The sequence below is a fragment of the Bacillus cereus group sp. BceL291 genome (assembly GCF_051776705.1).
In the GTDB taxonomy this organism is placed as follows: Bacteria; Bacillota; Bacilli; order Bacillales; family Bacillaceae_G; genus Bacillus_A; species Bacillus_A cereus.
Genome location: NZ_JBPWAP010000044.1, coordinates 1 through 45,881 on the forward strand (window position 1 = coordinate 1; position 45,881 = coordinate 45,881).

A 45,881-nucleotide genomic window follows, 5' to 3' on the forward strand; every position below is an offset into this window, starting at 1 on the left:
TTCTAGATATCGTTTTACTGCTTGTATTTTATCTTTTGAAGAAAATTTAGCCATAAAAAATGCACCTCCAATTGTTAATTATGTGTCTAACAATTGGGGTGCACTTCATATATATAAAAAGGTCTTTTTTTCATTATACAAGACTTATTACTTTCGTTTTTGTAATTAAATCCTGAAAACCACAATTATCTTTGCGGAACAACATCATATATATATTACATATTAATGGAATTCCTAATAGCAATACGTTCGGTAATAACACTACAAAAAATCTTATAATTAATGTTTGCAACGTTAGCTTTTCACTCTTCAATGAAATTAATTTTATTCTCGTTACCTTTTTTCCAAGTGTAACACCGTTCCAAATAAAGGGTAACACAATAAAATATATCGCCATTAATATAAAAACTACTGCGAAATCATATCTAAAATCACCTAAGCTTATATTAAAGCGCTTAAACATAGCACTATAGTTTCCGGTCATAATAGCTACTACTACACCATACATAACCGAGATTAAAAACATGTCAATTAGGGAAGCACCTATGCGATTCATTACAAGCGCTGGACGATGCATCTTTAACTTCATTTTATGTCGACTCCTTCATATCCTTCTTTACCCGTCTCATCGTACCACTTCTAAAAAACATTGTAAACTAGCCTTTCTCTTACTTTTCTTGTACAATTTGTTACAATAGCATTATAAAGGAGGTTCCCATATTGAAAAAATGGATAATCCTATTCGTCGCCTTCCTATTAACTGGTTGTGCAGGAAACACAGGTCACTTAACTTATACGGTTAACGATGAATACGAACTCATACGTACTTCTGGAAATGCATTTGAACTTTTCCCCTCGCAAGATGCTGTATATGCCACACAATACATCCCTGCAAAAATTACAGACATTGCTTGGGATGATAAATACATTATTGCAAAACAAACCGAGGAAAAATCAGATCCGAATAACCCTGACGCAGCAATTGCAAATAAAAAAAGTGAACATTATTGGATTATTGACGTAAAGCACAATAAACGTTTCGGTCCCTACAATGAAAAGCAATTTAATGAACAAAAAGATGCGTTTAAAATTAAGGTGCCTTTTCAAAATGTAGATTCATACATAAAAGAAATAAAAAAACAGTCAGCATAATATTTGAATGCTGACTGTTTTGCCTTACATTATTTTAGTGAGATGTTAAACGTTTGTGGCTCTTTTACAACATCTTGTGTTTCTGAATCTCCTGCAAGTAAATCATCAGTTGTAAACTGAATATCCTTTACCTTGTCTTTTCCATCGTCAAGTATTAAACCAATAATACCATCTCTTGTTTCACCAGGCTTATAGTCTTCTCTTGATACATTTTTTGTACCAACTAACGTATCTTCGTCATATAAAAAGTTTTGAGTGGCTACTTTAAAATGTTGCTTACCATTAATCATAACATCATTCATAGAGAAAAATTGCATATTTTTATTTCCGGTATTCTCCACTTTATATGTAATCTCAACGTAACGAATTGTATTACTAATCTCTGTTCCACTTAGCGATGCATATAATTCTGCATCTTCTTGGCTTACTTTATCCCCTAATCTCCGTTTTACTTCTTCAGGGGTTAGTGCCGTGTATACTTTCAATGTTTTTTTTGCCTTTTCACTCATCTGTGATAAAGAAATTACTTTCACATCTTGTACGTGAATTTTCATTGGCGCTACTTCAAATGTTTGATTCACAGAATGCATCTGCTCTAACTTAAAAGTACCCCATCCTGTTTCTTTCACTTTTTGTCCTACTTTTTTCAGCTCACGCCCACCATATTCTTTTGTTTCAGGAATAGACTCTTTCTTCTTCGGTTCAGCTTTCTTTTCTTCTTGATGGAAGCAACCACTTAACATAAGAAGAAAACTACATAAAACAAAAATACTTTTCCATGCTTTCATCATTTCATTTCTCCTAACGCTATCATTCATGAATATAAAATTAGTCCCTGGCTTTGTAAACTATAGAAACAATGACAAGTCCACAAAATGAACTTGTCAGTCCAGATACTATTATACCTCCAATTTGGAAAATATGAAAATAGGGATCTAGGAACGCGTGCACGATAAATATAATAGTTGCTACAACAATTACTGAAACCCAATACTTTCTTTTTTCCGAAGCTAAAATAAGATCTTTACCCATTTCATTTCTATACTTCCATAAAACGTATACTAATAGTAGAACACCAATACATGTACTTCCATGTTGCATATATTTATAAACAGAGATACCGTACCATTCTCTTTGTAATAATGGTATTTTCATAACGAAATAGCCTGTCTTATGAGTGAATGCATCCCAAACAACATGCGTGAGCATACCGAATAATGCAGAATAGCAAAATACAAAGAATTCTTTCCAGGTATGTAGCCCCCACCTCTCATCTATTGCATATGAATAATAACCAGCAAACGGTTTAGGTAAATGCGTTATAAACGGCTTTTTTAAAATGTAGTGATATATGTATGCGAGTAGAAATACAAGCGGTAAATTTAAATATAAGAACCCGAGCCATTTATGGCCAATAACACCATACGGTCTAAAGTGTAAAAAATATTCAAAGTCAGGCGCCATACTACCTAATATAAGAGCCGTTACTGAAATATGTTTAGAATGCTTTTTCGCAAAAGGAAGAACTGCTGCTGGATGTGCAAATGTAAACGGCATACTTTAACTCCTTCTCACATTTTCAATAGAATACCATATATCATAACGAGAGAATGGATCTTCATGCAATATTTATTTTCACATTGGAATATGATAGTTTAAATGATATAATCCACATAAAATATTCAGAAAATAAGGAAGGGATTCAGGTGTCATTAACACTTGTATTTGCCGCCTTTTTAGAATCAAAATCCGTTATGAATTGAGGTTTATATATTGATTGACGTACCCTTTTTACAAAATGCTACATTAAAAAAAGAAAATATCCCTAGTTTTTCCGCATATCCTTACTGCTTACCTGCTATCCGAACATTACAATCACTAGTTTTTCATCCAAATGTAACATTCATTATTGGAGAAAATGGAACGGGTAAATCAACATTACTTGAAGGAATTGCAATTGCGTTAGGCTTTAATGCAGAAGGTGGAACGAAGAATTTCCGCTTTAGCACTAACGATTCACATTCATCTTTACATGAATACCTTCGAATTTCCAAAAGTTTCAATACACCAAACGACGGTTTCTTTCTTCGCGCTGAATCATTTTATAACGTTGCTTCTTATATTGATGAAATAGATGCTATAAAATCTTACGGCGGCGTTTCACTACACGAACAATCTCACGGCGAATCATTCTTTTCCTTATTTATGAACCGTTTTTCAGGACAAGGTTTATACATTTTAGATGAGCCTGAGGCAGCTTTATCACCAATGAGACAACTTTCCATGCTTATTCGAATGCATGAGCTAGTGGAACAAGGTTCACAATTTGTTATTGCGACGCATTCTCCTATTTTAATGGCCTACCCTGAATCCACTATATATTCTTTAACACAAGAAGGGATTCACGAATCCACATTAGAAGAAACTGAGCATTACCAAACGACGAAACTTTTCTTTGAAAATCGTGATCGATTATTTCATCATCTATTTGAGTCGTAAAAAAAGAAGCAGCAATAGCTGCTTCTTTTTTATAGTGCTTCTATAAATAAGGCAACCCCGATACCGCCACCGACGCATAAAGAGGCAATTCCTTTTTCTAACCCACGTCTTTTTAATTCGTGAATTAAACTTACTGTAATACGAGCCCCTGTACAACCAATTGGATGCCCAAGTCCTACGCCACTACCGTTTACGTTCACTTTTTCACGGTCTAAGCCTAACTCTTTCTCTACAGCTAAATATTGAGCCGCGAAAGCTTCATTAATTTCAAGTAAATCTGCATCTTCCAATGACCAATCTACTTTTTCTAAACCTTTACGAATTGCTGGTGCTGGTCCAATACCCATAATTTTCGGGTCTACTCCAGCTACTGAATATCCAACAATTCTAGCTAACGGTTGTAAGCCTTTTTCTTTCGCTTTTTCTTCGCTCATTAATACTAGAACTGCACTTCCGTCATTCAGGCCAGATGCATTACCTGCAGTTACAGACCCATTTTTACGGAATGCTGGTTTTAACCCTGCTAATTTTTCCGCTGTAATATCTGCACGTGGATGCTCATCCTTCGAAAATACTACTTCTTTTCTACGTTCTTTTATTGTAATAGGAACAATTTGATCGTCAAAGTGTCCAGACTCGATTGCCTTCAGTGCCAATGTATGACTGCGAAGAGCAACTTCATCTTGTTCCTCTCTTGTAATTTCATATTGTTCAACTAAATTTTCCGCTGTTTCACCCATCATAATATGGTGAATCGGATCTTCTAACACTTCCCACACCGTATCACGAATTTCTCCGTGCTGTAGACGTTGTCCCCAGCGGTGCTGTTTCAATGCATAAGGGCTCGAACTCATCGCTTCTACTCCACCTGCAACAACAACATCACTTACACCTAATTGGATTTGCATTGCAGCTGACATAATTGCTTGCATACCTGAAGAACATTGACGTTGGATTGTATATCCCGTAACTGTGTCAGGAAATCCTGCCGCTAATGCAGCTGTTCTCGCTGTATTTGCTTCATCAGTTCTTTGAATACAATGACCTAAAATTACTTCATCAACTTCATGTGGTTCTACCCCGCCTCGTTTTACAGCTTCCTGAAGTACAGGAACAGCTAATTCTACTGGCGTTACATTTTTTAGCGCTCCTCCAAAAGTTCCAATTGGCGAACGAACTGCAGCTGTAATAACAACATTATGCATTTTGTACTTGCCCCTCTCTTATGTACCCTAGTAAGTTTTTAGGTGAAATTCCATAAGATGTATATCTATAACTATCATACTATAAACATACTAAAAAATCAAAATATTTAATATAATAAAAATAGAAGGAATTAACCTTCTATTCTGTCAGTGCATATAAAAACTTTTGCAAAATTTTCTCTGTTGTTTCATTCAATTTTGGCAACTTATCTACTGGAAAATATTGAAGTTTCAACCCTTCATGATCGAGCTTTAATTCCCCGCTCACATGATGTGCCTGATACAGATGAATGACATTGAAAATTTCATCGCCATTCGGATAACGGAAATATACTTCTTTTCCTGATAGAACACCAAGAAATTGCATTATTTTTGCAGTTAACCCCGTTTCCTCAAATAACTCTCTACGTGCCGTTTCTTCTGTCGTTTCACCCAGTTCCATCGCCCCGCCAGGTACACCCCAATCATATGTATCTGAACGATATTGAAGCAATACTTCTTGTTTATCATTTAATATAATGATTGCTGATCCTACGAGAATAAGCGGTCTTGTACCAACGACTTTTCGTAACTCTTCAATATACCCCATATGTAAATTCCCCTTTCCCTAACCTCCCTTATCATAACAAAATTTCTCTCTTTTTGTTCATGTAATTTTAAAGAAAAAAAGGAAGCTTTCGCCTCCGTTTTTTCATCTTTATTTCTTAAAACTTTCATATTTTACAGCTTCAAAAGCTTCCTCAATTTCATCATTACGATAATGGACATATGTAAAACGACCCAATTCTACTAATCTTGCTATTTCCTGTAACGCTTTATGCTGCTCATATGTTTCTTTCAGCTTAATATGTACATAAAACTTCATTAAAGGATGTTCATATAAAGGTTCTCCCACCTCTACATATACATCTTCAATCCCTTGTACAACTCTTACATAACTCGCAAATTGATAAAGTGCTTCTCTGTCTGAAACGATTTTTAATGTATACATATATTCTCCCCCTTTCCTTTACTATATCAAAAAGACGACCATACCATGTTATAGAACTATGAAATTTTTTCGACTTGTCATCTATATATTCAATAAAGAAGGCGTTTATCCATACATGACATCTTTTCCCCACATATATTATAGGAAGAACTTTTTTTCATTTGAGGTGTTCCTTATGGATCCATACGTCAATATATGTATTTGCATTACTCCCGGCGCCGATATTTCTGATGACCGCATCGCAAAAGATTTAGCTGTTGCAGAATCAATTTGGTACCCCATTACATTTCAAATTCAAGAAGTAATTGTATTAAATGAACTTTTCCGTTTTTTTGACCGTGAAATCAGTTATAAAAATTCCATTCAAAGTCAAGAAAAGTTGGCATCCTTTTTCCAAACATGTGTAAATGAAGCTCCTGAATGCGACCTTTATATTTGTTATATTGGCAGTGATTATTTCAAAGAAACAGCAGTAATTGCCTGCGCTTATTCTTTAGCAAAACAACAGCAACTTACTGGCTATATCGTTTTAACAAATTCGGCTGCCCCTACGAAAAATATATATACGCTCGCTCACGAAATCGGTCATATTTTATTTACAAGACGTATTCATGGAAAACTTACTCATGCAGATCCTCATTCTCCAACCGGCTCGGAGCACCACCCTTCTCCAACAAATCTTATGTATCCGATAGTCCCTCGTCCAGAAAACGTTCATATTCATTCCTTATTAACAACAGAACAAAAAGCGCTCTCTTTACAAAGCTCTTTACTACAAAGAAAAAAACAGTAACCCTCATGTTACTGTTTAAAACAACTTGTTCCAATCAACAAACAAAATCCCGGCTGCTAGAAATAAAAATAGACAACTAAATGTAATCCCTCTAAAAATCCCTATATAATATTTCTTTGGAAATAATTTTTGGTATATCCAGAGCAGCCGCTTTTTATTGAATTTCTAGTTCACACTTTTTCTTTCTTCAATTTTTAAAGACCATTTCATTAATCCATATATACTTCCATACATAAGTAAGACCTTTGCAATTCCCCAAAATACATTACTTTCTTCTAAATCTTTAAATAAGAACATAATCATAAGAGGAACAATTAGTACAAAAACACCCATCCAGCCAAGAGCATATACTTCACCAATAAGAAGTAATAAAAAGATAATTGCTGCTAATATATATGTTTGCATTGTCGACAATTGCAATACAGGTGCCCCATACCATTTATTCATAAACATCAATAACACCAATAATAAAATAGGAACCATTACTATTACATAAATCATTCCAAATTCTACTAATTTACTTTTAAAAGAAGACATTCTAAATGCAACAATCATTCCAATAATCGTAATGATTAAAACGATAGGATAACCAATTAACTGTACATTTGTTAACGTAAATTGTTGATCGGGGCTTCCAAATAAAATATTTGTCAGTAACCAATATCCACCAATACCAATAATCATCCCTAAAATACTTTTTATGCTCCCGCTTTTATCCTTCTCCATCTCTTTCGCTAATTCTTCCGCATACTCTTTTGGTGAGTCACCAAATATGTCACTTACTGTCTTTCCCTTTTTTTCACCTTCTATTAAATGAAGCTCTGCATCTTCTAGAAAAGCGTCCACATCTTCTTCTTTAATCCCTTTTGTTATTAAATATACTTTCGTATCGATTAAAAACTTTTCACCTTCTTTAGAAATCTTCATTATAACTCCTCCCTTATTTAATCATTTCTCTTCTATTCGTCTTCATCATAATTTCAAGGAAGATTAAAATAAACAAACTTCCGTATAAACATATAATTTGAAATAACATTGGCACGAGATCTTCTGATGTAAATGTTTTAAATAGTAACATAATCGAAAGTGGAATAATTAAATATAAATTTTTAAACCATCCATCAAAATACATATTTACCGCTACTGTAATGATAAAAATACCACCAGCCAATAAATAACTTTGCATTTGATTGAATATAAACATTTTTGTAGGATATATCACATCTAGTACCATAATAACTCCCATTAAAAACATTGGCGCTATCATTACTAAAAACCACATAGAAAACCACGTTTTTGAAAAACTTGTTACAAAAGTCATTTTGCGAAGTAGAAAATTAGGACCTATAACAACTAAAATAAATGAAAAACTATAACCGATACACTGAATAAGTGAAATCTGTAACATTCCATGGTTCACTATTAAGATAGAAGCAATAATCCAAAACGATACGATATTCATTACTGTAAAACCAATTTGCTTCCACGTTTCCTGTCTATCCCTTTCCATCACTTTTACAAGTTCATCTGCATATTCTTTCGGTGAGCTTCCGAAAATATCTTCTACACTCTTCCCCTCACTCTCAGCTTCTATTAAATGCAACTCTGCATCTTCTAAAAAGTTTTCAATATCACTTTCTTTTACACTCTTTGCCGTCAAAAATAATCTCATATCTAACAAAAACTTTCGCGCTTCACTTGATAGCATTATTTTTTTCTCCCCTTCCCTTCAAGTAGACGCTCTACACTACTTTGCATCGCTTCCCAGCGATCCATAAATTCACCAAGTGCTTCCTCGCCTTTTTCTGTTAATGTATAATATTTTCTCTTTGGACCAGATGGAGATTCCTTCATTACGCTTGTTATTAGTCCTTCTTTTTGCATTCGTATTAATAACGGATAAATACTTCCCTCACTCGCCATTGTAAAACCATACTTCGCTAGCTTTTCACTCATTTCATAACCGTATATTTCGCCTTCAGAAATAATAGCAAGTAAGCATCCTTCTAAAATCCCTTTCAGCATTTGACTTGTCGACATAATTTAAATCCTCCTAACGATATTTTTTTCCAAATGTTTGCAGGAATTTCATTATAGCTTCTCTAAATAGAGCACTATGAAAACTTTATTATGAAGGGATGTTTTTCATCATGGTTACAAATCGAGTTGTCTTTTTAACAGGTGCTGCAAGTGGTATTGGTTATGAAATGGGAAAGGCTTTTGCAAAAGAAGGTGCAAAAGTTGTGATTACCGATCGACTTGAAGAACGTGCAAAAGAAGCTGCTGAACAATTACAAAATGAAGGTTTTCAAGCTATCGGTTTAAAATGTGACGTTACATCTGAAGAGGAAATTACAGCAGCAATTTCTCAAACAGTTGATCATTTCGGTTCATTACATATATTAATTAACAACGCAGGAATGCAACACGTTTCACCCATTGAAGACTTTCCAACTGAAAAGTTCGAGCTACTAATTCAAATTATGCAAATTGCTCCGTTTATCGCAATTAAGCATGCCTTTCCGATTATGAAACAACAAAAATATGGTCGTATTATTAATGTCGCTTCTATTAACGGCCTTGTCGGATTTGCTGGAAAAGCTGCCTACAATAGTGCAAAACATGGCGTAATTGGATTAACAAAAGTTGCTGCTTTAGAAGGTGCTACGCATGGTATTACTGTTAATGCCCTTTGCCCTGGTTATGTCGATACCCCTCTTGTACGTAATCAACTACAAGACTTAGCTACTACACGAAATGTACCACTTGAAAATGTTTTAGAAGATGTTATTTATCCACTCGTCCCACAAAAGCGCTTATTACAAGTACAAGAAATCGCTGATTATGCGATGTTTTTAGCGAGTGAAAAAGCTAAAGGTATAACGGGACAAGCTGTTGTTGTAGATGGTGGTTATACCGCTCAATAAAAATAAAGTTTGCTCAAGAAGAGCAAACTTTATTTTTATTCCCGAGGATCTTCGTACTTTAGTAATTGCCGCGGGAGCTTCTCAATTGCAACAATTACCCCCTCTAGTTTACTTTCAATACGGTGGAGTAAATATAATGTTACAACAATCGGAAACCCTACATTACCTATCATCTTGATCCACTCTTCCATCCTCTTCCCCTCCTTTCATTATATAAGTAAGAGAAAACACTGCATTTAGGCATAAAAAAACAAGCTATTATGTATTAGCTTGTTTTTCAAATAATGATGCAATTTCTCGTTTATAGTCCCCGCGTATAATACCTTTCTCAGTAATAATTCCTGTAATTAATTCATTCGGCGTTATGTCAAATGCTGGATTATAAACATCCGTTCCAATTGGTGCTACTTGTTTTCCAAAGATTTTCGTAACTTCTGTTTCATCTCTTTCTTCAATAATAATTTCAGCTCCAGTTTCTTTCGTAACATCAAATGTTGACAGTGGAGCAGCAACGTAAAATGGGATATTAAAGTGCTTTGCTAAAATAGCTAAATTCATTGTCCCTATTTTATTTGCCGTATCTCCATTTGCGACAATTCGATCCGCCCCTACAATAATTGCATTTATTTCTTTCGTTTGAATAGCATGAGCTGCAGTATTATCTGTAATAAGGGTCACATCAATATTTGCTTGCTTCAATTCCCAGGTCGTTAAGCGACCACCTTGTAAAACTGGTCTCGTTTCACACGCATATGCATGTAAACGCACACCTTTCTCTTTTCCAATATAAAAGGGAGCTAATGCAGTTCCATATCTGGCAGTTGCGATACTTCCAGCGTTACAGATTGTTAAAATATTATCGCCATCTTTAAAACATGTTAACGCATATTCCCCAATATTTCGGCACACCTCTTCATCTTCCTGCTGAATGCGAAGCGCTTCTTCTTCTAATGTTTTTTGTGCTTCTTTTATTGTAGTAATCTCTCGAATAGATTCTCTCATACGATCAATTGCCCAAAATAAATTTACTGCTGTCGGGCGTGACGTTCCTAAATAATTACAATCTCTATTAAACTTCTTTTGAAATTCTTCAATATGTACAGTGTTATATTTTTTTGATGCAAGCGCCAAGCCAAATGCAGCTACAATTCCAATTGCAGGCGCTCCTCGTACTTCTAACATTACGATGCTTTTCCAAACCTCTTCAATAGTCGTCAATGTTTTGTATTCTGTGCTATGCGGCAATTTCGTTTGATTTAATACCGCAATTGCATCACCTTTCCAGCTTACAGATCTCGGAACAGTAACAATTGTACTCACGCTTTTACGCCCCCTGAAACTGTCTGTTGAAATAATATTCGAAACAGTTGAATATCAGCACTTTTAGATTCATATTTTATTAGTTCTTTACCTAAGGATAGCGCTTGTTTCTTAGCTTGAATTCTTGTTTCTTTATTTTCTATTTCATCTAAATCTGCTACATGAGCTAAACCAATTGTTCTACGAATCAGTTCACATCCGGCAAATCCAACTGCATCAGTAAAGATATTTTGCAAAATAATTGGTAACCATTGTTTTTCTTTCGTATATGCTTCTACACCTTCTCCAATCCATAACTTTGTAAAAGTTTCTACAAAATAACTCCACGTCTTTTCTATATGGAAAAATAGTACACTTCTTTTTTCTTCTTCTCTAGATAAAGCATTTAATAATAGATTTGCAATAAATTGACCTATGTCAAATCCAAATGGGCCATATGTCGCAAATTCTGGATCAATCACTTTCGTTTCAGAAGGTGACGAAAAAATACTACCAGTATGTAAATCACCATGAATAAGAGTTTCTTTTCTTGTTAAGAACTTATATTTATATTGTGCTACTTTTAGTTTTAAAGTTTTATCACTCCAAAGTTCATCAACCACGAGCTGTAAATCTGGCTCATAATCATTTGTATCATAATGTCCAAACGGATCTGTAAACACTAAATCCTCTGTAATTTTACAAAGGTCCGGATTTACAAAGGTACCTTCTAGTACCCTCTTCTCTTCTGACTGTAAACCAAAATCTGAAGTATAAAATAAAACATGTGCTAGAAAACGGCCGATATGCTGGGATAAAAGCGGATATTCTTCTCCGTCTATTAATCCTTTTCTTGTAATTGTTAGTCTTGATAAGTCTTCTATTACCGTTATCGCTAACTCTTCATCATGACTGTACACTACTGGAACATAATCCGGTACATACTGCGCAAAAATTTGTAATGCCTTGCTTTCAATCGTTGCTCTTTTTATAGACAATGGCCAGCTTTCACCAACTACTTTCGCATAAGGCAGTGCTTGTTTTATTATAATTGATTTCTCTCCATCATCTAATTTGAACACGTAATTTAAGTTTCCGTCTCCAATTTCATGACAAACGACATTTGCCTTCGCTTCAAAATAGCCATGATCTTTCGCATATTGTACAGCTGTTATTTCTGTTAATGAATAATATCCCATCGTCTTCTCCCCCTTTTTAAATTCAGAGGTTTTTCTAACATAGAAAAACCTCTTTCCACTAAGAAAGAGGTTTGAAGTTTATCTTCTCCCCTCTTATCTGCCAGAAAGTTTTACTTTCTGCTGGAATTAGCACCGTGCCTTTTGGCGTAATAAACGCCCCATTTCACAATGGTATTACGGTCGGTTGCTGGGCTTCATCGGGCCAAATCCCTCCACCTGCTCTTGATAAGAGTTGTATAATTTTTTGAATTTTTAACTTTATGTTGAAGACTATACCAAGAATAAAAATCACTTGTCAACATTTTATTTGTATAATTCTGGACGGCGATCCGCAAAAACCGGAATTCCTTTACGTACTTCTTTAATTTTCTCGAATTCAAGCTCTCCAAATAAAATTGATTCCTCTTCATTCGCCTCTACTACAACTTCACCCCAAGGGTCCACAATTAAAGAATGACCCGCAAATACATTATTTGGATCCTTTCCTGCTCTATTACACGCAACAACATAACACTGATTTTCAACTGCTCTTGCTTGCAATAGCAAACGCCAATGTGCTAAACGAACTAATGGCCATTCTGCTACAACAAATAATACTTTTGCCCCTTTAGCAGTATGGACACGCATCCACTCTGGAAAACGAATATCATAACAAATTGTTCCAGCGCATTCGACATCATCTAGCTTAAATTCGCCCGTACCATTACCGGCTATTAAATATTTATGTTCATCCATAAGCTGAAATAAATGTACTTTACTATATTCGTTGACTAGCTGTCCTTCATTATTTACAACATACATCGTATTTGTAACGCCTTGCTCTGTTTGCTTTGCTATAGAACCACCAACAATATGTATATCATATTGCTTCGCCCATTCTATTAACTTTTCTTTCGTTTCCACTCCATCCCTATCTGCAATTTCAGAAAGTCTCGTTAAATCATATCCTGTTGTCCATAGTTCTGGTAAGACGATAACATCTGGCCTTTCCTTCATAGCTTCGCTTATTTTATTTTTAGCATTCTCAATATTTTTTTCTACATCTCCAAAAACAATATCCATTTGAATACATGCGACTTTCATTTTTTCAGCCCCATTCTTATTTTTTTCTTTACAAAATACTGGAAAGATTATATCATTTGTCACTAGAATTGTAACAACTTTCAAAAGAGGTGGAAAGTATGAAATTATTTCAACCTTCTGAGATAGTAACATCATTGCCAACACAATTTTTCGCTTCACTTGTTGCAAAAGTTAACAAAGTCGTTGCAGCTGGTCACGATGTTATTAATCTAGGTCAAGGTAATCCAGATCAACCAACACCGCAGCATATCGTAAAAGCTTTACAAGATGCTGCCGAAAAGACCATTCATCATAAATATCCGCCATTTCGCGGACATGAAAGCTTAAAGGAAGCCGTGGCTACATTCTATAAACGTGAATACGGCGTCGAATTAAACCCAAAAACTGAAGTTGCTATTTTGTTTGGCGGGAAGGCTGGACTAGTAGAATTACCGATTTGTTTTACAAATCCTGGTGATACGATTCTCGTTCCGGATCCAGGTTATCCAGATTATTTATCCGGGGTTGCTTTAGCAAAAGCACACTTTGAAACAATGCCGCTTATTGCAGAAAATAACTTTTTACCAGATTATACAAACATTGATGACTCTATTGCAGAGCGTGCAAAATTAATGTTTTTAAACTATCCAAATAATCCTACCGGTGCTACTGCATCAAAAGATTTTTTTGATGCAACCATTCACTTTGCTAATAAACATAATATATTAGTTGTTCACGATTTTGCTTATGGCGCTATCGGATTTGATGGTCAAAAACCTGTTAGTTTCTTGCAAGCAGATGGTGCGAAAGATATAGGAATTGAAATTTACACATTATCAAAAACTTTCAATATGGCTGGCTGGCGCATCGCTTTTGCTGTAGGGAATGAAAGTGTGATTGAAACAATTAACCTATTACAAGATCATATGTATGTTAGTATATTCGGTGCAGTTCAAGATGCTGCTCGAGAAGCGCTATTAAGTTCACAGTCTTGCGTAATAGACCTTGTAAATAGTTACGAATCTCGAAGAAACGCTCTTATTTCAGCCTGTCACTCAATTGGTTGGAATGTAGACATTCCAAAAGGATCATTCTTTGCATGGCTTCCCGTTCCAAAAGGATATACCTCTGAGCAATTTTCTGATATTTTACTAGAAAAAGCACATGTCGCAGTTGCTCCTGGTGTTGGATTTGGTAAGCATGGGGAAGGGTATGTCCGTGTTGGTCTCTTGCATGCAGAAGATAGATTACGGGAAGCCATTAATCGAATTGATAAATTAAATTTTTTCAAAAAGTAATTGACAACACGAAAAATATCTGACAAAATTCAGTTATCTTAAAAATTTAAACATTTCTAAATACTTCTTATCAAGAGCAGGTGGAGGGACGAGCCCGACGAAACCCGGCAACCGATCTACAATTGTAGACACGGTGCTAATTCTCGCAGCATTACGCTGACAGATAAGGAGCTGGTTGTAAAAAAACCTCTCCTTAGCTGAGAGGTTTTTTTATTTAACTAGGAGGTTATAACAATGAGCGGAATTATAGCGACGTATTTAATCCATGATGATTCACATAACTTAGAAAAAAAAGCTGAGCAAATTGCACTCGGTTTAACAATTGGCTCTTGGACTCATTTGCCACACTTATTGCAAGAACAATTAAAGCAGCATAAAGGCAACGTCATTCATGTTGAGGAATTAGCTGAACATGAATATACCAATTCGTATTTACGTAAAAAAGTAAAACGCGGAATTATTAAAATCGAATATCCGCTATTAAACTTCAGTCCAGATTTACCAGCGATTTTAACGACTACATTTGGAAAGCTATCACTTGATGGCGAAGTAAAACTAATTGACTTAACTTTTTCAGACGAGTTAAAAAAACATTTTCCTGGTCCAAAATTCGGGATAGATGGTATTCGAAATCTTTTACAAGTGCATGATCGTCCCCTTTTAATGAGTATTTTTAAAGGAATGATTGGACGAAACATTGGGTATTTAAAAACGCAATTACGCGATCAAGCAATTGGTGGTGTAGATATAGTAAAAGATGATGAAATATTATTTGAAAATGCATTAACACCACTTACGAAACGCATTGTATCTGGAAAAGAAGTTTTACAATCTGTCTACGAAACATACGGTCATAAAACGTTATATGCCTTAAATTTAACAGGACGAACTTTTGATTTAAAAGAAAATGCTAAACGTGCAGTGCAAGCTGGAGCTGATATTCTATTATTTAACGTATTTGCTTACGGACTAGATGTACTACAATCACTTGCAGAAGATGATGAAATCCCAGTTCCTATTATGGCACATCCTGCTGTAAGTGGTGCTTATTCAGCATCCAAGTTATATGGAGTTTCATCACCATTATTACTTGGAAAGCTACTACGTTATGCTGGGGCTGACTTTTCATTATTCCCATCTCCATACGGAAGTGTTGCGCTAGAAAAAGAGGAGGCTCTTGCTATCTCAAAATATTTAACTGAAGACGATGCATTTTTCAAGAAGAGCTTTTCTGTTCCGTCTGCTGGTATTCATCCTGGTTTCGTTCCCTTTATTGTACGAGATTTCGGTAAAGATGTTGTTATTAATGCTGGCGGCGGGATACACGGACATCCAAATGGAGCGCAAGGCGGCGGTAAAGCTTTCCGTACTGCAATTGATGCTACTTTGCAAAATAAACCACTCCATGAAGTAGACGACATAAATTTGCATAGTGCACTACAAATATGGGGAAATCCCTCTTATGAGGTGAAATTATGAGTATTCAAGTATTTTGTGATTTCGATGGCACGATTACAAATAATGATAACATTATGTCCATTATGGAAAAATTCGCACCACCAGAAGCCGAAGAAGTAAAGAATAAAATTTTATCACAAGAACTATCCATTCAAGAAGGTGTTTCTCGATTATTTCAATTAATACCTACTAATCTGCACGATGATATTATTCAATTTTTAATAGAAACTGCTGAAATCCGTAGTGGTTTTCATGAGTTTATACAATTCGTAAAGGAAAATAACATTTCTTTTTACGTGATATCAGGTGGAATGGATTTCTTCGTCTATCCACTCTTACAAGGAATCATTCCAAAAGAGCAAATTTATTGTAATGAAACAGACTTTTCAGCAGAGTTTATTACAGTTAAATGGCCTCATTCTTGTGATGATCATTGTCAAAATCATTGCGGATTATGTAAATCATCATTAATCCGTAAATTAAGTGATACAAATGACTTTCATATTGTAATTGGAGATTCTATTACTGATTTACAAGCCGCGAAACAAGCTGATAAAGTATTCGCTCGCGATTTTCTTATTACAAAGTGTGAAGAAAATCATATTGCTTATACACCGTTTGAAACATTTCAAGATGTGCAAGCTGAATTAAAACTTTTGTTGGAGGTGAAGGCATGAAACAACTTTTTCGTCAATGGTATGACTTAAGCGAGTTAAAAAAAGAGTTAACAACACGAAATTGGTTTCCAGCAACAAGTGGTAATATTTCTATAAAGGTTAGCCATGAACCACTTACTTTTCTTATTACAGCAAGCGGTAAAGATAAAACAAAAACCACTCCAGATGATTTTCTATTAGTAGATCATGTAGGAGTTCCCGTTTTAGAGACTGAATTACGCCCTTCAGCAGAAACAATATTGCATACACACATTTATAACAATACGAATGCCGGGTGCGTACTTCATGTTCATACAACTGATAATAATGTCATCACAAATTTATATAGTGATGCAGTCACCCTTCAAAATCAAGAAATTATTAAAGCACTCGATATTTGGGAAGAAGGTGCAACAATTCAAATTCCTATTATTGAAAACCATGCCCATATCCCAACGCTTGGAGAAAACTTCCGAAAGCATATACAAGGAGATTCGGGTGCAGTATTAATCCGTAACCACGGTATTACTGTATGGGGCCGAGATAGCTTTGATGCAAAGAAGAGATTAGAAGCTTATGAGTTTTTATTCCAATTTCATATAAAACTATTATCAATTCAAGGAGGCGTTTCTAATGGCGCAAATTCGTATTCATGAAGTAAATACTCGTATTGAAAATGAAGTGGAAGTATCTAAATTTCTACAAGAGGAAGGCGTTTTATATGAGAAATGGAATATTTCTAAACTTCCTACTCATTTAAATGAAAATTATTCGTTAACAGATGAAAACAAAGCTGAAATATTAGCTGTGTTTTCAAAAGAAATCGCTGATGTTTCAGCACGCCGTGGTTATAAAGCACATGATGTAATTTCACTTTCAAATAGCACCCCTAACCTTGACGAATTATTAATTAATTTCCAAAAGGAACACCATCATACAGATGACGAAGTTCGCTTTATCGTCAGTGGTCATGGCATTTTCGCTATTGAAGGTAAAGATGGGAAATTCTTTGATGTTGAACTTGAGCCAGGCGATTTAATATCTGTTCCTGAAAATGCAAGACATTATTTTACCTTGCAAGATGATCGCCAAGTTGTAGCTATTCGTATTTTTGTGACAACTGAAGGCTGGGTTCCAATCTATTAAGGTAGTTAGTTGAATAAAAGGACTTGGACCCCCTTTTCCAAACTTTTATTCACTCTACATATATACATCCTCCTATGGAACAGGCTTATTTCATTTTGAAATAAGCCTGATTTTTTATTTACTTGAAAGTACTATTTCATCACAAATTTAACATCTTGATTTTTCAAGTGCATTTTTCGAACATTTTTTGAACATTTATTAAATTTTTTCTGAAAATTCTGTTTTATATGTGATATACTACAATTAACTAAGAAGGAAAATAATATCGCAAACAGAGGGGGATAATCATGAGCTTACTTATCGCACTTATACTTGGAGTTACATGTGGAGCATTTCCTGTTATTTTAGGAGCTATTATGGAAGAGTTAGAAATTGGTGTTTTAGGATTTGTCGCATCTTGTGTAAGCGCTTTATTATTTGGTTTATTCGGCGCTATTCCTGTTTCAATTCTGTGTGCTTTTTATATAATACGCCATGCTCGTACAAAACAATTTGGCCCTAATCACATCGCACAAATTATCCCGTTCCCGGTTGAACGATGCCGCCGGGCTTCTAACTTATAATTATAAAAATTAAAGATGACTAAATAAATAAAAGTCCTCATTTGAGGACTTTTATTTATTTTCTTCTAGAAATTGAAACAATTCTTGTAGATGTAGGGCATCTTCACCATAGCTAATAGATACATAAAATATGCCGTCAATCTCAGCTTGCATATAAAGATCCACTCCATCACGATCATATTTCAATGCTAAATAAAACTCCATTTCTTCTAACATCTTTTTTGAGGTTCGAATTACATAATGCCCCTTCTCATCTCTTCCATATTCAAATTCTGGTTCAAAATCATATTTTTGTTTAAAAGCTTCTTTTTGTCTTTCATTAATTTGCATACAAGTAGCTCGCTGTACAGTATCAATCATCTCATCAAACTTTTGAAGGTCCACCTCGTTTACCCCCTTATATATTTTTTATATAATACTTGTGTTCCACTATTTTCTTCGCCATCCTTAATTAACTCTTCATACAATTCTTTCGCCAAACTTAAGCCTGGGACTGGTAATTGTAATTTTTCTGCTTCCTCTAAAGCAATTTTCATATCTTTCATAAAATGCTTTACATAAAATCCTGGCTCAAAGTCTCCTTTTAACATTCGAGGAGCTAAATTACTTAATGACCAGCTACCTGCTGCCCCTGTTGAAATACTCTCTAACACTTTATCTGGATTCAGTCCAGCCTTCTTCGCGTAAGCAACAGCTTCACATACTCCAATCATATTGGAAGCAATGGCAATTTGATTGCACATTTTTGTATGTTGTCCACTCCCAGCTGGTCCTTGTAATTGAATGTTTGTTCCTAACTTTTCAAGTAAAGGTAAGCATCTATCATATATTTCTTTCTCTCCACCTACCATAATTGCGAGTTTTGCTTCTTTCGCGCCAACATCTCCTCCTGAGACAGGTGCATCTAAAGTATATATATTTTTGCTTTTTGCAACTTCATTAATCCGTTTTGCTAAAGTAGGTGTAGATGTCGTAAAGTCAATTGCTATCGTACCTTCTTTTGCATGTTCTATAATTCCTTCTATACCAAAATACACTTCTTCTACATCATGTGGATATCCAACCATTGTCATTACAATATCAACTTGCTTCACTAACTCTTTTGGCGTATTACACCAATTTGCACCATCTTGCACTAAAGAATCTGTTTTTGCTTTCGTTCTATTATATACATATACTTTATGACCATCTTGCATTAAGTGATAAACCATACTTTTTCCCATTACGCCAATACCAATGAAACCTATTGATAAAGTTTTATGTTCCATTTTCTCATCCCCTTTGTTCTAATAAATCATTTACCATCTTTCGGAACTCTTTATTAAAGTCATCATCCATACTATTTTTCACATTTGAAAATAACATAACAAAAGTTCCTTTTTCTTTATTAAAATTATTGAAAGTGTTCCAACCAGATAATACACCATGATTATGAAAATAATCTGGATATATATAAAAACTAAATGCATATTTCCGTTCTGCTGAAGGTGAAAACATTGCTTGTATACTTTGTTCAGAAAGAAGTTTTCCATTTATAATTGCTTCGTCTAATTTCTTCATATCTCCAACTGTCGTATACATCTCACCACAACCATATAGCCAATCCATGCCTAACTTCTGCGCTGGTACAAGCTCTTTATCTTTTTTCACATAACCCTTTGCAAAATTTTTATCTCCAGGTACCATATTTCCCATACCGGATTCATGCATATCTGCTTTTATAAATATGTTTTCTTTTATGTAATCTCCTAAAGGTTTTTTGGAGATATGTTCTATTATATAAGCAAGAACCATATAATTATAATCTGTATATCTCCAACCTGTTCCTGCAGGAAATTCTAAATTTTGACGTCCAATCCAATTAATTAACTGTAAACGGGAAGCAGCATTCACATTTCCTTTCGCATGTTCAGGTAAACCAGAGGTATGCGTTAATAAATGATATAGCGTAATATTTTTATTCTCCGGAAATGAAGGAATATATTTATTTACATTATCTTGAATATTCAATTTACCTTGTTCTTGCAACTGTAAAATAGATGTGGCAACAACTGTTTTCGTAATAGAACCGATACGATATTTTGTTTGAGGCGTATTTTCTATTTTATTTTGAACATCAGCATACCCATATCCTTTATTCAATATAACATGCTCTTTATCTGTTACCAAAACTGTTCCATTAAATTGCTTTCCGACTAAATATTGATCTAATTTTTGAGATATGCTAGCATAATCAATTTGTTGCTCTTCTTTTTCTTCTATATTCCCTTGTACTTCCGATTCAATAGTAGGATTCACTTTAGTTGTTAATACAGTGTTTTCCTTTATATTGGGGCTAACAAGAAAATAGTATACTCCGCCGCCAACTATAGCAGACAGTGAAGCCATCACCATTACTTTTTTTATCATATTGATCCTCCATAATTCCTTCGCTAAAAATTATCCCCCCTATTCTATTATCAAACAATAAAAAAAAATCGCAACAATTTGTTGCGAAAAATTACATTTTTTCTTTTCTATACACACATACTTGATTCTTTCCATTTTTTTTCGCTTCATATAATGCAATGTCCGCTCGTTGCATTAATTCTTCTCTTGTAGTTCCTTGTTCATATAACGCAACTCCAAAGCTAGCTGTTAACTTCGAAATTCCAGTAAATTGCTTTGTTTCAATAAAGAATCGTAATGACTCCGCAACTTGAAATGCTTCCTTTTCTACTGTATTTGTCACTAATATAATGAATTCTTCTCCTCCCCATCTTGCAAATACATGTTGCTGCTCCACTTTAGATTTCATAAGCTCTGCAAGTTGTATTAATGCTAAATCGCCAAAATCATGACCATATGTGTCATTAACTGTTTTAAAATTATCTATATCAAATAAAATGATTGCTATTTTCTCATCACTACGTATTACCTTTTCCCATTCTACCTCTAGTATTTGTTGAAACTTTAAACGATTATAAATCTCTGTCAATGAATCTATCATAGCAAGTCTTTCTTGTTCTTGATAGATTTCATCTAATTCTGTAATTTCCGTGCACTTTACAATAAATCTTGATAAATCTTCTGGCAATGGTGTCGCACGTAATAGAAAAGTAGATACTGCCCCTTCATAATTTAACATCTTAATTCTTCTACCACTAGATAAAGTATCGTCTAGCCATGTTATATCATGCGTCGTCGAGTAGTATCCATTTTCTCTAATAAAATGTTCAGCAAATACCAAATGTTGCTCACGATAGGCAAACAAATTTTCATATCCGAAAAAAGCTAAAAAATTTGTATTACAATCAACTATTTCATCATCTTCTACTATAAATAATAGATCATTTTGAAAATCAAACATCGTTTGAAGCAATTCCTGCTGCAAACTAACTTGCCTTACTAAAGAAAGTTGATACAAACTCTTATTCACTTCCTCTAACACTGCTTGCGGAGTTACAGGAGCTATTACAATATTACGTATTCCTAATGCAAGTACATCTGTAAATTCTTTTGTTATTTGTTGATCCCAAATGACAATGAATGTACTGTGCGGAGTATACATATTCTTTATATATTTTATTTGAGAATAATCTGTTACATACGTAATGATAATGTGTGGTTTCGTTCTTTGAAATAATAGTTCGCCCTCTTCAAAACTATTTGCTATAAACATACATTTTGGATGGATATTTTCTACCGTTTGTTGATGCTTACATCCATTTTCTATATAAAGGACATTTAACTGCAGATCTTGTAACACATTTTGGAAAACCGTATTCTCTAATAAAAAATGTAGTATGTTAATCACTAGTCTTCACTCACTTCATATATCTTGTTCTACTGAATTCCTCACAAACTTTTTTAAAAGACTGGTCTCCAATAAACTTTAATTTGTGAGAGATACATATTAACAAGCTAATTGAGAATGTTATCTTCGCTTTTCACTCTATAAATTCCTTTTTTAGTGTATGATTGTAGGAATTGTATCGTTTGTATGAATGCCCTAGCTAATTTTTAAAACTTGACAATTAAAATAAAGATATTATATTCTTAAATTCGATAACTTACAAAATGTAAGTAATGTATATTATTTTTTTGAAAATAATTCGATATACAATTTGGAGGATATACAATGACAAACGACAACTTTTTTGATGTTCTATATGAACGCACATCTACACGTGCATTTAACCCAAATAAAGAAATCTCATCTACAGAATTACATGAGATTTTAAAAGCCGCAGCACAAGCACCTTCCGCTTGGAACTTACAACACTGGAAATTCCTTGTTTTTCAAGGTGAAGATGTACAAAAACGATTACACCCAATAGCTTATAACCAACAACAAATTCTTGATGCTTCTGCAGTAGTCGCTATTTTAGGTGATTTAGAAGCTTATAAAAATGTTGAGCCAGTATATGGTCCAATTGTAGAACAAGGATTTATGAAAGAAGAAGCAAAAGAACGCTTAGCTAAAAATATTGAATCTGCATATGCTCGTGAACAATTCCCAAGAGATGCTGCCTTTTCAAATGCATCTTTAGCAGCAATGCAACTTATGCTTGCAGCTAAAGCAACTGGTTGGGATACTTGTGCTATTGGTGGCTTCAACCCACAAGCACTGACAGACGAATTTAACGTTTCATCTCGTTACGTTCCAATTATGCTTATTACAATTGGTGAATCAACTTTAAAAGGCCACCCTGCACCTCGCATGAGCGTAGAGCAAGTGAGCGAGTGGGCAAAATAATAAAAAACGAAGGCAACTACATTGCCTTCGTTTTTTTATTCCCTGTCATACTTTTGTAATATTACTACAAATCATTCGACATTTATACTTATGGAAAAGTATATTCTATTCCCTTATCATAAATAAACGTGACGTTTCGTGTCGAATTTTGTTAAGGCATTGAAATATACCCGTGTATTTTTGTTACAATTGTGATACAATGATAACAAATAGATAACAAGAGAGGGATTTTCATTGAGTTCATACGGAAGCTTTATCGCACTTTTATGTTACATAGTAACTGTACTGCTTCTATATTTTATTGGTGATGCCGCAAACATCTCCATTTTACAATTTCCAAAAGAAGAAGCATTCCAATTAGAATCAGAAAAACACACTGCACGATCCATTGTACCATTACTCCTAGCTCTTCCCGTATATATCATCGTTTTATATAAAAGTAAAAAAGTGTAAAGGCTACCCATTTCATTTATTTCGGTGGTTTTTACATTTTTTGTTATATCTCCCCTATTTTAAACATCATTCCATACTAAACACCCAGCTAGTCATTTAAAATGAGAAAATCCCCTAGAAAAAATTCCACTCTCTGTCCAGTCACTAACTACCGAACTTACATAGATTATAAGTGTGAAGGGGGTGATGAGGATTATGTTTGGATCATTTGGATGCTGTGATAACTTTAGAGACTGTCATCATCGTGAAAGAGAGTGTGACCATCGCGACCATCGTGAGAAAGAGAGAGAAGTAGTTAGACCACAACAACCAGCTGTATGTAACGTACTTGCTAGCATTTCAGTTGGAACAGAGCTTTCTCTTTTAAGCATTAGAGGTAATGGTACTTTCAACAATGTAATTTTTGAAGGTTTCTGTAACGGTGTTGCTCTTTTCTCTGCTTTAGCTCGTAATGGCAAAGATAACAAAGATAACAATAAAGACGATAAGAACAATCAAAATCGAAATACTTTTACTGGTATTTTACGCGTATGCCCAACTGATATCGTTGCAATCGCTATCTAATTCTGTCTCTTATCCTCAATAGTAAGCAAATAAGATTTACTTTTCTCATAGAAAAAACCTGAGACCGATTTCAAATCGGCTCAGGTTTTTTTATTAATTATATGCTTTTAACTAGTTCAACAACTTCTTCAGCAGTTGACATCATTAATGCTTTTTCTGCTAATGTTTCCATTTCTGCTTTTGACAACTTGCTTAGCTGTGTTCTTGCAGGAAGAATAGATGTTGCACTCATACTGAACTCATCTAAACCTAATCCTAATAATAATGGGATAGCAAGTGAATCGCCCGCCATCTCACCACACATACCAGCCCATTTGCCTTCTTTATGAGCAGCATCGATAACCATTTTTACAAGACGTAAAATAGATGGGTTGTATGGTTGGTATAAGTAAGATACTTGTTCGTTCATACGGTCTGCAGCCATTGTGTATTGGATTAAATCATTTGTTCCGATAGAGAAGAAGTCAACTTCTTTCGCGAATTGGTCTGCTAATACTGCTGAAGCTGGGATTTCAACCATCATACCAACTTCAATAGAATCAGAAACAGTTGTACCCGCTTCTACAAGTTTCGCTTTCTCTTCTAATAAAATCGCTTTCGCTTGACGGAACTCATCAAGAGTTGCAATCATTGGGAACATAATTTTTAAGTTACCGTATACGCTAGCACGAAGTAATGCACGAAGTTGTGTACGGAACACATCTTGTTCATCAAGACATAAGCGAATTGCACGGTATCCTAAGAATGGATTCATTTCTTTTGGTAAATGTAAGTATGGAAGCTCTTTATCTCCACCGATGTCAAGTGTACGAACAACGACTGGTTGACCTTCTTTTACACCTTCAAGAACTGCTTTATACGCTTCGAACTGCTCTTCTTCTGTTGGAAGATTGTCACGGCCCATGTATAAGAATTCTGTACGGTATAAGCCAACGCCTTCTCCGCCATTATCGATAATACCTTGTACATCATTTGGTGTTCCGATATTTGCAACAAGCTCAACGTGATGTCCGTCACTTGTTACAGTAGCTTGGTCTTTTAATTTTGCCCATTCAGCTTTTTGCTCTTCAAATTTCGCTTTCTTTTCTTCAAACGAACGAAGAGTTTCTTCTGATGGGTTTACAATTACTTCTCCATCTAAACCGTCAATGATAACGATATCGCCGTTTTGGATTTTCTCCATAACAACTTTCGTACCAACAACAGCTGGAATTTCCATAGAACGAGCCATAATTGCAGAGTGAGATGTACGTCCACCGATATCAGTAGTGAAACCTTTTGCATACTTACGGTTTAACTGAGCTGTATCAGATGGTGTTAAATCTTCAGCAATGATGATTACCTCTTCAGAAATTGTACCAGGATTTGAGAAGTTAATTCCTAGTAAATGTGCAAGAACGCGTTTTGTTACGTCACGAATGTCCGCAGCACGTTCTTTCATATATTCGTTATCCATGTTTTCAAACATAGAAATAAACATTGATGCAACTTCATCCATTGCAAATTCAGCATTTACTTTTTCGCTATTTACTTTATCTTTTACTGGGTTTACTAGTTCTGGATCATTTAATACTAATAAATGTGCTTCAAAGATCGCAGCTTTGTCAGCACCTAGCTCAGCAAATGCGTGGTCCTTAATAGCTTCTAATTCAGTTTTTGCTTTTTCAAGCGCAGCGTCTAAGCGTGCAATTTCTGCAGCTTCGTTTGTAATTGATTTCTTTTCGATGTTAAATTCAGGATTTTCAAGTCTGAAAGCCTTTGCAATAGCAATCCCACTTGATGCAGCGATCCCTTGAATGTTAAGAGTCATTATTCTCCTAATCCTTCGTTTTTCATAGTTTCTTCGATAGCTGCTAGTGCTTGAGCTGCATCATCACCATTTGCAGTGATTTTAATTTCTGCGTTTTGTTGAATGCCTAAAGACATAACGCCCATGATTGATTTTAAGTTAACGTTCTTTCCGTTATACTCTAAGTTAATGTCAGAACCGAATTTGCTTGCAGTGTTTACAAGTAGAGTTGCTGGACGAGCATGAATTCCTGAGTCGCTAGTTACTTTAAAGATTTTTTCCATGATAATTTATCTCCTTTAAATTACAGTATTTTTTAGTTGTATAGATGTGAGTACTACATCATCTATTGTATATAATAGGCGATGTTCGGTCAACCACATCGCCTATTATAATTATAAACATTTTGCGTCAAATTCCTACTGAATGTCAATAATAGCGGTTTCGCCCTTCTTAACATTTCCATCTTTTTCCAATTCGACTTGTTGCCCTTGTTGTAAGTTTGTAAAGACAATTGGTGTAATGATAGATGGTGCATTTTCTTTTACAAATGCAAGATCTACTTTTAATAATGGTTGGCCTTGTTTCACCTTGTCGCCTTGTGCTACAAGCGCTTCAAAACCTTCACCATTTAATTTTACAGTATCAATACCGAAGTGGATTAAAATTTCTTTTCCGCCTTCAGATTGAATACCAATCGCATGTTTTGTAGGGAATACATTGACAATCTCACCGTTAACTGGAGAAACTACTGTTCCTTCAGTTGGCTCAATTGCAAATCCGTCTCCCATCATTTTTCCTGAGAATACTTGGTCAGGTACTTCTGTAATTGGTAAGATTTTTCCTTCGATTGGTGATACAATTGTTTCATTTTCATCAACTTTTTGAGGAGTTTCTTCCACTTTTACAGGTTCTTCTTTTTCAACATGAGGTGTACGACCTGACATAATATCATGAATTTGTGATTTTAATGTGTCAGATTTCGGCCCGAAAATTGCTTGAATGTTATTTCCAACTTCAAGTACACCAGCTGCTCCAAGTTCTTTTAAGCGGTCTTTGTTTACATTCTTTTGTTCGTTAACTTGAACACGTAAACGAGTAATACAAGCATCTAAAGAAGCAATGTTTTCTTTACCACCAAGTGCTACTAATACTTCACGAGGAAGTTCGCCTGCTTCTGCTTTTCCTGCGCCGTCATTTGCATTTGCCACTTCACGACCAGGTGTTTTTAGATTCCATTTGCGAATTGCAAAGCGGAATCCGAAGTAGTAAATAACTGCTAGTACAAGACCAACAATAATTACCCACCACCATGCTGTACGGCCTGGTAGTACACCGAATAATAGGAAGTCAATTAAACCACCAGAGAATGTCATACCAATTTTAACACCTAAAATTTGCATTGTCATAAATGATAGACCAGCAAATACAGCGTGAATTCCGAATAATACTGGCGCTACGAATAAGAATGAAAATTCAAGTGGCTCTGTAATACCTGTTAAGAAAGATGTTAATGCTGCAGAACCTAAAATACCTGCTGCTAATTTTTTATTTTCTGGACGTGCTTCATGGTACATTGCTAAAGCTGCTGCTGGAAGACCGAACATCATGAACGGATACTTACCAGTTGTAAATGTACCTGCTGTTAATTCTACACCGTCTTTTAACTGTGCCATAAAGATTTTTTGGTCACCACGGATTAATTCGCCAGCTGCATTCGTATACTGACCGAATTCGAACCAGAACGGTGAATAGAAAATGTGATGTAATCCAAATGGAATTAATGAACGTTCAATTAAACCGAATATAAATGCTGCAATTGTTCTATTTGCATCAATCATTTGATGTGAGAACGTGTTTAAGCCACCTTGAATGTATGGCCAAACGAAGCACATGATAATACCTACTATTAAAGAGAATGTTGCAGTTGCGATCGGTACGAAACGCTTACCTGCAAAGAAACCTAAGTATGATGGTAATTCAATGTTGAAGTATTTATTATAGCAATATGCCGCTACTATACCGACGATAATACCACCAAATACCCCTGTTTGTAGCGTTGGAATACCTAATACGTTTGCATACGCTGGATCTGCAAATCCAATTTTTACTGGGTCTGCTCCAGAACTTGTTACTTTCACTAGCTTATCTACTTCTAAGAACACACTCATCGTTTTGTTCATAATTAAGTAGCCGACGAATGCTGCTAAACCAGCTACTCCGTCTCCACCAGCTAAACCAATTGCTACCCCAACTGCGAATAATAATGCAAGGTTAGCGAAAATAATATCACCAGATTGTTCCATAATTTTTGCAACCATTACGAACCAATCTGCTTTTAAAGCAGGAATAATATTTGTTAACTGTGGATTTTGAAATGCATTACCAAATCCAAGTAAAATACCTGCCGCCGGTAAAATCGCTACTGGAAGCATTAACGCTTTTCCGACTTTTTGAAGAACACCAAAGATCTTCTTAAACATGGAAACCCTTCCTCTCTTATCTATATTGATACCTTCCGACAAACGCCAAAAAGACATGAGGAAAAAAAGATAGAACGATAGCTATACAAAGGGTAGTATATCCCTTTCTCTAGCTTACATTCCTTACTTTTCTCCACTCATGCCTGATCGAATCAGTAACACGTGTCAAAAATAGGTTTACGTATAAGTTCACTATAATTAAGGCAAACGTTTTCGTTACTCACCTTAATGTGTTTGTCGAAATTTGTATAACTTTGCAATAGTTATTATACATAACTATTGTAAGCGATTCAATCATTTTTTTTAACGTTTTCATTTTAGACAAAAATATATGACTTTTTACACATGCTCTGCCTTCACTAAGCGTTGCAAGTGCATTGTTAAATAAATACTTTCAGCTTCATATACAGGTAGTTGCAACTCATTTTGCATGACCTTAACTAGCTTCCAAGCCAAGTTATAGCAAACTGGATACTCCGCCTTTAATAAATCAGCAAAACTTTGCGATTCTTCTACTGTTTCTCCTTTTTTCACCCTCTCAATAGCATATTGAAGATGACGAATAAGGCGTAAATAATGAATGCTCTCTTGGTCTAATGTAATTTGTAAGTTTGTCTCAATTAAAGATACAAGTTGTGCAATGAGACGGGAGTTTTGATTAACTGAAGATAAATCAGAATTTGTAAGCGAACTGTAAATGTGAAGTGCAATAAAACCAATTTCTCCTTCTGGCAATGTAATTTGCAAACGAGAATTTAAAAGTTGTACAACACCTTCCGCAATTTCATATTCCTCTGGATAGAGCATTTTTGTTTCAACTAAAAAAGGGTTATCAATTGTAAGTCCTTGTTTTAACCTTTTAATCGCAAATGAAATATGATCCGTTAACGCAATATGAATATGTTCATTTAGTGGAGATTTCGCTTTTTCTTGAATGTACAGCATAATATCGTTCATCAATTCAATTAATTTTTCACTAATATGCGGCACTAATAATTTGTATTGTTCACGATCACGTTCATTTTTTAAGACAAACATTTTTTCGATTTGTTCTTGCTCCAATACATCTTTCGCTTTTTTCCCAAATCCAATTCCTTTACCAATCACTACTACTTCCTCGTGTTCCGGATGGCTAGCAATGATGACATTATTATTTAAAACTTTTTTAATTTCTAGATAATTACTCATATAACACCACCCTCGTACTTAAATAGCCTACTTTTATGTTACAGAATATTCTTCTTTGTCGTCAATGTAAAACATCTGCCATTTAATAAAAATTCATTTTTTAGACATGTTTATATATGATGCGTATAATGTAAGAGCAACTGTACATAGAAAGGAGATAACAGCATGATTAAAATGTTTGTAAGTGATATCGATGGTACAATGATGCAACACGGAGGTCTTATTGATGAACAAGATGTTGCGGCACTACGCAGCCTTGCCGAACAAAATGTTATTCTTTGCTTCGCTTCCGGAAGACTTGATAATGAAATTGCAGACTTAATGAAAGCTGTAAATACAAATTTTCATCGCATTAGTGTAAATGGTGTTTTTGTATATACACATGAAAATAAACAACTATTATCTGCAACTTTTGATTCCAGCATACTTCCCGATTTGTTAGCTATGACGAATGAAGATCCTTATTTCCGTTATGTAAGTGATGAGCATAATTATTACATTGAAGAGAAAACACCTTTTATTCAAGAACTTGAACAACAAGTAACTATGACTTCTGTTGAAGAACCAAACTTACTACAGAAGATTGATGATACGATTTTCCCAAATAAAATTTCTGTCGGTGGAACAAAGGAGAGCTTACAACTCCTTCAGAAAAAAATTGATGAAAAATTCCACGGGAAAGTTAGTACTTTCATCTCAGCAGAACAATGTTTAGATGTAATGCCACCGAATGTTAGTAAAGGCTCTGCCATTTCTGTTTTATTAAATGAGTTTCAAATAAAACCTGAGGAAATTGCTTGTATAGGGGATTCTTACAATGATATTCCTATGTTTTCTTTAACTCCTCACAGTTTTGCTATGTCACAAGCAGATGATGCAGTAAAAAATCACGCTCACTATGTAGTAAATCACGTCAAAGATGCTGTTAACCACGTAATTGCTCATAATAAAAATACGACTCATTCCTTATAAGGATGAGTCGTATTTTTATTTCTTTACATGTTAACCATTTTCAATTCCACTGTACTTCACAAACTGAAATATACTATTTGTTACGTGCGATATTCGTAATAAATTTATAACGATCTCCACGATAAATACATTTCACGTACTCTAGCGGTACCTCACCTTCTGAATATGACCATTGACGCATTACAAGTACAGGCGCCTTTTTAGGAATATGCAGATGTTCAGCTTCATTTTCCGTCGCAACGGAAGCTTCAATTGACTGAGTAGCGCTAACAAGTTTAAAGCCCAGTTTTTTCTCTAAATGTTCATATAAAGATTGTTGCAATATCTCTTCGTTAATATCTTTTACAAGAGCTGGCGACAAATATGTCGTCTCAAAAGCAATCGGTTCATCATCAGCTAAGCGAATACGCCTCACTTCATAAACCGATTCCCCCTCCTGTATTCTCAACCGGTCTGCTATTTTAGCAGTAGCTGGAACTAGGCGGAAACTAAGTAATTGACTACTTGGGTTCATCCCACGAGAAATCATGTCTTCTGTGAATCCCGTCATTCCTTGCAATTTTTGTTCCACTTTCGGAAGTTGGACAAATGTTCCAATTCCACGCTTCCGATATAAATAGCCTTGTTCCACTAAATTATTAATCGCCTGTCTGATTGTCATTCGACTCACTTCGAACTTATCACAAAGTTCATTCTCAGATGGGATTTTATCTCCCGGCTTCCATTCGCCGTCCTCAATTAGCTGTTTCACCCACTCTTGAATCTGATAATAGATCGGAAATGGTGAATACTTGTCGATGTTCATCAGCAATCGCCTCACTGCATAAAGATAGAGCTTCTTGATCAGCGATTACGGTTACATTCGGATGACGTTGTAAAACTGTAGCCGGACACTCTTCACTATATTCACCTTGCAATAATTCTTTAACAGCTTCTGCCTTTTTAGAACCCATAGCAACTAGTAGAATTTGTTTCGCTTTCATAATGCTTCCAATTCCCATTGTAATCGCATGAGTTGGCACATCTTCTTCTTTCTCGAAGAAGCGAAGGTTTGCTTGGCGTGTAGATTCTGTTAATTCAACAATGTTTGTTGGAGAATTAAACGGTGTTCCTGGCTCATTAAATCCGATGTGACCGTTTTCACCGATTCCAAGAATCTGTAAGTCAACTGGGTTAGCAGCTAGAATGCCCTCGTAACGTTTGCACTCTTTCTCTAAATCACTTGCCATCCCGTTTGGTACATAAGTTTGTTTAAATGGAAGATGATCAAACAACTGTTCTTGCATGAAATAGTGATAGCTGTTTTTATCTTCATGTGGTAAATTTACGTACTCATCTAAGTTTACAGTGGTTACACGGCTTGTATCAAGTTTATTTTTTCGCATTTCTGCATAAATACCTAATGGAGAGCTTCCTGTAGCCATTCCTAATGTTGGATTTTCTTTTGTTTTTACAACTTCTTCAATTAATTTATAACCTGCTTCTGCTAGTTCTTCTGGAGTTTTTACAACAAGAATATTCATTTAATTACTTCCCTTCCTTCATATGAATTCCTAAACGAACCGTATCATATACATGTAAATCTTCATTCATCACAACAAAGTCTGCATCTTTTCCTACCGCTAATGCACCTTTATTATTTAATCCAAACTCTTCTGCTTGGTTAACTGATGTCATCAGTACTGCATCTTCGATTGAACAACCTGTAAATTCAATTACATTTCGGAAAGCTTGATCCATTTTTAAAATACTACCAGCTAACGTTCCATCTTCTAATCGAGCACTACCATCTTTTACATGTACTGGCTGTCCGCCAAGCTCATATAATCCATCTTCAAGACCTTTTGCACGCATTGCGTCAGTAATAACACTTACTTTTTTTGGTCCTTTTAACTTATATGCTAATTTCACCATATCAGGGTGAATATGAATGCCATCTGTAATTACTTCAACCATTACATCTGGATTTAATAACACATGACCAACAACTCCTGGTTCACGGTGATGTAATCCACGCATTTGATTGTATAAATGTGTCGCATGTGTAATCTTTCTATTTTTTAGTTGCGCATCAATTGCATCTGTATGCCCCATTGTGCCAACTACACCAGTTTCAGCAAGATATTGTTCAAACTCTAATGCTCCCTCTTCTTCTGGTGCATATGTTACTAATTTAATTAAATTCCCACTTGCTTCTTGCCATTGTTTAAATTGCTCAATATTTGCAGGAACGATATGTTCAAGTGGTTGTGCACCTGCACGTTTCTTTGAAACATAAGGTCCTTCTAAGTGAATATATTCAAAATGCGCTCCTTTTTCTTTTGCTTCTTTTGCAGCAGTTAACGCTGCTTCAATTGCCTCTGGAGCTTGTGTCATTGTTGTTGGGAAGTAAGTTGTAACCCCTTCTTTTAACATTTCTTTACCTAGAGTTACTAACCCATCGCTATTTGCATCCATCGCATCAATATCGTATCCACCATGAATATGAACATCGATCATACCTGGAATTACAATCTTCCCTGTAGCATCAAAAACAGTTTCATTTTCTTGTGGTACATATTGAGCCATCAAACCAATTTCTTTAATGGTTTCTGCGTAACGAATAAATCCGTTTTCCACTATTTCTTGACCTGTGTAAATTTTGGCATTGATGACAATTTGCGTTTTCATTTTCATCGATCCTTTCCCATGAATTACCTACTTGTTATTATTACCTTATTCGCCTAGTTCCATCTTAATATACACACGAGTAGTTGTCTATACATTCTAATAAAATTTCCTTTTTATTCAACAGAAAAGGAAATTTCTTACGTCTCTTATAATTATAATATATATTATTCATTTTTCCAAAAAGGGACAGTATCGCCCCCTAATATAGAAATCACTTCAATAATGGCATTAACCCGCTAGACTCTAACATAATATGTTCACCATCTGTTTCCATTTCTACTGTACGTTTATTCGTTCTATATACCATTATACCGTGCCTTTTTAAGCGTTTCACTACACTTTGGTGAGGATGTCCATACGGATTACTACTCCCGTACGACAAAATAGCAAACTGCGGTTCCACTTTTTTTATAAACGTTTCACTTGTTGAAGTATATGAGCCGTGATGCCCCACTTTTAACACATCTGCATGGACATCAAATTGTTTTAATATTTCATGTTCTGTTCGTACATCCGCGTCACCCATTAATAAAAAATCCGCTTTTCCATATCGCACCTTTAAAACAATTGAGGATTCATTATTTTCATCTTTTGATTTCCCGTTGTTTAATACTTGTATAGAAACATGTGGATCCAGCGGTATATATTGTCCTTCCTTTACTGAAACGAAAGGTATCCCTCTTTTTTTAATATTATTCCGATACGTATGATAAGTAAGAGAACTATATGTTTTTCCGCTATCTAATATAAGCGATACCGGTATTTGCTCTACAATTGGAATTAACCCTCCTATATGATCCATATCGGGATGCGTACTGACAATTACATCTAGATGATTAATCCCTTTCTCAATTAATTTCTGAATAATAACCTCTCCTGCTTCATAAGGTCCTCCATCAATTAACATTGTTTGTCCATTTGGCATTATAATAAGTGTTGCGTCACCTTGCCCCACTTTTAAAAAGCTCACTTTCATTTTACTAAGATGTTGCCGATGCATATGTAAAGGAGACGTAGTATGAATGGACATCATATACCTTTTAGCTGATGCGCTATTTAAAGAAAAACATAATAAAACAGAAACTAATAATAAAATAATCCGCATACTTCTCATAACTCGTCTCCTTTTTTCATTTAGTATGGCACTGTAAATAATTGATATACAAAAAAAGCTTAGCAAAATGCTAAGCTTTTATTTCGATATCTCTTGTAAGGAACCGAAGAATAAATCCGCTTCATTCATTTGTTCATTCTCTTCAGAAAGCGGTGGTAAATCATCTAATGTTTTCAATCCAAATGTGTCCAAAAATTCTTTTGTTGTTCCGTATAAAATAGGACGCCCTGGTCCTTCTGCTCTTCCCATTTCTTTTATAAGTAAATGTGAAACCAACGTTTGTAACGCCTTATCGGTTTTAACTCCTCTAATCTCTTCCATTTCAGTCCTTGTGATTGGTTGGCGATATGCAACAATCGCTAAAGTTTCGAGGGCAGCTTGTGAGAGTGAAGCAGCTGTTGGTGTATCTATTAATTTTTGATAATATGAAGCATGTTCTTTCTTTGTAGCAAAACGATATACTTTTGCATACTGTACAATTTGCAAACCACGGTTTGCACCTTCACATTCTTGTTGCATTTCTTCTAAAATATTAATTACTTCATTCATTTCAATTTCAAGAACTTTCGCTATTTGTTCTGGATAAATCCCTTCATCACCAGAAACAAATAAAAGGCCTTCAATAATTGACTTTTGTTCTTTCCTATCCATTTCACGAGCTCCTTCCTTCTATTTTCCCATAAAAATACACATCAAAAAACCGAATCACAATTAATGCGTTCGGTTCAATATTTTTTCTCTTGTTCCAAACGATACATTAAAACATAGCATGAGATAAAATGTTTCTATCCCATTTTCACATACTTGCTCTATGCAGATTTATTAGAGCTTGATACGAAAATTTCATCAAAATTATGTTCTTGCTCAATTATGATTTGTTGATTTTTCATAAGTTCCAGAACTGCTAAAAATGTTACAACCATTATTTCACGTTCATCATCAACAAACAAATCGTAAAAACTTTGGCGACCACCCTTTATTTTTAACTGCTTTAAAATATCAGTCATTCGCTGTTCAATTGGTATTTCTTGACGAGTAATACGTGTTGTTACAGGTTTTTTTGCCTTTTTACGGCGCATTAATTTTTGAAATGCTGCTAGCATATCATATAACGTAACATCAAGAGGTAAGCTTGTCTCCTCTTCTTGTTGCAACGATGTAAAGTCAATTGGTGGACGTGTATATAGCTGTGCTCTTTCTTGTTCTCTTTCTTTTAACTCAGTAGCAACTTGCTTATATTTCTTATATTCAATTAACCTCTCCATCAATTCTTGACGAGGATCATCTATAAAATCATCACCGTTATCAAGTACATCTTCTTCATGTTTCGGCAACAACATCTTACTTTTAATTTGTAATAACGTTGCAGCCATTACTAAATACTCACTTGCAACATCTAATTGAAGTTCTTTCATCGTATGCACATAAGATAAATATTGCTCTGTAATATCTGCTACAGGAATATTATATATATCAATTTCATAACGATGTATTAAATGTAACAATAGATCTAACGGCCCTTCAAAAGCCTCTACTTTAAAATTATATTGCACAAAGCATCCCACCACATTTTTTCTATAACAACATAAGTATAGAGCATACTCATGTTCTATCCAACCTTTTTAAGAAATTTAATTAAAAATAGACCGATGCCTATGTCATCATGCCCACCACTTCATATGATAACAGTGTAGTAAGAACAATGTAGGAGGTCAAAAAACTATGGGTCACGTTGATTGTGGTTTTAGCAGTGGGTTCGCATTACTTGTTGTACTGTTTATTTTACTAATTATTGTAGGAGCAGCTTGCTTCTGCTAATATGAACAATAACGGCTAGGGGGAAACCTCCTAGTCGTTTATTGTTCATATTTCTATGATACACTTATATGTATAACCGTTAGATAGGAGCGAGAAAACATGTATCCTACCGAATACATACAATTTTTAATTCATTTCCATGGAGATTATGACTATTTTGAATGCCACGAAATACTAGAAGAGTATTGGAAAACAAAACCAAGAGGTAATCGTGATCATTACTTAGTTGGTCTCATTCAAATCGCAGTTTCTTTATACCACCAAAGACGTGCTAATTGGAATGGTTCCACAAAAATGATGAAAAGCGCAATCACAATTTTAGAAAAAAGCGGTGTGCCTTTACAACGTTTAGGAATTAATCAAGTACAACTTCTTTCCTTGCTCAATGAAAGATTGCAATCTATCCATAAAAAAGAACGTTTTGTACCTTTATTTTTACCCTTATCAGATTCATCGTTAGAGAAGCAGTGCATAGAGTTATGTCAAAAACAAAACCTCTCTTGGAAAGACTTGAATGCTATCCCAGGTGAATATATTATAAACAAGCACACTTTGCGTGATCGCACAGAGGTCATTACTGAACGAAACGAACAATTACAAAAAAGAAAGCAGAGATAATAAACTACTTATCTCTGCTTTCACGAATGTATATTTTGTTCTAGCCCTTTACATTTTTCGCAAAAACTTGCCGTTTGCTCATTTCCGCAAATTGTAAACTCAAGAAATTTACTCTTTAACTCTTGAACCATCTTCGTTCCAATCCCCACATGACGGTGAGACGGGTTCACACTCAAATGCTGAATTTCTAATACTTGATTCTCTTTTTTTACAATCCCCATTATTCCAACAAAATCTTCATTTTCTTTCCACAAATACAATTGCCAATCATCTTTTGCTTCATATTCTTTCATTGTCAATTGTAATGTTTTCACATCTTTTTCAGTTGGCATAAACGAAAGAAGCCCCATTGCAATTTTTTCATAACTTTTTTTAAAACGAATTAACATAACCCTTATCCCTTCTTACAAAAGTTACAAACTAGTAATCCCCTCAATCACTCTTTTCATATCACATTCATTTTACAATATTTTCAACAGAGTGAGAAGAGTCTAAAACAACTTGATAATCATACAAAGCGAAAAGAAGAAAGTCAAATCTATGTTTCAGCACTATTCCTTTAATAAATAGAGTTAAAAAAAGAAAATTTTATATGGAATGGAAAGAAACATATCATTCAACAGCACTTCATTCATAGTTACCCTAAAGCAGCACAATTCTAGCAAAATTAATATAACAAAAAATATTTATTGAAACATATAATGTAATGTATTCTATGTAATTGGTTAAAGGTTTGTTCTCACAAGCAATATATTTTAGCAACAATACTACTTGTATGATGAGCTGTAGAAGAAGTACTCAATCTCATTAAAAATAAAAAAGAGAGCAAAAGCTCTCTTTTTCCTTACCTTATTCTTCCCAAACTTTAACTTCTTTCATTACATCGCCTTGACGCATTTTTAATACTGTTTCAATACCGCTTGTTGCTTTACCAAATACAGTATGAACACCATCTAAATGCGGCTGTGGCTCATGAACGATAAAGAATTGGCTACCGCCTGTGTTACGGCCAGCGTGAGCCATAGAAAGTGATCCTACAAGGTGTCTATGAGGGTTTCCATCAGTTTCACATGGAATAGAGTAACCTGGGCCACCTGCACCTGTACCTGTTGGGTCTCCACCTTGGCTTACGAAGCCAGGAATAACACGGTGGAATGTCACACCATCATAAAATCCTTGCTCTGCTAATTTTTTAAAGTTTTCTACTGTTTTCGGTGCTTCTTCTGGGAAAAATTCCAAGTCGATTTTTTCACCGTTTTCCATTAATATGTATCCTAAAGTTTTCATGCGTATATGTCTCCTTTCAATTATCTCAGCACTATATTACCACATTCATGACTAGAAACAAAAAGAATCCGACAATCTAGATACTTCTTTTTTGAAATGTGGAAAAAGCTAGGTGACAAATAAGAAATATATACTATAATAACTTTGTTGCCCGAAAATTTTAGAAAGAGAAAGGGAGCGATTTTTCGTGAAAACGAAATTATTAGCTCTGCTATTAGCTGTAACGGTATTTATGATGCCAACAGCTTCATTTGCAGACATCATCGAGGGAGAATCAATTGTTACATTAGGAGAGAACTTATCCGAACAACAAAAACAAGATCTGTTAAAAGAAATGAAAACACCAAAAGATGCTACAATTATCACTGTATCTAATGCGGAAGAACATAAATTTCTAGAAGGCATTGTTCCAAAAGCACAAATTGGTACGAGAGCAATTTCTTCTTCTATGATTACATACACAAAACCAGGATCTGGTCTTATTGTACGATCAAAGAACATTAACTGGGTAACAGATGCAATGTACACTAACGCTTTGATTACAGCAGGTGTAAAAGATGCAGAAATTCAAATTACTGCACCTTTTAAAGTTTCAGGAACTGCAGCTTTAACTGGATTAATGAAAGCATACGAAACTGCGTCCAATAAACAAATTCCTGAAGAAGTTAAAAAAGTAGCGAATGAAGAAATGGTACAAACAGCCCAGCTTGGTGATAAAATTGGTGAAGAAAAAGCAGTTCAACTTGTTGCAAAAATTAAAGAAGAAATTGCAAAAGAACAGCCAAAAACAACAGAAGATTTACGTTCATTAATTAAAAAAATTGCTGACCAACTCGGCATTACATTAACAGATGAACAGTTAGATAACTTAGTATCGTTATTTGATAAAATGAAGAATCTTAATATCGATTGGAATCAAGTTGGTAGTCAATTAAACAAAGCAAAAGAACATGTTTCTGCCTTTTTAGGATCTGAAGAAGGGCAAAGTTTTCTAGATAAAGTGAAAGATTTCTTCTCAAGTATCATTGATTTTGTTAAATCTTTATTCAAGTAAAAAAGAAGCCCGCCAATGACGGGCTTCTTTTTTATACAAGTAACGGTAATTTCATAACAGCCTCTTCAACCGAACGCACTATGTGATTTGCTTTCTCCTTTACGTATGGATGGGCATGATGAAGAGTAAATGAATGTGGGGTTACTTCAAACATAGAAATATCATTGAAAGAATCTCCAATACAAGCAACTTCATTTGCTTCAATTTGCAAATGATCCATTAGTCGCTTTAGAGCACTCCCCTTACTCACGCCTCTTGGCATAATATCAACATAGCGTTTACCTGATATAAAAACTTCCGCTTCGCCTTGAAACGTATCTCGTAGCTCTTGATCTAACGTCACAATTTTCTCTTCTTCTCCAAAAACAAACAATTTTGCAGGGTGTACAGTCTTACCAAACTCTTCTTCTAACGCTTCAATTTCAGCGATATGCACGCCCATATATGCTTCAAAATTATGGTGATGTTCATTCTTCCTTTTTGTATATCGCTGCTCATTTGCACAAACAATATCCGCTAGTCCTTTTTTATGTATATACCGATATATTTCCTGAGCAACCGTATTTTCAAAACTCGATTCATGAAATAAATTCCCATCCGGAAGTAACATTGTCGCTCCATTTAAGCCAGTTGTGTAATATGGGAATGAAAACCTTTTTACAACTTCATCAATTCTGTGTGTAAAGCGGCCAGAGGCAAAACAAATATTTGTCCCTTTCTCAGCTAACCAACACAGCGCACGTTCATCTTCTTTTTGCATATGATTCACATCGTAAACGAGCGTGTCATCTAAATCACTTACAAATAATTTAATCATGTCCTCTTCCCCTTCCATACACAATATCTACTCTAAGTGTACACAAAAAATGTTTGATTTTTGTTAAAAAATAATAAATTTTTGCTAAAAAAAATAAACGGGTGTATAATCCCGTTTATTTTTGTCTTTTTACATTTTGAGGTCTTACAATACTTGGTCGTACTTTTAAACTAGACATTGTTGGACGGAGTAAAATTTTTGTTAACGCGCCCCAATCAAATGGTAAAAACGGCCATAAATAAGGTGTTTGTAAACTTTTTATAGACGTTAAAAATAAAATTAATATCGTCATACCAATTACAAATCCCATCTCATGGAAGAAACCCGTTAAAATAATAACAAACAATTTCCCAACCTTATTCCCTAATCCTAATTCATAACTCGGTGTTGCATATGCACCAATCATCGAAACTGCTACATACAAAATTACTTCTGGCACAAACAAACCTACATCAATTGCAATTTGACCAATTAATATAGCGGAAATCAACCCTGCTGCAGACGATAACGGCGTTGGAGTATGAATGGCTGCCATCCTTAAAAACTCAAGTCCGACCTCTGCCATTAACACTTGTAATAAAATTGGTAAATGCGTCATCTTAGTCGGTCCAATAAAAGCCAGATTTGCTGGCAAAAGAGTTGGATCAAATACAAACACTAACCAAAATGGTAATAAAAATAACGAAAATATAACACCTAAAAAGCGCACCCAGCGTAAAAATGTACCGACAGCTGGATTTTGTCTAAACTCTTCCGCATGCTGTAAATGATGAAAATATGTTGTCGGTGTAATCATAGCACTTGGTGATGTGTCGACGAGTACTAACACATGCCCTTCTAGTAGGTGATTTGCTGCTACATCTGGTCTTTCTGTATATCGAATAAGCGGGAATGGGTTATAGCTTTGCTTTACAACAAATTCTTCCACTGTTTTATCCGCCATCGTAATTCCATCTACATCAATGTTATTTAATTCTTGTTTTATAATCTTTACTAAATCCGCATTTGCAACATCTTGTACGTATGTAATACAAATATCCGTTTGCGATCTATCTCCTACTCGAACCATTTCATTTCGAAGGCGTGGATCTCGAATTCTTCTACGAATTAATGCTGTATTTACAACGATATTTTCAACAAATCCATCCCTCGCACCACGTACTACCTTTTCGGTATCTGGTTCTGTCGGTGTTCGCCCTGGATAACTACGAACATCGATCGCGAACGCTTCCGTTTCACCTTCTACAAATATCACAATGAGTCCTGATAATACTTGGAGCATTACCTCATCCATCGTTTTCACTTTGCTTACTTGTTGATGGATTAAGCGATTCTCTAAAAGCTTAACTGTATCTTCTTCTACATCCCTTATCTCATTTGTATCCACGGCTTCTTCTAAAATATGGATAATATAATTTGTATCACAAAGTCCGTTTACAAATAACACACCAATTTCTTTATTCAAAATTTGAAATTTACGAATGCCAACATCGTATGTAACGCCTAGTCCAACTGTCTGTTTTAAATAATTTTCATTGTCACTTATGAAAGTTGATATAGGGATATCCACTTTTTTAGGCTTCGTCATAAAATCCACTCCTTTCTAAAATTAATTGAATTGCTTTCTTTGTAATAGGTGACCCTCTCTCCCATTCATCATTTCCGCACATTTTACCAATATCACCAACTCCAACAATGACAGGAACATTTAAATCGTCTAAACAATATATTGTATCTCCGCTAATCCTGCCAATTTCACCATCTGGAAGTCCAAATTTATCAACACCGTATTCGGTTAAATTCCCGTTCCGATCTACACTTACATCTACACGTGCCCATTCCCAATGATGCGTATTAGACGCTACTGCTAAAATACCGAGCACATCAATTTGTTTATGGGTAGCCACATATTTTAAAGCCTTTTCACCAGATCCTTCTCCAATAAATCCACTGTCATCAAACATGACAAATACAGGGTCATATGGCGTTTGCATAATAAGCTCAACAACTTTTTTCCCTGTCAATTTGGTTGGATTACTTTGTGATGCTGAAATACACCTTCCCCCAAATTCCTTCGTTAAAAGCTCAATTGTCCGCTTTGCATATTCATCTCCATCTGTGACCAAAACAACCCTTCGTCTCATTTGATTTATCCTTTCGGTTTACATATAAGTGCTATAAAAAATGAAAACAATATCGCTGCGGAAATACCCGCAGACGTTAAACTAAACATGCCAATACCAATTCCTAAATATCCATGTTTTTCTGCTGCATGCATTGCTCCGTGCAATAGTGAATGTCCAAAACTTGTAATAGGGACTGTCGCTCCAGCACCTGCAAACTTTATTAGTTTATCGTATAATCCAAATCCATCTAAAATTGCTCCGATGACTACAAAAGTTGCCATTAAATGAGCTGGTGTTAACTTTACGAAATCTAACAATAGTTGCCCAATTAAACAAATAGCTCCACCTACAAGAAATGCATATATAAAATCCACAATTCACTCTCCTTTAACTCTCTCAAATACGACACCATGTGCAATTGTTGGAATCGTTTCCTTCTGTTGCATCATCATTGGGCTTAATAATGCACCAGTCGCAACGACAAAAATTCGTTGTAAATTCCCTTTTTGCATCTCGTGTAATAAATGACCATACGTAACAACTGCTGAACAAGCGCAACCACTACCACCTGCAAACACTTCTTCTTGACTTGCTTCATAAATCATCAATCCACAATCATTGTATATATGCCCAAGATCATAACCTTCCTCAAGTAAAAGTTGTTTCGCAATCGGCGTCCCAACAGCTGATAAATCACCCGTAACAATCAAATCATAATCATCGGCACTTCTTCTTAAATCTTCAAAATGTTGTTGAATTGTATGAGCTGCTGCTGGAGCCATCGCTAACCCCATATCCAAAGGATTTGTGATTCCTAAATCTTGCACTTTTCCGATTGTAGCTGACGTAATTTTAATTGCACTTTTTTCATCGCTAATTAATATAGATCCTGCACCAGTCACAGTTGAATTTGCTGTCCCTGGTTTTTGTCCACCATACTCTGTTGGATAGCGAAATTGTCTTTCAGCCGTTGCATTATGACTGCTTACTGTAGCTAAGACACGATTTGCAAATCCACCGTCTATAAAAGCTGAGCCAACTGCTAAAGTCTCCATAGACGTCGCACAAGCGCTAAACATTCCTAAAAAAGGAATGCCCCACTTACGCGCAACATAATTTGCTGTCACTGTTTGATTTAATAAATCTCCCGCTAAAAAGAAATCAATTTGCGATGTTTTTATATTCCCTTTTTGCACCGCTTGTTGAATTGAGTCTGACATTAATCTTCGTTCGGCGAGCTCCCAATTTTCTTCTCCACAATGCAAGTCATCATATGAAATATCAAATTTTTTCCCAAGAGGGCCCTCAGCTTCTTTCGGACCGACAGCAGTGCCCGTTGCATTTACATATATATCATTTTGAAATACCCACGTTTGTTTTCCGGTCAACCTCATACTAGCCCCTCCTTTAAGACATAAAAATTTTAAAGGTATACCTTATTAACCCAATGATATATGCACCAACAACCCCAAATACAATCACACTTCCTGCCAGTTTAAACATATTTGTAGCAATCCCTAGAACAACCCCTTCGCTCTTATGTTCTAAGGCAGCGCTCGCCATAGAATTTGCAAATCCTGTTACCGGTACCGCTGATCCTGCTCCAGCAAATTGACCAATTTTATCATATACACCACACCCTGTTAAAATCGCGGATAATAAAACAAGAGTTGCAACAGTTGGGTTTCCTGCCTCTTGTTCACTAAAGTGAAAATAATGTATATAAAATTTCATCAATGCTTCTCCAACTGTGCAAATGAGTCCACCTACAAGAAATGCTTTGATACAATTTAGTAAATAGTTTGGCTTTGGATGATACTCCTTCACTTTATTTATGTAATCATCCTTCAATTTCTGACTTGTCATTTATATACTGCCTCCTACTTTACGAAATAAATCCAGTGAAACAACGATCCTATTACTTTCCCAAGTACAATAGCAACGAGTAAAACAATAATCTTGCCCTCTACCCCTACTCGTTTCGCTAAAATAGGTAGAACATTTAACACCTCTGTTAATGCCGCAGCAAGCATTCCAATGAACGTGCCACAAAATATCCCTAATATAACGAGCCAATATTGCGACGTTTGAAATGTAATGTTTTTCAAACTGCACCAAGCCCCTGTTAAAGTACCTGCAATGACTGCCCACTCAAAATATTGAATATGCTTTCCACTTCTCGTTAATTGGGCTAAACGGGGGATTATACCAAGTACAGCTAAAAATGCGACATATCCGCTACCTACCGCAATCCCTCCAGCTAAACCAATTAAAATAACAAATCCATACTCAATCATCGGTAAGTTGTTTCATATTATCCTTGTTTTCATTAACGATTACATACTGATCAAGTGACTGTTGGTATTGAAACATCTCAACTTCTAGCGGACTTGGCTCTTCATTAATTCTCTTTTGAAATACATGATTAAAGAATAAAACCATCCCTAAACCAAGACCTAAAGAATAAGGAATTTGAAATAAAAGTGGTTGCGCATTAAATTCTCCAGTAATCATGTAATATAACCGTTGATGTACTTGTTGCATACTTACATCTTCATGGAAATAAATGATCGCAAGGGCCGCTCCAATGAAAAGTAATAGCCATACAAGCCCGAAAAAAATTGGGTGTGCCTTCTTTTTTTCGTATATAATTTCAACAAGAGTTTGTCCAGAACCGAGTAAATTAATTTGTAGATGAGATGCTTTCTGTTGAATAATCTCAATTACTTTCATAACATCAATTACAACATGCGTCTTATCATGCGCTGTTATTTTGTAAACTATCTCATTTTGTAACAACTCAACTACGGAAGAATCTCCGGCAAGTTGAGCAACATCGCCCAGCTTTACTTCATAAGTAGGAGAAACTTTTAAACGATTGCGCATTTTAATATAAATCGTTTGTTCCAACTTTCATTCACCCCTTCACTCTTCCTCGTAGTTGTAGTATGGTTATTGAATTTTTTTCTAATACAATTTTTTCATAAAAAAACATCTGCACCATTTCGGTACAGATGTTTTTTACTTATGCCTTTTTCTTAAATAAGTTTGCAATACTTAATGCAAGCCCTCCCCAAATGACTACTATTCCAATAACCATCATCATAATTGCTGATCCACTCATTATGAAACACCTCGATCTTTCCACTCTTTTTCAAGCTTGGCAGAATCCGAATGTATTTGTGCATTCCATTTCTTTAGACTAATAATTAGCGCAACGATAAGGAAGGCTGCTGCTATCGACCAACCATACGTTACAACAAACTCAGTCGGATAATCTCCATAATTCTTTTTAATGTTTTGGATTGTACCATCAATTAGCATATACCCTAACATAAGCGGAGTAATAACGAGTAAACTTACTCTCCAAAACGTTCCTAATTTAATATCAGATACAAAGTTTGCATGATTTTGATAAACTGGTAAACGACGTAAAATGAGCCCTATCGTCACTACTTCCGCAAGTGCAATTGTAATTAATCCGAAATTATTAGCGAAATAGTCGACAACATCTAAGAACATAAGCCCACCACGTGTTGCAAATACAAGAGAAACTAACACGAGAAGGGTTCCCATAATTCCAATGGTTTTTTCCCGACTTAAACTGAATTTTTCAGACACAGCAGCAAAACATACTTCCGCGAGTGAAATAAGTGATGTGATTCCAGCAACCGTTAACGATAAGAAAAATAATACACCAAACAACGGTGACATCGGTAATTCATTAATAATTTGCGGAAATACTACGAATGCAAGCCCAACGCCAGCACTTGCTACTTTATCAACCGGTACTCCCATATTATTTGCCATAAATCCAAGAGCTGCAAAGACCCCATGCCCATCAACTTAAAAGTGTTAACTATCCCCAAAAGTAAAAAATGCCATCCTTTCTTTATATTCGTGATAGAATATAAAGAAATTGAATGTTTTTTCTTAATATTA

55 protein-coding genes, 2 pseudogenes and 2 riboswitches are annotated in these 45,881 nt (G+C 35.1%); of the genes and pseudogenes, 17 read left to right on the forward strand and 40 right to left on the reverse strand.

Annotated features, from left to right (window positions below):
• Positions 1-133 precede the first annotated feature (133 nt).
• Complete coding sequence (locus tag ACS2CR_RS23080; RefSeq protein ID WP_000769098.1) at positions 134-589, reverse strand: RDD family protein; 456 nt, start codon at positions 587-589, stop codon at positions 134-136.
• A gap of 131 nt (positions 590-720) precedes the next feature.
• On the opposite strand from ACS2CR_RS23080, the gene ACS2CR_RS23085 reads away from it, so the two are divergent.
• Positions 721-1,152, forward strand: coding sequence for a DUF3997 domain-containing protein (locus ACS2CR_RS23085; protein ID WP_000758785.1), 432 nt, complete (start codon positions 721-723; stop codon positions 1,150-1,152).
• 29 nt (positions 1,153-1,181) lie between these two features.
• On the opposite strand, the gene ACS2CR_RS23090 is transcribed toward ACS2CR_RS23085, so the two are convergent.
• Both ACS2CR_RS23090 and ACS2CR_RS23095 read right to left on the reverse strand, forming a co-directional pair.
• A complete protein-coding gene (locus tag ACS2CR_RS23090; RefSeq protein ID WP_000973895.1) occupies positions 1,182-1,943 on the reverse strand; it encodes a hypothetical protein in 762 nt (253 codons plus the stop codon).
• Positions 1,944-1,980: 37 nt separating this feature from the next.
• The gene (locus tag ACS2CR_RS23095) at positions 1,981-2,709 is read right to left on the reverse strand and encodes a DUF4184 family protein (protein WP_001116847.1); all 729 of its coding nucleotides are present in this window, start codon (positions 2,707-2,709) and stop codon (positions 1,981-1,983) included.
• A gap of 216 nt (positions 2,710-2,925) precedes the next feature.
• On the opposite strand from ACS2CR_RS23095, the gene ACS2CR_RS23100 reads away from it, so the two are divergent.
• Positions 2,926-3,651 (forward strand): AAA family ATPase, encoded by a 726-nt coding sequence (locus ACS2CR_RS23100; RefSeq protein ID WP_016111244.1) that lies wholly within the window; start codon positions 2,926-2,928, stop codon positions 3,649-3,651.
• A 29-nt stretch (positions 3,652-3,680) separates the two neighbouring features.
• Here ACS2CR_RS23100 and ACS2CR_RS23105 read toward each other — a convergent pair whose 3' ends face one another.
• The 3 genes from ACS2CR_RS23105 to ACS2CR_RS23115 form a co-directional block, all read right to left on the reverse strand.
• Positions 3,681-4,856, reverse strand: coding sequence for an acetyl-CoA C-acetyltransferase (locus ACS2CR_RS23105; protein ID WP_016111245.1), 1,176 nt, complete (start codon positions 4,854-4,856; stop codon positions 3,681-3,683).
• 139 nt (positions 4,857-4,995) lie between these two features.
• Positions 4,996-5,445 (reverse strand): NUDIX hydrolase, encoded by a 450-nt coding sequence (locus ACS2CR_RS23110; protein ID WP_002005651.1) that lies wholly within the window; start codon positions 5,443-5,445, stop codon positions 4,996-4,998.
• A 108-nt stretch (positions 5,446-5,553) separates the two neighbouring features.
• The gene (locus tag ACS2CR_RS23115; RefSeq protein ID WP_016111246.1) at positions 5,554-5,847 is read right to left on the reverse strand and encodes a DUF3928 family protein; all 294 of its coding nucleotides are present in this window, start codon (positions 5,845-5,847) and stop codon (positions 5,554-5,556) included.
• A gap of 175 nt (positions 5,848-6,022) precedes the next feature.
• Between ACS2CR_RS23115 and ACS2CR_RS23120 the strand changes: the two genes are divergently transcribed.
• Positions 6,023-6,640, forward strand: coding sequence for an ImmA/IrrE family metallo-endopeptidase (locus tag ACS2CR_RS23120; protein WP_016111247.1), 618 nt, complete (start codon positions 6,023-6,025; stop codon positions 6,638-6,640).
• A gap of 15 nt (positions 6,641-6,655) precedes the next feature.
• Here the strand turns inward: ACS2CR_RS23120 and ACS2CR_RS23125 are convergent.
• The 4 genes and pseudogenes from ACS2CR_RS23125 to ACS2CR_RS23140 form a co-directional block, all read right to left on the reverse strand.
• Positions 6,656-6,793 (reverse strand): annotated as a pseudogene (locus tag ACS2CR_RS23125) (DNA-binding protein); the annotation flags it as partial.
• 12 nt (positions 6,794-6,805) lie between these two features.
• Complete coding sequence (locus ACS2CR_RS23130; protein ID WP_153602659.1) at positions 6,806-7,567, reverse strand: DUF1129 domain-containing protein; 762 nt, start codon at positions 7,565-7,567, stop codon at positions 6,806-6,808.
• Between the two features lie 13 nt (positions 7,568-7,580).
• The gene (locus tag ACS2CR_RS23135; protein ID WP_000952891.1) at positions 7,581-8,348 is read right to left on the reverse strand and encodes a DUF1129 domain-containing protein; all 768 of its coding nucleotides are present in this window, start codon (positions 8,346-8,348) and stop codon (positions 7,581-7,583) included.
• A complete protein-coding gene (locus ACS2CR_RS23140; RefSeq protein WP_000107984.1) occupies positions 8,348-8,680 on the reverse strand; it encodes a PadR family transcriptional regulator in 333 nt (110 codons plus the stop codon). The genes ACS2CR_RS23135 and ACS2CR_RS23140 overlap by 1 nt, the downstream gene beginning before the upstream one ends.
• Positions 8,681-8,790: 110 nt before the next feature.
• On the opposite strand from ACS2CR_RS23140, the gene ACS2CR_RS23145 reads away from it, so the two are divergent.
• Positions 8,791-9,567: a 3-hydroxybutyrate dehydrogenase gene (locus ACS2CR_RS23145; protein WP_000258429.1), complete on the forward strand. Its 777-nt coding sequence runs from the start codon at positions 8,791-8,793 to the stop codon at positions 9,565-9,567.
• A gap of 35 nt (positions 9,568-9,602) precedes the next feature.
• On the opposite strand, the gene ACS2CR_RS23150 is transcribed toward ACS2CR_RS23145, so the two are convergent.
• From ACS2CR_RS23150 to ACS2CR_RS23165, 4 genes are all read right to left on the reverse strand, one after another.
• Positions 9,603-9,758 carry a YvrJ family protein gene (locus ACS2CR_RS23150; RefSeq protein ID WP_000393337.1) on the reverse strand — a complete coding sequence of 52 codons (156 nt, stop codon included), beginning with the start codon at positions 9,756-9,758 and terminating at the stop codon, positions 9,603-9,605.
• Between the two features lie 67 nt (positions 9,759-9,825).
• The gene (mtnA, locus tag ACS2CR_RS23155) at positions 9,826-10,887 is read right to left on the reverse strand and encodes an S-methyl-5-thioribose-1-phosphate isomerase (RefSeq protein WP_000104612.1); all 1,062 of its coding nucleotides are present in this window, start codon (positions 10,885-10,887) and stop codon (positions 9,826-9,828) included.
• On the reverse strand, positions 10,884-12,065 hold the full coding sequence (gene mtnK, locus ACS2CR_RS23160) for an S-methyl-5-thioribose kinase (protein ID WP_000542673.1): 1,182 nt from the start codon (positions 12,063-12,065) through the stop codon (positions 10,884-10,886). The genes mtnA and mtnK overlap by 4 nt, the downstream gene beginning before the upstream one ends.
• A 90-nt stretch (positions 12,066-12,155) precedes the next feature.
• Positions 12,156-12,297: riboswitch (SAM riboswitch) on the reverse strand.
• Between the two features lie 71 nt (positions 12,298-12,368).
• Entirely contained in the window at positions 12,369-13,232 is an 864-nt protein-coding gene (locus tag ACS2CR_RS23165; protein WP_000869881.1) for a carbon-nitrogen family hydrolase, read from the reverse strand.
• A gap of 14 nt (positions 13,233-13,246) precedes the next feature.
• On the opposite strand from ACS2CR_RS23165, the gene ACS2CR_RS23170 reads away from it, so the two are divergent.
• The 6 genes from ACS2CR_RS23170 to ACS2CR_RS23195 all read left to right on the forward strand — a co-directional run bounded on the left by ACS2CR_RS23170 (position 13,247) and on the right by ACS2CR_RS23195 (position 18,248).
• Complete coding sequence (locus tag ACS2CR_RS23170; RefSeq protein ID WP_000765513.1) at positions 13,247-14,425, forward strand: pyridoxal phosphate-dependent aminotransferase; 1,179 nt, start codon at positions 13,247-13,249, stop codon at positions 14,423-14,425.
• A gap of 64 nt (positions 14,426-14,489) precedes the next feature.
• Positions 14,490-14,595: riboswitch (SAM riboswitch) on the forward strand.
• A gap of 64 nt (positions 14,596-14,659) precedes the next feature.
• On the forward strand, positions 14,660-15,904 hold the full coding sequence (gene mtnW, locus ACS2CR_RS23175) for a 2,3-diketo-5-methylthiopentyl-1-phosphate enolase (RefSeq protein ID WP_000014192.1): 1,245 nt from the start codon (positions 14,660-14,662) through the stop codon (positions 15,902-15,904).
• Positions 15,901-16,560: a 2-hydroxy-3-keto-5-methylthiopentenyl-1-phosphate phosphatase gene (locus ACS2CR_RS23180; RefSeq protein ID WP_000027467.1), complete on the forward strand. Its 660-nt coding sequence runs from the start codon at positions 15,901-15,903 to the stop codon at positions 16,558-16,560. The genes mtnW and ACS2CR_RS23180 overlap by 4 nt, the downstream gene beginning before the upstream one ends.
• Complete coding sequence (locus ACS2CR_RS23185) at positions 16,557-17,195, forward strand: methylthioribulose 1-phosphate dehydratase (protein WP_000811347.1); 639 nt, start codon at positions 16,557-16,559, stop codon at positions 17,193-17,195. The genes ACS2CR_RS23180 and ACS2CR_RS23185 overlap by 4 nt, the downstream gene beginning before the upstream one ends.
• The gene (locus ACS2CR_RS23190) at positions 17,173-17,685 is read left to right on the forward strand and encodes a 1,2-dihydroxy-3-keto-5-methylthiopentene dioxygenase (RefSeq protein WP_000057317.1); all 513 of its coding nucleotides are present in this window, start codon (positions 17,173-17,175) and stop codon (positions 17,683-17,685) included. Before ACS2CR_RS23185 ends, ACS2CR_RS23190 begins: the two co-directional genes overlap by 23 nt.
• A 287-nt stretch (positions 17,686-17,972) precedes the next feature.
• Positions 17,973-18,248, forward strand: a complete 276-nt coding sequence (locus ACS2CR_RS23195; protein ID WP_000054659.1) for a hypothetical protein — start codon at positions 17,973-17,975, stop codon at positions 18,246-18,248.
• 51 nt (positions 18,249-18,299) lie between these two features.
• Here ACS2CR_RS23195 and ACS2CR_RS23200 read toward each other — a convergent pair whose 3' ends face one another.
• From ACS2CR_RS23200 to ACS2CR_RS23215, 4 genes are all read right to left on the reverse strand, one after another.
• Positions 18,300-18,632 (reverse strand): DUF3909 family protein, encoded by a 333-nt coding sequence (locus ACS2CR_RS23200; RefSeq protein WP_000365624.1) that lies wholly within the window; start codon positions 18,630-18,632, stop codon positions 18,300-18,302.
• Positions 18,633-18,637: 5 nt separating this feature from the next.
• Positions 18,638-19,516 carry an NAD(P)-dependent oxidoreductase gene (locus ACS2CR_RS23205; RefSeq protein ID WP_000400431.1) on the reverse strand — a complete coding sequence of 293 codons (879 nt, stop codon included), beginning with the start codon at positions 19,514-19,516 and terminating at the stop codon, positions 18,638-18,640.
• A 4-nt stretch (positions 19,517-19,520) separates the two neighbouring features.
• Positions 19,521-20,657, reverse strand: a complete 1,137-nt coding sequence (locus ACS2CR_RS23210) for a serine hydrolase (protein WP_000592899.1) — start codon at positions 20,655-20,657, stop codon at positions 19,521-19,523.
• A gap of 91 nt (positions 20,658-20,748) precedes the next feature.
• Positions 20,749-22,041 (reverse strand): GGDEF domain-containing protein, encoded by a 1,293-nt coding sequence (locus tag ACS2CR_RS23215; RefSeq protein ID WP_001023189.1) that lies wholly within the window; start codon positions 22,039-22,041, stop codon positions 20,749-20,751.
• A 327-nt stretch (positions 22,042-22,368) separates the two neighbouring features.
• Here ACS2CR_RS23215 and ACS2CR_RS23220 point away from each other — a divergent pair, with 327 nt between their 5' ends.
• The 3 genes from ACS2CR_RS23220 to ACS2CR_RS23230 all read left to right on the forward strand — a co-directional run bounded on the left by ACS2CR_RS23220 (position 22,369) and on the right by ACS2CR_RS23230 (position 24,003).
• Complete coding sequence (locus ACS2CR_RS23220) at positions 22,369-22,986, forward strand: nitroreductase family protein (RefSeq protein WP_000180372.1); 618 nt, start codon at positions 22,369-22,371, stop codon at positions 22,984-22,986.
• 234 nt (positions 22,987-23,220) lie between these two features.
• Positions 23,221-23,439 carry a hypothetical protein gene (locus ACS2CR_RS23225; RefSeq protein WP_000100485.1) on the forward strand — a complete coding sequence of 73 codons (219 nt, stop codon included), beginning with the start codon at positions 23,221-23,223 and terminating at the stop codon, positions 23,437-23,439.
• 195 nt (positions 23,440-23,634) lie between these two features.
• On the forward strand, positions 23,635-24,003 hold the full coding sequence (locus ACS2CR_RS23230) for a DUF3915 domain-containing protein (RefSeq protein ID WP_000468035.1): 369 nt from the start codon (positions 23,635-23,637) through the stop codon (positions 24,001-24,003).
• A gap of 97 nt (positions 24,004-24,100) precedes the next feature.
• On the opposite strand, the gene ptsP is transcribed toward ACS2CR_RS23230, so the two are convergent.
• The 4 genes from ptsP to glcT form a co-directional block, all read right to left on the reverse strand.
• A complete protein-coding gene (ptsP, locus tag ACS2CR_RS23235; RefSeq protein WP_000174207.1) occupies positions 24,101-25,813 on the reverse strand; it encodes a phosphoenolpyruvate--protein phosphotransferase in 1,713 nt (570 codons plus the stop codon).
• Complete coding sequence (gene ptsH, locus ACS2CR_RS23240) at positions 25,813-26,076, reverse strand: phosphocarrier protein HPr (RefSeq protein ID WP_000411080.1); 264 nt, start codon at positions 26,074-26,076, stop codon at positions 25,813-25,815. Before ptsH ends, ptsP begins: the two co-directional genes overlap by 1 nt.
• Before the next feature lie 135 nt (positions 26,077-26,211).
• Positions 26,212-28,275: a PTS glucose transporter subunit IIABC gene (gene ptsG, locus ACS2CR_RS23245; protein WP_153602660.1), complete on the reverse strand. Its 2,064-nt coding sequence runs from the start codon at positions 28,273-28,275 to the stop codon at positions 26,212-26,214.
• A 339-nt stretch (positions 28,276-28,614) separates the two neighbouring features.
• On the reverse strand, positions 28,615-29,463 hold the full coding sequence (gene glcT / locus ACS2CR_RS23250; RefSeq protein WP_153602661.1) for a glucose PTS transporter transcription antiterminator GlcT: 849 nt from the start codon (positions 29,461-29,463) through the stop codon (positions 28,615-28,617).
• Positions 29,464-29,628: 165 nt separating this feature from the next.
• Here glcT and ACS2CR_RS23255 point away from each other — a divergent pair, with 165 nt between their 5' ends.
• Complete coding sequence (locus ACS2CR_RS23255; protein WP_000594244.1) at positions 29,629-30,435, forward strand: Cof-type HAD-IIB family hydrolase; 807 nt, start codon at positions 29,629-29,631, stop codon at positions 30,433-30,435.
• A gap of 73 nt (positions 30,436-30,508) precedes the next feature.
• Here the strand turns inward: ACS2CR_RS23255 and phnF are convergent, their stop codons facing one another.
• From phnF to scpA, 6 genes are all read right to left on the reverse strand, one after another.
• Positions 30,509-31,240, reverse strand: coding sequence for a phosphonate metabolism transcriptional regulator PhnF (gene phnF, locus ACS2CR_RS23260; protein ID WP_021727649.1), 732 nt, complete (start codon positions 31,238-31,240; stop codon positions 30,509-30,511).
• Entirely contained in the window at positions 31,170-31,958 is a 789-nt protein-coding gene (gene nagB, locus ACS2CR_RS23265; protein WP_001024212.1) for a glucosamine-6-phosphate deaminase, read from the reverse strand. Before nagB ends, phnF begins: the two co-directional genes overlap by 71 nt.
• 4 nt (positions 31,959-31,962) lie before the next feature.
• Entirely contained in the window at positions 31,963-33,105 is a 1,143-nt protein-coding gene (gene nagA, locus ACS2CR_RS23270) for an N-acetylglucosamine-6-phosphate deacetylase (protein WP_001987227.1), read from the reverse strand.
• Positions 33,106-33,316: 211 nt separating this feature from the next.
• Positions 33,317-34,219 carry a ComEC/Rec2 family competence protein gene (locus tag ACS2CR_RS23275; RefSeq protein ID WP_001257288.1) on the reverse strand — a complete coding sequence of 301 codons (903 nt, stop codon included), beginning with the start codon at positions 34,217-34,219 and terminating at the stop codon, positions 33,317-33,319.
• Positions 34,220-34,297: 78 nt separating this feature from the next.
• Positions 34,298-34,870, reverse strand: coding sequence for a segregation/condensation protein ScpB (scpB, locus tag ACS2CR_RS23280; RefSeq protein ID WP_000375171.1), 573 nt, complete (start codon positions 34,868-34,870; stop codon positions 34,298-34,300).
• A 158-nt stretch (positions 34,871-35,028) separates the two neighbouring features.
• Positions 35,029-35,772, reverse strand: coding sequence for a segregation/condensation protein A (gene scpA, locus ACS2CR_RS23285; protein WP_001199753.1), 744 nt, complete (start codon positions 35,770-35,772; stop codon positions 35,029-35,031).
• Between the two features lie 169 nt (positions 35,773-35,941).
• Between scpA and ACS2CR_RS23290 the strand changes: the two genes are divergently transcribed.
• Positions 35,942-36,037, forward strand: a complete 96-nt coding sequence (locus ACS2CR_RS23290; RefSeq protein WP_053512802.1) for a YjcZ family sporulation protein — start codon at positions 35,942-35,944, stop codon at positions 36,035-36,037.
• A 99-nt stretch (positions 36,038-36,136) separates the two neighbouring features.
• Positions 36,137-36,655: a DUF309 domain-containing protein gene (locus ACS2CR_RS23295; protein WP_000283597.1), complete on the forward strand. Its 519-nt coding sequence runs from the start codon at positions 36,137-36,139 to the stop codon at positions 36,653-36,655.
• A gap of 20 nt (positions 36,656-36,675) precedes the next feature.
• On the opposite strand, the gene ribT is transcribed toward ACS2CR_RS23295, so the two are convergent.
• Both ribT and ACS2CR_RS23305 read right to left on the reverse strand, forming a co-directional pair.
• Positions 36,676-37,044 (reverse strand): GNAT family N-acetyltransferase RibT, encoded by a 369-nt coding sequence (gene ribT, locus ACS2CR_RS23300; protein WP_000908401.1) that lies wholly within the window; start codon positions 37,042-37,044, stop codon positions 36,676-36,678.
• Positions 37,045-37,504: 460 nt separating this feature from the next.
• Complete coding sequence (locus ACS2CR_RS23305) at positions 37,505-37,942, reverse strand: peptidylprolyl isomerase (RefSeq protein ID WP_000853782.1); 438 nt, start codon at positions 37,940-37,942, stop codon at positions 37,505-37,507.
• A gap of 187 nt (positions 37,943-38,129) precedes the next feature.
• Between ACS2CR_RS23305 and ACS2CR_RS23310 the strand changes: the two genes are divergently transcribed.
• A complete protein-coding gene (locus ACS2CR_RS23310; protein ID WP_000850518.1) occupies positions 38,130-38,996 on the forward strand; it encodes a DUF1002 domain-containing protein in 867 nt (288 codons plus the stop codon).
• A 31-nt stretch (positions 38,997-39,027) separates the two neighbouring features.
• Here ACS2CR_RS23310 and ACS2CR_RS23315 read toward each other — a convergent pair whose 3' ends face one another.
• The 10 genes and pseudogenes from ACS2CR_RS23315 to ACS2CR_RS23360 all read right to left on the reverse strand — a co-directional run.
• On the reverse strand, positions 39,028-39,831 hold the full coding sequence (locus tag ACS2CR_RS23315; RefSeq protein WP_002101284.1) for a Cof-type HAD-IIB family hydrolase: 804 nt from the start codon (positions 39,829-39,831) through the stop codon (positions 39,028-39,030).
• Between the two features lie 97 nt (positions 39,832-39,928).
• The gene (gene spoVAF / locus ACS2CR_RS23320) at positions 39,929-41,401 is read right to left on the reverse strand and encodes a spore germination protein SpoVAF (protein ID WP_053512801.1); all 1,473 of its coding nucleotides are present in this window, start codon (positions 41,399-41,401) and stop codon (positions 39,929-39,931) included.
• Positions 41,388-41,957 (reverse strand): stage V sporulation protein AE, encoded by a 570-nt coding sequence (locus ACS2CR_RS23325; protein WP_001254415.1) that lies wholly within the window; start codon positions 41,955-41,957, stop codon positions 41,388-41,390. Before ACS2CR_RS23325 ends, spoVAF begins: the two co-directional genes overlap by 14 nt.
• 5 nt (positions 41,958-41,962) lie before the next feature.
• Positions 41,963-42,313, reverse strand: a complete 351-nt coding sequence (gene spoVAE / locus ACS2CR_RS23330; RefSeq protein WP_000345904.1) for a stage V sporulation protein AE — start codon at positions 42,311-42,313, stop codon at positions 41,963-41,965.
• Between the two features lie 3 nt (positions 42,314-42,316).
• Entirely contained in the window at positions 42,317-43,333 is a 1,017-nt protein-coding gene (gene spoVAD / locus ACS2CR_RS23335; RefSeq protein ID WP_153602662.1) for a stage V sporulation protein AD, read from the reverse strand.
• A 13-nt stretch (positions 43,334-43,346) separates the two neighbouring features.
• The gene (gene spoVAC, locus ACS2CR_RS23340; RefSeq protein WP_000203807.1) at positions 43,347-43,805 is read right to left on the reverse strand and encodes a stage V sporulation protein AC; all 459 of its coding nucleotides are present in this window, start codon (positions 43,803-43,805) and stop codon (positions 43,347-43,349) included.
• A gap of 14 nt (positions 43,806-43,819) precedes the next feature.
• Positions 43,820-44,236 (reverse strand): stage V sporulation protein SpoVAB, encoded by a 417-nt coding sequence (gene spoVAB, locus ACS2CR_RS23345; RefSeq protein WP_000575190.1) that lies wholly within the window; start codon positions 44,234-44,236, stop codon positions 43,820-43,822.
• Complete coding sequence (locus ACS2CR_RS23350; RefSeq protein WP_000438365.1) at positions 44,229-44,849, reverse strand: stage V sporulation protein AA; 621 nt, start codon at positions 44,847-44,849, stop codon at positions 44,229-44,231. The genes spoVAB and ACS2CR_RS23350 overlap by 8 nt, the downstream gene beginning before the upstream one ends.
• 115 nt (positions 44,850-44,964) lie before the next feature.
• Entirely contained in the window at positions 44,965-45,063 is a 99-nt protein-coding gene (locus tag ACS2CR_RS23355; RefSeq protein ID WP_000016826.1) for a methionine/alanine import family NSS transporter small subunit, read from the reverse strand.
• A pseudogene (locus ACS2CR_RS23360) lies at positions 45,063-45,779 on the reverse strand (sodium-dependent transporter); the annotation flags it as partial. The gene ACS2CR_RS23355 and the pseudogene ACS2CR_RS23360, both read right to left, overlap by 1 nt.
• Positions 45,780-45,881 lie beyond the last annotated feature (102 nt).

Excerpts from the sequence above, each read along its gene's own strand:
- mtnK (WP_000542673.1), bottom strand. The coding sequence starts at position 12,065 with ATGGGATATTATTCATTAACAGAAATAACAGCTGTACAATATGCGAAA.
- ACS2CR_RS23230 (WP_000468035.1), top strand. The coding sequence starts at position 23,635 with ATGTTTGGATCATTTGGATGCTGTGATAACTTTAGAGACTGTCATCAT.
- ACS2CR_RS23110 (WP_002005651.1), bottom strand. The coding sequence starts at position 5,445 with ATGGGGTATATTGAAGAGTTACGAAAAGTCGTTGGTACAAGACCGCTT.
- nagB (WP_001024212.1), bottom strand. The coding sequence starts at position 31,958 with ATGAATATTCTTGTTGTAAAAACTCCAGAAGAACTAGCAGAAGCAGGT.
- ACS2CR_RS23190 (WP_000057317.1), top strand. The coding sequence starts at position 17,173 with ATGGCGCAAATTCGTATTCATGAAGTAAATACTCGTATTGAAAATGAA.
- ACS2CR_RS23185 (WP_000811347.1), top strand. The coding sequence starts at position 16,557 with ATGAAACAACTTTTTCGTCAATGGTATGACTTAAGCGAGTTAAAAAAA.
- ACS2CR_RS23145 (WP_000258429.1), top strand. The coding sequence starts at position 8,791 with ATGGTTACAAATCGAGTTGTCTTTTTAACAGGTGCTGCAAGTGGTATT.
- ACS2CR_RS23150 (WP_000393337.1), bottom strand. The coding sequence starts at position 9,758 with ATGGAAGAGTGGATCAAGATGATAGGTAATGTAGGGTTTCCGATTGTT.
- nagA (WP_001987227.1), bottom strand. The coding sequence starts at position 33,105 with ATGAAAACGCAAATTGTCATCAATGCCAAAATTTACACAGGTCAAGAA.
- ACS2CR_RS23295 (WP_000283597.1), top strand. The coding sequence starts at position 36,137 with ATGTATCCTACCGAATACATACAATTTTTAATTCATTTCCATGGAGAT.
- ACS2CR_RS23135 (WP_000952891.1), bottom strand. The coding sequence starts at position 8,348 with ATGCTATCAAGTGAAGCGCGAAAGTTTTTGTTAGATATGAGATTATTT.
- ACS2CR_RS23205 (WP_000400431.1), bottom strand. The coding sequence starts at position 19,516 with ATGGAACATAAAACTTTATCAATAGGTTTCATTGGTATTGGCGTAATG.
- ACS2CR_RS23195 (WP_000054659.1), top strand. The coding sequence starts at position 17,973 with ATGAGCTTACTTATCGCACTTATACTTGGAGTTACATGTGGAGCATTT.
- ACS2CR_RS23305 (WP_000853782.1), bottom strand. The coding sequence starts at position 37,942 with ATGAAAACTTTAGGATACATATTAATGGAAAACGGTGAAAAAATCGAC.
- ptsP (WP_000174207.1), bottom strand. The coding sequence starts at position 25,813 with ATGACTCTTAACATTCAAGGGATCGCTGCATCAAGTGGGATTGCTATT.
- ACS2CR_RS23090 (WP_000973895.1), bottom strand. The coding sequence starts at position 1,943 with ATGATGAAAGCATGGAAAAGTATTTTTGTTTTATGTAGTTTTCTTCTT.
- spoVAF (WP_053512801.1), bottom strand. The coding sequence starts at position 41,401 with ATGACGAAGCCTAAAAAAGTGGATATCCCTATATCAACTTTCATAAGT.
- ACS2CR_RS23315 (WP_002101284.1), bottom strand. The coding sequence starts at position 39,831 with ATGGAAGGGGAAGAGGACATGATTAAATTATTTGTAAGTGATTTAGAT.
- mtnW (WP_000014192.1), top strand. The coding sequence starts at position 14,660 with ATGAGCGGAATTATAGCGACGTATTTAATCCATGATGATTCACATAAC.
- spoVAC (WP_000203807.1), bottom strand. The coding sequence starts at position 43,805 with ATGACAAGTCAGAAATTGAAGGATGATTACATAAATAAAGTGAAGGAG.
- ACS2CR_RS23115 (WP_016111246.1), bottom strand. The coding sequence starts at position 5,847 with ATGTATACATTAAAAATCGTTTCAGACAGAGAAGCACTTTATCAATTT.
- ACS2CR_RS23095 (WP_001116847.1), bottom strand. The coding sequence starts at position 2,709 with ATGCCGTTTACATTTGCACATCCAGCAGCAGTTCTTCCTTTTGCGAAA.
- ptsG (WP_153602660.1), bottom strand. The coding sequence starts at position 28,275 with ATGTTTAAGAAGATCTTTGGTGTTCTTCAAAAAGTCGGAAAAGCGTTA.
- ACS2CR_RS23325 (WP_001254415.1), bottom strand. The coding sequence starts at position 41,957 with ATGAGACGAAGGGTTGTTTTGGTCACAGATGGAGATGAATATGCAAAG.
- ACS2CR_RS23355 (WP_000016826.1), bottom strand. The coding sequence starts at position 45,063 with ATGAGTGGATCAGCAATTATGATGATGGTTATTGGAATAGTAGTCATT.
- ACS2CR_RS23210 (WP_000592899.1), bottom strand. The coding sequence starts at position 20,657 with ATGATAAAAAAAGTAATGGTGATGGCTTCACTGTCTGCTATAGTTGGC.
- phnF (WP_021727649.1), bottom strand. The coding sequence starts at position 31,240 with ATGAACATCGACAAGTATTCACCATTTCCGATCTATTATCAGATTCAA.
- ACS2CR_RS23080 (WP_000769098.1), bottom strand. The coding sequence starts at position 589 with ATGAAGTTAAAGATGCATCGTCCAGCGCTTGTAATGAATCGCATAGGT.
- ACS2CR_RS23220 (WP_000180372.1), top strand. The coding sequence starts at position 22,369 with ATGACAAACGACAACTTTTTTGATGTTCTATATGAACGCACATCTACA.
- ACS2CR_RS23140 (WP_000107984.1), bottom strand. The coding sequence starts at position 8,680 with ATGTCGACAAGTCAAATGCTGAAAGGGATTTTAGAAGGATGCTTACTT.
- spoVAB (WP_000575190.1), bottom strand. The coding sequence starts at position 44,236 with ATGATTGAGTATGGATTTGTTATTTTAATTGGTTTAGCTGGAGGGATT.
- ACS2CR_RS23290 (WP_053512802.1), top strand. The coding sequence starts at position 35,942 with ATGGGTCACGTTGATTGTGGTTTTAGCAGTGGGTTCGCATTACTTGTT.
- ribT (WP_000908401.1), bottom strand. The coding sequence starts at position 37,044 with ATGTTAATTCGTTTTAAAAAAAGTTATGAAAAAATTGCAATGGGGCTT.
- ACS2CR_RS23120 (WP_016111247.1), top strand. The coding sequence starts at position 6,023 with ATGGATCCATACGTCAATATATGTATTTGCATTACTCCCGGCGCCGAT.
- ACS2CR_RS23275 (WP_001257288.1), bottom strand. The coding sequence starts at position 34,219 with ATGAGAAGTATGCGGATTATTTTATTATTAGTTTCTGTTTTATTATGT.
- glcT (WP_153602661.1), bottom strand. The coding sequence starts at position 29,463 with ATGAGTAATTATCTAGAAATTAAAAAAGTTTTAAATAATAATGTCATC.
- scpB (WP_000375171.1), bottom strand. The coding sequence starts at position 34,870 with ATGGATAGGAAAGAACAAAAGTCAATTATTGAAGGCCTTTTATTTGTT.
- ACS2CR_RS23255 (WP_000594244.1), top strand. The coding sequence starts at position 29,629 with ATGATTAAAATGTTTGTAAGTGATATCGATGGTACAATGATGCAACAC.
- ACS2CR_RS23170 (WP_000765513.1), top strand. The coding sequence starts at position 13,247 with ATGAAATTATTTCAACCTTCTGAGATAGTAACATCATTGCCAACACAA.
- spoVAD (WP_153602662.1), bottom strand. The coding sequence starts at position 43,333 with ATGAGGTTGACCGGAAAACAAACGTGGGTATTTCAAAATGATATATAT.
- ACS2CR_RS23180 (WP_000027467.1), top strand. The coding sequence starts at position 15,901 with ATGAGTATTCAAGTATTTTGTGATTTCGATGGCACGATTACAAATAAT.
- ACS2CR_RS23105 (WP_016111245.1), bottom strand. The coding sequence starts at position 4,856 with ATGCATAATGTTGTTATTACAGCTGCAGTTCGTTCGCCAATTGGAACT.
- ptsH (WP_000411080.1), bottom strand. The coding sequence starts at position 26,076 with ATGGAAAAAATCTTTAAAGTAACTAGCGACTCAGGAATTCATGCTCGT.
- ACS2CR_RS23130 (WP_153602659.1), bottom strand. The coding sequence starts at position 7,567 with ATGAAGATTTCTAAAGAAGGTGAAAAGTTTTTAATCGATACGAAAGTA.